A 53894-nucleotide genomic window follows, 5' to 3' on the forward strand; every position below is an offset into this window, starting at 1 on the left:
CCGGTGATCTTCGGTGTCCTCGTTACCTTGAACCCCTCTCTCGTGCTCAGCCGCTGCCCCAGCTTGATCTCCATGATCTGCAATTCCATGGAGCGCTGAGTCGGTGTGTTATACTCGCTGCCGCTCTTAATCAGGTAGCCGTTCTCTCTCAGCCACTTGAACAGCCTGACCTCGCCCATGTCGATCCCATTTTGCTTGAGCAGCTTAGCCAGATCAGAAACGAGAATCGAATCATCTGATATTTCAAGAGCTTCAGCGAACAGCACCTTCGGTCTGTCCAGCGCGATCCTCTGCTGCAAGGCTTCCTTCTCTTCTGCTAGGTTCGCAGCAAGTCGGAGCGCTTCGGGTAAGGATTGCGGGATAGCCGGTTGTTGAAGCTGCTGGCGCATCCGGTTGAATTCCCCGATGTACATTTCTTTGAAGCGAGCTGCCTCCTTGCCGGTATAGCCCATGACCAGGAACGAGAAGCCGTCTTGAGTGATGAGGTATTTCGGATAAGTACGATTTGCATCATCGGTATAATTGATCGGTGCAAAATTGCGTTGATTGAAATCCTCGCTGCAATCGAGGTTACGAATGTCTCTCATCACATCCGCATGTCTTTTCCCGAAAGTATTTGCCACCGTCAAGCTATCTGTTACCGCCTTGTCGTTTTCAATGAATACCAGTTGGTTCATGCTTAATCTCCTTTCTGAAATCTCATTCAGGAACTCTGTCGCATCTATTTGTTGATTCCCCATCTGCAGACAGTCCTTTCGAAGAATATATTTCCAAATTAGTGCATAGGTGTATTGCTTTTTATAAGACAAGGTCTTATAATAAATCTTGTCAGATTCTTAGTATCTAAGAATTTTTTCTTAAAAAAACAGTAGGATCAATCTCAAGGCCATCTTTACATATTGCTTCAAACTCATCTGCATACATATTTACATCCCCGGACATTAGCAGATAAAACCGTTTTTCTTTAATCCCGGAATTTCGAGCAACTGCTTTAAGGATAAGTCCTTTCTCGTTGATATAGGTACGGATACGCATGTAAATCAATTGCTCCAATAATGATCACCGCCTTCCTTGTTAAGTCCTGTGAAATCATGTTCCGATTTCGTAAATCAAATATAATTCTTAAAAACCCGGAAGTCAACAATTTTTTCTTAGTAAATCAGAATTAATTCTCAGATACATGGATTGTATGTTAATATGAATCTTTGAGGAGCGTGAATTTTAAATGGTTCCAATATACTCAAAAAGGCTTGCGGAAGCACGTAAAAGGGCAGGTTACTCACAAGTGCAAGTCAAAGCCCATACGGACATAAACAACAAAACTTTGAGCGGTTATGAAAAAGGAAATAGCGAGCCAGACTTTGATACACTCAAGAAGCTTTGTGATCTTTATGGTGTAACTACCGATTGGGTGTTAGGTCATACGAATAACCCTGATGTTGTTTTGGACGAGGGAAAAAGAAAAGCCGCTAACGCGGTTCAATTGAACGACGAAGCAGCTTTCATGGCTATGGAGTGGGTTATTGGTGACCGGGAATTGTCGGAAGCTGAGAAGAAGAAACTTTTTGACATGGCACGTCTGATTTTACGTGAGGATCGGTAATTAGATTTTTCAATAAATAATGCATATCTTCTGTTCTAGCAGATATCGCCTGTAAAAATGTTTCAGCGTCTATCTTATTTGTCATCACCGTCAGCCCCCGTTGTTTTGTATTAAAATTATATACGAACATGCGTTCCGAAAACAATCAAATTAATTTTAGGAGGGAACTCATTGGCACTGCGCTACGGCGAGTGCCTGTTGCGTTTACGCCGTAAAGAAGCGGATTTATCTCAGTTAGAAATATCGAATAAATTAAAGGGTCTGGGGTTGTCCGTTTCTCCTACGCTAATATCCCAGTATGAACAAGGTTTAAAGAAGATGAACCCTTTGGTAATGATGGGTTGTGCAATTCTACTGAACTGCCGAATGGAGGATCTTTACGAATTCCCCTCTGAATAAATCAAACGCAGCAGGCTGGAGCAAGTTGCTCCCCCGCTAGCCAATTACAACACCCCGGTATGTTATCTATCATTTGTCAACAAAAATTCAAATGTTTAAAACCCCCCTTGACAACTCCATTTTAATTAGAGTGAAAATGTTTGTAAATGATAACTCACAGGATGAATTTTCCTAAAACCATCTACAAATTTCGACATACTTTTCACATTTTATGTGATATAGAGACCATAAGTAACAAAAAAAGCTGCACCTGGAGGCGCAGCTCATGACTTTCGTTATGCAAAAACAACGGACGATCTGTTTGATAAATATTGAACTGTCTCCTTATAAATCGCACCTGAGAATGTACAACTTTTTGAATTTTTTGAAATAGGGAATTCAAAGTATGCTTTTTTAGTTGCTTGATTCAGGCAGACAATGTTATCAATATTAACTAAATTGTTTCTGTCAGTTATCTTGAAATCAAAGTTGCCGCTATTATTTAATATTATTTCATAATATTTTAATGTACCCATGGTATAAAACATTTCCTTGAGTGTATGGACAATGAGTCTGTTGATTATTCCGTCATGCTCGATGTAGATAATATCCCTGATATATATTAGCTGCAGCCCTTTTTTTCCGTCAATATCGAGCGAGACAGAGAGTTGATCGCATTGCTGCATAATAACCATCCCCTGATTTCTGATTACTTAAGGAGCTCTACAGGCGTCTGTTTTTGATGAATAAACGCCCAACTTGCTGTGGTTACGACAACAACAGCCATAGAGACGAGAGCCGTCGCCAGAAAAGAATACGCGCTTTTTTTCAATCATTTCACCTCCTTGTCCGAATTAACGTTAATGCTTGTGCAAGGAATGCAGATGCAAGCACAGAGTATCCAATAAATCCGCTGGTAAGGATTAGCAACACAGAACCTATTCTGAGGTAACCATAATATTTCTTTGGGATCCTCGTCTGTTGATCGATCCTTGACGGGGCATAGATGAGTGCTAGTACAAGAGCTGCCGCGTTCATGGTGAGGGTGATCGTTTGCCCGAAATCTGCGAAAGAAAGAACTACAACACCGGAGGTTGAAACCAAGATGCAGATGGCCTCTGACTTCAAATGATATCCTCCTGAAATTTGACGCAGAACAGCGAATCCAAAGAGAGCTACTGCTGTCTCTACGAACCTGCCGGTAAACAGAGAGATCAGGAAAGAAAGAGCAGCGATGAACGTGGTATTTAAAATCATGGAGAGTGAATATTGAAGAACAGCAATACTTGCTGGATGATCAGGAACCTCAGCCTTAATGCGGACGGCAATTTTGTTCGAGAGAGCGTCTATCAATTATTTGCAGCCTCCTTGCGGAAGGAATAATATAAGAACACTATTAGAGCCAACAAAAAGCCAATTAGACTAGCAAATACATTCATGAAATACATCATTAGGCCAAGTAACACAATAAATATGATGATTAATGCAATGACCAGCATGTGTTCCCATTGAAAACGAAGACGCTCAAAATCCTTTGTAAATCCATATCCTGCCCTATATATTGCCCATCCAATAAACATAACTATAGCCCCGGTCAAAAATTGTATTATACGACCTTTTACGGGATCAGCATCAATCTGATTCATCGAATATAGAACTTCAATCAAACTGGCCTGTACAACTATAAATCCGGCAAAACCAGTTGCCGTCATAATAAAAGCACCAATTAAAGGAATCCTGACAATCGTCTTAAGGAATAAGATTGTAATCAAAAGATTCATAACAGGTGCCAGAAATGACATTGAGGCAATCTCTTCCCGGGTCAGATAATTCTGGAGATTAATTAGTTCAATAATTATAAGGGAATGGCCTATATACCTGGTAAAATTGAATCTGAATACGTATAATGCCAATGCATATATTGAAATACCTTCGATAGTGGAAAATACCATAAAAAACAAGAAATCGCTCATGACCTCAACCGTCCCTCGAATTTGATTGCCGTCGCCAATCCTCAACTTTACTTTTGTATTCTTCGATCTCAGAAACTAACCAAAATGGTCGATTGCCTATATACGTTGCTGGTTCTGGGAAGAACTTGGTTTTACGAGTATGAGTCATATTTTTAGGGCTGATTCCTAACTCTTCAGCAACCTCTTTATTACCAAGTAATGGGGGAACAGGTCTATCATGCAGGAACATTTCAAAATCGGCAATCATTTTATGTATCTTTTCCCCTACCTCTCCCCCTACCTCATCCGCCATCAGTCTATATTTTTCAAGATTCACAAGCACGATCACCTCCTGTTAACTTCTTAAATATAAGACATTGTCTTATATTTTTCAAGAGGGTGACTTATATTTATTTTATGAAAACAAAAAACTCCTGCCTGCTATATGCAAGAAGGAGCTTGTCAAACGACAAAGTCAACAAATTCTGGTGATCTCAATAAACCCGCCTTGAACCAGTTTCTTGTCCGGATCCGAACCTTTATTGCAGGCTGAACATAGACGTAGTGTTGTTCGATGAAAACCAAACGTCATGGAATCGGAGACAATCGCTTCGTTTTCCACTTACTGAATAGAAATTTTGATAAGGGTTTTCACACTACAGCACAGGTGCATCCAAGGCTGTCTGAATATTCTGCAGGTCAAACCGCATTTGCTCCTGCACGTTCCACGGATGGTACCACTCACGCTCCAGCATGTAGGTCAAGATTCGCTCATGGATATCAATGGCTTCCTCCAATTGCTTCGTGAGTATCGCCTTGATTTCCGGTGTTCCGGCTTCCGTTACCGCCATTGCGTAGTTCCTCACTCCGCTTTTCGCATTGATCAAAAAGTCCATCGCAATGACCTGGTCGGTCAGGGTGTTCATACCGGTTAAATGCTCCAGAAGTGTGTTCATACCTTCACCTCCTGATCGGCAGCTTGCGTGAGAATCGCCCCTAGCTCCTGCAGCTGGCGGGTCGAGATCTCAACATCCTGCTGTAAAATATCCTTCAAAGCCGCATCCGAAATTAATCCTTGCATCGTCTTGGCCTTGGTCAAGCATATGGTTTTGAACGCGGCCATTTCGTGAACCTCGAGCGTTTCATGCAGGGCATACATCGTTAGAATTCCTCCTAATTCGTAAAATTACGGCTTGAGCAATACTTTGATGCAATTGTCTTGTCTCGTGTCAAAAATGTCATAGCCTCGTTTGGCATCGCTTAACGGGATGACATGCGTCACAACGTCGCCTGGATCTATCTTGCCTTTATCGATCAGTTCATACATATAAGACATATAGTGAATGACAGGCGCTTGTCCTGTACGAATATTGACGTTCCGCTGGAAAATGTCACCCAACGGGAAAGCATTGTATCGCCCCCCATACACGCCTGTTACCTGAATCGTGCCGCCTTTGCGTACGGCCTGCGAGGCAATAACAAAACCGCCCATCGCCCCGCCTTGCAATTTAAGGCCGGCTGCCAGGGATTCAAGCGGAGACATCTTGCCGCTCATTCCCGAGCAGTCGATCACGATATCCGCACCTCCCTTGGTCATTTCCTTTAGGTGGTTGCCGATATTCTCCTCCGACTCTGCGTTGACGATCTCTACCTTGTTCGTCCGTTTGGCGTGCTGCAGACGATAATCGAGGTAATCCACCGCTATTACACGCTTTGCCCCTTTGAACCAGGCAAACTTCTGCGTCAATAGACCAACCGGCCCACAGCCGATGACAATGACCGTGTCCCCTTCCTTAACACCGGCGTTATCGACGCTCCAGAACGCCGTTGTCATTGCATCCGCGATGAGACACAGCTTCTCGTCGGGATGCTCGCAGTTTTCCGGAATTTTGAAATGCGTAAAGTTCGCAAAGGGCACACGCAGATACTCGGCTTGTCCGCCCGGATAGCCGCCGGTTGTGCCGGAATATCCGAAATACCCTCCCATATCCCCATGCTCATTCGACTGGTCACACTGGCTTTCCAAATGATTTTTGCAATAAAAGCATTCCCCGCAGGCGATGTTGAACGGGACGATCACTCGGTCGCCTTTTTTCAAATTGGTCACACCGGGACCGACCTCTTCAACGATACCCATCGGCTCGTGTCCAATGACATAATCCTCTTCCAGATTCGGAATCATTCCATGAATCAGGTGCAAATCGGAACCGCATATGGCTGTGGTCGTCAGTCTGATAATCGCGTCATCCGCCTTCTGAATCTTCGGATCTGGGACTTCCTTCACGACAACATTCTTGATGCCTTGGTACGTAACTGCCTTCATGCCTTATTTCCTCCTATGTGCTCGTCCGGCGTGCGATCGAACATGCCTTTGCGTGTTGTATCATCAGGGAACAGCTTCAGCTTGCTGATTTCCACCGTATTATTAGCTGACAGCTGATCCAATTGGTATTGCTTCTGGAGCTCATAGGGGTGAAACCATTTCTTGCGAACCATCAGGTCCGTAATTTCCTGATGAAGCGCAATGCCTTGATGAAGCTGAGTGCGCAAAAGTGCCCTGACATCGGGTGAAACAGCCTCGGTCAATGCTGTGGCGGTGTTTCGAACCCCCTCTTTGGCGCGGATAAGGAAGTCCATGGCAAATGTCATATCAGCCATTTCGGGCATATTCAGCGAGTTAGCGGGATCAACATAATCCATCTTAATCGGGTCTGCCTGATTCAATGTCATATTGTCACCTCAATTCAAAATGGGGGTTGGTCGGAATTCCGGGACAGGGGCATGGAAGGGGGCTTTGGTATACACAGCTTGCAGATCAGCAATGGCTTGCATGCTCTGCTGTACATCCTTCTGCATCAAATCTTTCAACTCCTGGTCGAACACCAGACCCTGCATTAATTTGGACTTTGCCAGACAGAGAGTTTTGAAATTGAGTGCCTCATGAATCTCAAGTGATTCATGGGCGGCTAACGTTTCCTGCTGGTTGATCATTTACCCACCTTCTTCTAAAATATTTGAACAGAGATATCATTTCCACCGGAATTTGAACCTATTCAACGCATAACACTTATTAACGATTCCTATTTATGATGATGCTTACTCTGACAAGATAAATTACAATCGATTATTTCGAAAACAGACGAGCGGAGGATAAACAAACCAGGCTTGTAGCATATTAAAAATGACAATTAATATGGCTAAGGTGGTGAATTTCCTTGTTTGATGCCAGCTCCATGTTAACCATGGACAATCTCAAGGCGCTTCTTGAAGGCATGAGCGATGCCCAATTTGACGAGCATGAGTTCAACAAAAACCGGAAGACGACCCTGGTTTATATTAAGACGTTAATCGATACTGAGCGATTAAACGAAGCCATCGTTGAACCCTTAAATATCAATCCACATGAGACGCTAGAAGAAGGACCTGCTGTATCAAAAATGATTATTACCTCCTTGCAGGAGGCAGAGGACAAGCTTGTTACCGGATATGTTCTTATCGTCAATATGCCTGAGAATCAGTGGCTGGCAGTGCAGTTGGAGAACCCGCTTAGCCGCGCCATAGAACAATCCGTCACGGAAACGATTATTTATGGAGCTAAGGATAGTTTTGACGAGCAATTGGAACACAATATCACACTGATCCGAAGGCGTCTGCCTCTTGCCGCACTCAAAACGGAGAAATTTATCGTCGGTTCGTTAACTAAAACAGAAGTTGTCCTTATGTATATCAAAGGGCTGACTAATCCCGAGTTTATCTCCATAGCCAGAGAAAAAATTAAAGCGATCGATTATGACATGTTTCTTGATTCATCACAGATCGCCGCTTTTATAGAAGACCATAAATATACTGTATTTCCTCAATTTCTGGAAACAGACCGCCCGGATCAGTGTGTTTATTCCCTGGGGCTCGGCAAGCTCGTTATTCTGGTAGGCAATACACCTTACGCATTAATTGCTCCGATCACCTTCTTCCACCTCTTTCAATCGCCGGAGGATTATTTTCTTCGCTGGAACGTTGCCAGTTTTTTTCGTGTTATCCGATATCTCAGTTTCTTCCTGTCGATATTCTTAATTCCTTTTTATGTGGCGGTATCCACCTATCACTACGAAATGATTCCGCTGCAAATTCTTTATGTATTGATGGAATCCCGCAGTAAATTGCCATTTACTCCTTTCTGGGAAGCGTTTATGATGCTAATCACGCTGGAAATCATTAAGGAAGCCAGTTTGAGAATGCCGACCAAATCGGGGCAAATCCTGGGAGTAATTGGCGGTATCGTTATTGGTCAAGCTGCAGTGGTAGCGGGTTTTGTCAGTAAAGTCCTCATCGTTCTGGTCGGTATTTCAGCTATCGCTTCTTACTTGGTGCCCAACTACCTGATGACCAAGTCCAGCACTTTGATTCAATTTCTATTTCTTGTGTTGGCTTCTTCCATGGGAATATACGGCTTGATACTTGGCTTTGCCTGTCTGCTGGCTCATTTGAATGGACTTTCCTCCTTGAAAGAGCCTTTTTTTGCTCCTGTTTCCCCTTTTTACGGAAAAGAGTGGGCGGATCTGTTTGTTCGGGCGCCACTGAGCTGGATGAAGGACCGGCCAGCATCGCTGCACCCTTTACAGAAATGGCGAACAAGCCGAAAGAGGTGACTTTCATGAATCCTGTCGCATTATTCGAGAAAAAGCATACCTACGGCGGCGTCTATGCCTTTTTGCTGATCAACCGCATTCAAATTCTATATTATCCTTTAATCATGCCTACCTATTTGGTCCACCCTTATATGATATGGGGGATAATTGGAGTTGGCCTTATTTCGCAGTTTAATTTAGTCCTGTTATCAAAATGGTTTTCTTCAGGGCATTCCGGTTCCGGTTATGAAGGGCTGGTCAATTTTTTTGGAATGGGCAGGCTTCGGCTGTTTACTGTAATTGGCCTGTTCCTGCTTGTTATTAAGCTGTCGGTCATCACCCTCGGTTATGTTGAAATTTTGGATAAATTTATTTTTCCCTCCATGAATGCTGTTTGGTTGACTTTATCCCTGCTTTTGGTTGGCTTCTACATTGCCTCATATGGTCTGGGTAAAACAATCCGGTTTATTGTTGTCGTTTTCTTATGCTCAGTCTGGGTCATTATGGTTTACATCCCTTTCCTTTTGCCACCTTTTGCACATCTTTATGATATATATCCTTTGTTTCCCGTTGACGGTATAGATTCTCCATGGAAAACCCTGTTGTTTATATGGGCTGCCTTTTCCGGTCCGGAGTATCTGGTTTGCCTTTCCCCATGGCTGAAGCCGAAATCCAGGATGATCAAATCGTTCAGCTTGGCGAATACCCTCACCATTATTGAATATTTAATCCTGTTTATCAGTTCATTATTTTATTTCGGCTCGGCCCATCTTGATAAAGTCAGTTATCCCATCCTGAACATGATTCGTTATCTTCAATATCCCGTGCTTGAACGAATAGATATGCTATTTATTACCCTTCACATGTTCAACTTTTTGTTTTTTATCTCTCTGTTCTTGCTATTGATTTATGGAGCAGGAAGGATTTCTTTGGGAATCCATCTCAAGCCAACCAGCCGTATTGGGTTCATCTTGTGCTCCTTGGCTTTATATGCATGGATGATTGTGGCATACAAATGGATTTGGCGTACGGAATCTTCATTGAATATCATGGTAGTCGTCGAAATTTGTTCCAGCGCCTTCAGCTATTTGATTGTTCCCTCCTTACTCTTCATTGCCATAAAACTAAAAAAAGGACGCTTACCTTCATGAGAATCACCAAACGGACATACCTATGGATCTTGCTTGGCGGCTGCATATGGATTAGCGGCTGCTCCCCCTTTGTCGATAAGAATACGGTTGAAGAAATCTCTCCGACTATTTTATGGTCCATTGACGAGGGAAACGGGAAAAAGCTCAAAATCAGCACAGTGGTGCCGCCTTTACTTAATGAGAAGAAAAAACTGTTATCCATCCAGGTGGATCTGTTGAAGCAAGGCGAAAAGAATTTCAATTTAAACTTTTACCGGGAATTAAAGCTTGGACAGCTCCGGATGCTGTTTCTGAACGAGAATTATATAAGGCATAACGGAACCAAGGCGCTCCAAACCTTTCTCATCGATCCCGATATTTCCCCGCGAATCTTCCCTGTCATAGTACGGGGAAGATTTGATGAATATTTGAATGATCAATTGGCCGAACAGGATAATTTGGAATATTTTCTTTATCGCATGTTCAAGCACTATGAGACACATCATCAGGGAGAGATGACCATTGTCAATCTGCATAATTATCTGAAACGTCGCTATTCCCCCTCGCCGTATCCGGTTCTCCCGGTCTTCAAGGCGAATTCTTCAAATTTCACCTACGATGGGACGGCATTGTTACATGGCGATACGCTCATGGGAACAATCCAAAATGAAGAGGATGAAATCTTCCAGCTTATCGATAACGATCATTACCTCAAGCAGTTTCCTATGCCGAAGCTCTTCTTGAGTCTTGGAAATATCCGGGCTGAAACCAGTATGAAAATTAGCCGCGATTACTCGGCTCTCTCCCTGCAAGTCAAGCTTGAGGCCAAGCTTGAAGAGTATCAAAAGGAGAACAATCTGTTCGAACACGATGGATTAAGTGATCTGGAGGTTGAGATTGAATCCTATTTAAATAAAAATACCTTGAACCTTCTAAACAAAATGCAGCGGTGGAAAGTAGATCCCTTACAGGTAGGTACACATACGATTACCCCATTCAAAAAAGCGATGACCAGTGGACGATGGGAAGACTACTGGGAGCATATGAAGATTAATGTGGATTATCAAGTTGTCATCCGCCCTTTGACCAGTGTAAGCAAATAAGACTTTTCCAGAGTCTGTCGGTCGACGATTTCGCCGCAGGTCCGTTGGCGACGGTGCCAGTTATGGCGCTGGCTCGATCCGACTCAATAAGGACCGCCACATTCGCTAATTCTGCGAGCAGCGGCAGTCGCTTTAGCAGCGTTTTCTCAAACGCAAGGATAAAACAACGCTCTAACGGGAATGAACAATCCAACAATTTCAAAATTTGTATCAGGCCAAGCAAAAATTCAGCTCAGCAGCTTTGAGCTGTTGAATGGGCAGGTGCTCATTGCGTCTGTCACAAACTCGTTATCCGCCAAATATGATAGCGATCTATCGGAGCTTGCCGCGCAATTTGCGGTTGAAATTTTTCACATAGCATATATTAAATGGATTAAAAGCGCAGAGAAAGGCCTGCGGAGCAGCTGCTCACTGTTTATGAGTTGTATGAGAACTCGTTTTGTTGCGTGGATTGAAACACCAAAAATTTAGCCGTCACTTATGGTAGGGTTCACCGTATCATCTATAAGTCGAAGTTTAAGGGCCACCTGCTTGGGTGCCCCTTCTTAGACTTCTTCTCGGTTATACCTCTCAAGCAATGTCTGTGCCCTAGTTTGACTAAGCTGATAAGGCGGGAGTTCCAATATTTTAAAAGTTCCGGAAACCCTTGTCACCGTGTAGGTAAATTTATCGATGATCAAGTCGAACTCCCTTATCTGGAACAAGGTTTCATCTCCCTGCTTGAAATTAATCAAGAACTTATATTCGTCCTTGCTTCCTTCGCTTCGCTCTGATCTAGAATTTGGTTAAGCGAGATTTTAGGAATCAGTTTTAGGGTGCCGGCACTCAGCAAAGCAATGGGCAGATTATAATCGCTCTAGCGGCTGGCGATTTTCTTACACTGCGAAATCATAGTTCAGCTGCCGCGGTAGGCTTACAGACTTTGGCCGGTGGCACACAAACAAACGTAAACGCTTCTGTTGTTATCAAAAAATCAAGTTAGGTTTAATGAAATGTGAGCCATCTTGTTTGCATTTTAGATCGAACGATTAAACATATATACAGTAGTCCGGCCCATCCGAAACATGGATTGTGGTGCACTTCGGTAAGCAACTCGGCGAAAAGAAAAAAACTGCATTGTCGCATTCAATGCGAACGTCATACTACGGGTAGCACATAAGAAAAGCCACTCTCATATAAGCGACCAGTTTTTATAATCCGTAATTAATTCATCTTCGCAGTACGGGCAAAAGTTTAATTGAAATGATTCTTTTAAGAAAGGAAACTTTATCCTCCAATGCAATTCCTCCGTAATAGTCATTGCTTGGTAAATCTTAATATTATTCCCTTGCAGTGAATTGCATTCATGGACTTTCATGACTTCTATCCCATTCTTCTAATTCCTACCCCTATTATACATATTAAGTTACACAGGTGTGTTAGACCCACCACATTTAGCATCGGATAAACCGCGCACGTAACGCTACGCTCGTGTAATAAAAGCATAGGCAAGGAGGGGATATCAAACAACAAAATCAACAAATTCTGGTGATCTCAATAGTCCGGCTTTAGTCCAATTTCTTGTACGAACTCTGGCCTTGATAACAGGTTGGACATAGACATAATTTTTATCCTCACCAGTAGCTATCGTTCTTGCGACATTATAAAATACCTTACGATAATCAGCCGGCACCGCAAGCTCGATTACTCCCGCATACCTGCCCTCATATTGCACCATCCAACCGAAATCGTCTTTGCGGTACCCGGCGATTTGGACTTCGGCATATGTGTAATTGATGATCTTTAGCCACTCGGGAGAGCGCCTGCTGACGTATCTGCTATCTTTACGCTTGGCAACGATGCCCTCCATGGATCGTGACTTAATCACGTCATACAAAGCCGTTCCAACGCCGTCAACACTAAGTACATGACTGAAATACGGGCTGTCGACCATTATGTCATTAAGCATTGCCTTGCGCTCAATCAGCGGGCGACTACGTACATCCTCCCCATTGATCTGCAGCACATCAAATACATAGAAATGTACCGGAGACCTGGCAGCAGCCTGCAGAGGACTTTTGGCTTTAAAACGCCCCATGACAGCCTCGAAATCAACAGCTCCTGTTCTTGCATCCACACATGCAACTTCGCCGTCGAGTATAACATCCGCAATGCCGACAGGAACATTATGTAGCTCCGGGTATTGGTTTGTTACTTCGGTATTGTGACGTGTGTATAATCTAACCTCACCATTCACCTTAGAAAGAATCAGCCTATGGCCATCTATTTTGGGCTCGTAAATAAATCGGGGATCATCAAAAGGCTGTTCACGTTTTTGGAGAAGCATTGGGGGAATAAACATTCGCACCACCTCATAGGACTATTTTATCATTTGGTCCTCAAGGTATGATCAGAGAAATAGTGGAAGATCCCGCTAGAGCTAAATCAGCGGATTGATTTGAATTATGTATTTTCTTTCTTTATGCACTTTTGTTTTGGGCAATATTGTCGATATCCGTCCCAACTTCCCCAAATACAACCTTTACAATGATTGGGTTGTCTTTTTATAATTTCCTCAAAGTTTGACCAGACCATCGGCTTCCTTCCCCCTTTATTATCTACCGTGATTTTTCTAAAACGAAATCCCCTGGCTGAAATCAGCTGGGGATCCGCTTTATAAGATGGTTTACGAATCGGAGCATATTCTGGGTTATGTTTCGATTCATCATTTTCACGAACATATTGTCTGTGGTCAGCTAAATGGTACTCTGCTTTACATATAGGATCTAAGTACGCTCCCGGCTTCTACCCCTGAGACCCGCCAAACCGATAAGACCGAGAAGGCCAAGCCAGCCCCAATCGGTACCATTATCATTGTTGTCGCCCGCTGCAGTCGCTCTGTAATTATTGTCTGTCATGTTCATATTATTGTTATCCGCATAAGCGGGAACCAACAACATAGCAAACACCACGACACATAAGAAAAAACTTGTGATTAATTTTTTCAAGTGTAACACCTCCATTTCAGTAAGGTAATTGTTTTCACATTTGTTTTTTCCTCTAAGTAAAAAAATTATGCAATAATGGTTACTGCTAGTTCAAAGGTAAGATTAATTGATTTCCACATATCGCCAGACCGGGACTTTTGTAGTAGAATAATGCGGACAGAATATACTAGATATTTATGAGGAGTGTTCATCTTGAGAGGAATTAAATGGTTAGCTGCTTTATCTTTGATTGTAGTCATGACGGCCTGTTCATCCAAACCAACGAATGATAAGAATGCAGGGAATAGTGATAACAGCGGAAATACTGGTACTGTTGAAACAGGTACTGCTGTAGGCACCACAGAGTACGTTCCTATAGAATCGGTAAAAGAAGAAGAACCTAAGAAATTATCGAAGGATGAAACCCTAGCGTTGGCTTACATAACAAATTTCATTAACGGAACTGATACTGATGTAAAGAAGAAATTTGTTGACGAGAAGGTTCACCCTGAAGTTCAAACCATTTTTCGTCTTGGTGAATCCTCTGAATCGGCAGAAGATGCTAAAATTAAGAACCCCAAAGTCATCGAGTCTGCTGATTTTACTGATGAGGAAGGGGCTAAAGATACACTTGTTTTGATTCAAGGGGAAGATAAGAGTGAGATAATTATGATGATAAAGGATGACAAGGTAGCTTGGGGTTTCAGCGATGATGATAAAGAAACATTTGACCCGATGAGGAAAAATTTCAAAGCGCCGGTACCTGTTACTTCGGGTTCAGCAAATGACTCCTCAGATAAAGCAGATGAATCATCCGCCGCAAGTATGTTGAGCGAGATAAGAAATTATATTACTTCTGATATCTGGAATGATGGTTTTATTGATGTGAGTTGGTACATGGGAAGTGGTACAAGCAGTACAGGGGAAACACTGGATATCGATTTCACTATGGAGAGACTGGGTAAAGCGATAAGCAAGAAGGCTGATTATGATGCCTATATGAATGGGTTAGGTGCGGAATATGATGCCGTGAAACAAGTATGGACCAAGATTTCTGGTGAAGTCGATCGACTGTATAAAATAATCCAGGAGTCACCTCCTAAAGCAAATGAAAAGAACGCTGATTTTGACACTGGAGTCCTTTCACAATATATGGAAGCCTTTGGTGATGAAGTCGACGAACTGATCAAAAAATAAAGAAAAGGTGAAACTTTTCGATGAAATTCGGAATCCGTAAGCCCAGCATCAAAAAGCGGATCGCAGCTCTGACCAGAATTAAACGTCAGGTCGTCCACCGTGCCGGACTAAAGATGCCGCGGGGATGGGGGTGGATGCGGAATCCAAAGAAAGCTGCCTATAACAAGGTCTACAACCGGACATCATTCGATATTTTCAAATTGATCGGAAAGCTTTTCAAATAATCATTAAAAGGCTATTTCTTTCATAAAGTAAATTTGGGTAAATAAATACCTCCTCCCCCGTGGGAGGATTTTTTTATCCTGGGAATAAAAATAATCCCGCCAGCCACGATGCAAGCGGGCTTTTTATATTACCACATATCGCCATAATGGGACTTTTGTAGTAGAATAATGTCGGAAACTTTATGATAATTCATAAAAATAACTGTAATCAATTCTATTCCAGTCCGTAAATAATTAAAAAATGAAGCTACACGGTCTAACCCGTATAGCTTCTTTGAAGAATTAGACCGTTGATGAGGCAAGTCCCCAGAACACTTCGGGGCCGACCCGAGACGAACCTGCGACTGCTGCGCTTATAAAGGCAGAGTAAGTCGTTTGTGCGGCGGCAGGAGCCAATAGATCTTGTGCGGTAAAGCTGCGTGTATTAACGCCTAAAATGCCAGCCTGGAAGATAGCGGAATAAATAATGGTGTCTGTAATCAAGGTTCCGCGGACAACCTGGACAGCAACAGTGGTACCTGCAGCAATAGCGCTGAATCCGATTGTTCCTGTAAGATCCACAATCGGGTTCGCGACGCTGCGGGTTTGCAGACCGATAACTCCGAACAATGCCGGAGCTGCGGTAAGCGCAACGTTAATGGAGCCGTTAGCATTTGCATTCATCGAGCTGCGTTGATCAAGAAAAGTTCCCATACCGATTTCCCCCTTTCATAGTAAGATCCTACATTCTATTCCAAGTTCTACGTAATGGGCAAGGCAAAGAGTAGCCTCGATTTGCGGATTTTATAAGTTTCATAGGCAACCAAATCATAAAAAATGTTATAAAGGAATCTCTGAAAATACGGATGAATGTCCAAACATATTAGTGATTATCGAATATATTATAAATTAAGGAAACCCCCTTTCCTCAGCACCCTAGAACCTCTAGGGTGCTTTCAACTTTGTGGAAATTACCCACTCCCTACTATTTTGCAGCCTAGGTTGTATATCCGATATGTCAGACAAGTATTTGGACGACTGAATTGAATATAAGTTAGCAATTCAATGTAAAGACAAAAAAACCTCGCCAGCCATAATCTGCTGGTTTCGAGGTGAATTTATGTTGCTTGAAACACGAACACATATTCGTATATAGTTAGGGTATATGTTTTAGGGGGGAGCGACATAAAACCCAATGTCTTAACAATGGAGGAGCGGCACCTGGTCCGCGATATGATCTTAGCCGAGCACATGGAGACAATGATGCAGTGCAGCGCAGACGAGGCACTAACGTCCGGTAACCTCCTTCGGCGGTTATACGCACAAATCAGCCATGCCGTCATGGACCGCATCACCGATGACAAACGCCGTATAAAAGCAGAGCTTAAGAGGCGGCAAATCCGCATACTGGATCCCGAGCACTCTGACTTTATCATTTATCATAAGGTCATTTGCCGCGGATACGAAGAAAATATCGGGATGACGCGTGAGGTTATGCTGACGGAAATCAGGGTGCGACTGACGCGGTATGCCGGCGAAGTGCATGCGCGGCTAATGTCGGCTAGAAAATAAAAAAGCCCCGCCAGCCACGAGGCCAGCGGGTTTATTTTTATGGGGGATCATTAAAAGAGAGTTATTCATAATATGACGCATCTACATAACTTTTTGTTCATTGATAAGCAAATATGATTTAATGATGCTAAGGAATATTTTCCTTACCCTTCACACGGCTAGAGTGACGACAATGATTGAATCAACTGACAAAGTTTTGCCGTTTAATAAGAAAAAGCTACACGGTCTAATACTTATATTTTTGAATTAGACCGTTGATGAGGCAAGTCCCCAGAACACTTCCGGACCGACCCTTGATACACCAGCGGAGATACTGTTTATAAAAGCAGAGTAAGTCGTTTGTGCGGCTGCGGGTGCCAATAGGTCTTGTGCGGTAAAGCTGTGTGTAATAATGCCTGCAATGTTGGCTCTGAAAATGGCAGAATAAATGATTGGGTCTGTAACCAAGGCTCCGCGATGAACCTGAACAGCAATGGTCGTACCTGGTTCAGCAGAGTTAATTCCGATTGTTCCTGTAAGATCCACAATCGGGTTCGCGACATTGCGGGTTTGCAATCCGACAATACCAAATAATACTGGAGTTGCTGTAAGGGCAACGTTAATGGAGCCGGTAGCATTTGCATTCATCGAACTGCGTTGATCAAGAAAAGTTCCCATTTTTATTTCCCCCCTTCCCAGTAGATCATACATACTATGCCAATCCTCCATAATAGACAAGGCATAGAATGGCCTCTATTTGCGGATTTTTTAAAATTCATAGGTAACCGACTGTGAAATCGGCGTTTCCTTTAATTTCCACAAAGTCAAGAACAACCTAGAGGTCTATGGAGCCGAGGAATGGGGGGGAAATATCGGGATGACGCACGAAGTTATGCTAACCGAGATCAGGGTGCGACTGACGCGGTATGCCGGCGAAGTGCATGCGCGGATAATGTCGGCCAGAAAATAAAAAAGCCCCGCCGGCCACGAGGCCAGCGGGATTCGGTTTATTTATTGACTGCCACGACAAACGTCAACCAGCTCAGCTCCGATACTGTGAGCTTGCTTGCCTTCGCCTTATCGAGCCAGGTCTTGTCCGTGATCAACTTGCGCTCAAGCAGCGATTCAACGCCCGCGGTCAACACTTGCCATTGATAGTTGCTCAGTTCCAATTTTTCCTCATCCTCTCCGATTACGTCATAATTCTTCAAACCTTCAGCGTTGATGATTGAAACCAGCTTACCGGCATACTGCGGATCGGTTGCATAGCCGCACTCCTTGAGCATGGCCGCTTGTTCCTCCGGCGTTCTCGACGCTCTCACGCGGGCATAGCGGGCGTTGTTGAACAAAAGGTCCTGATCCTTGTAAAAGTCGTACAACGAGTCATAGGCGCGAAATGCGGCGACGATATCAACCTTTTTGCCGTCGTATACCTCCCAAGTTCCCTTGTTGACGACCTTCCCCGTCCAATAAGCGTTAGGCTTCCCGCTGCCTACCTTGATCCCGCCCAGGTTGTTCCAAGCTGGGATTTTGCAGCCGGTCTCAAGTATGTTCTGAGCCAGGCGAACAGATGGAAACATTATGGACCCTTCTCGCCTCACCTGCTGCACGATCAGCGCGAGCTGCGCGATAAAATCGGGTCTATTCATAACTGATGACCTTTCCCTTGATTGAAGTCCTGAACAGCCTTTTCAATCGCCGCCTGAATGGTCTCTCCGCTTACATCGAAACCAATCTGCCCAATCCGCTTGGACACATAATCATACGCCTCCGATAGCTTCGCCGGTCCTCCAGCGTCTTTATATGTTGCCTCTACCAGTGCGGCGGCTTCTGCTGCCAGCTTGTGAAGGAGCTCGCGCTGCTGGACCGACGTACGGGATTGCAGCCAAGCCTCGATCTTTTTACGCATGATGGCGAGTCCACCGAGCAAAGCAGCAACAAGCAAGCCCAGCAGAGCCTGCACTATGGATAAAATATACGGTTGTAGTTGATCAATCATTTTTTATCATCCTTTCGTCTTAAAAAAATCCAGATGTCATAACGCTTTGTGTAAGTCAGCCTTGCCAAGATAATAAGCCCGATTGTCGTTCCAACATGAGCAATCAGCCATGCCACCCGCTGAAGTTCTTCGACCAGTGGCGTTCGATATCCGAATATTACACTGGACCGCATCCATATGGCCGTGATCATCTTGATATCATAAGCGGCCAAAAAAAAGAGCATCGCCAGCATAAATGCGCTGATGATACCCTTCCGGAACCGTTCATGAAAGTACTTTCGATGGGCAAATAATACATAAGTGGCACAGCCGACTGCGGTAGTGTAAAGGATTAGCAGCATCCAATCGATCCAGTCGATCATGACGTTCATTCCCCTTTTTTCTCGTAAATTAGATAACGTGCAAAATGATTATTATTAATCTCGTCCTGCAGCTCGCGGGACAAATCCTGATAGCGGTTAATGGTGATCGATACGGTGCTGGATGCATGGTTGAGCTCGTTACGTTTATGCTTGAGCTGCGGGATGAGCCGTTCAAGAATTTTTAACATGGCCCTTATCCTCCCCGATCCTCTGGATCCCTTTTAAGGTTCTTAACCAAATCCAACAGCGGACCCATCACACCCTCGCGCTCTTTGTCCAATATGGCTTGCAGCCGGTCGCGGTCTTCTTCCGCTCTGTCCAGCAAACTGCGTGGCACCAAGTCGCCGCGGATAAGCATGCGGACGATATACAGCACGACAATAAGCAGGACAATAGCCAAGATCAGAGCAAGTCCATATTTTTCGGCGAGTCTTGCCAGCGTCTCGATCTGAGTCAGTTGATCCGGATCCATCGGCGATTCCCCCTTGCTTCGTGTTATTCGCCGGTCAATTTAATATCAGGACGCTTCATAATAATCTCAGCAAGAACAAGCTCACTATCTGCTTGTGCCAAATTGTAGCTGCCAGCTATGGTCTCGATATCACCTTCTCCGGTATTGAATCGCGTGATACAGGCATTTGCGATGATCCTGATTTGATACATGGGCTTTGCCACAGTTATCCACCTCCCCCCGTGAAGATATCTGCAAGGGCCAACTCGATGTCTGCAAGCCGCTGATCCTGCTCGGCCACCTGCTCTGATAATGCTTTTTGATAAACTGGCGGCTGCTCGGGCGGTGCTTCCGGATTCGGGTATGAAAAAAGGATTTCCTCCGTGTCCAGGTCAACTCGGTACCCGTTACACATTAGGAAATCCTCTGCAAATTGACCATAATCCAATTCAAGCACGCCAACCATTTCAGGTACACGTTCCGCGAGCATTCGATATCTTGCAAAATCTTGCTCCACTGTGGTTTCTATTACGTTTCCTGAGCGTTCTCCGGTATCAACGATTACATCGCCGGTGACTTTATCCCAGTAAATTCGTCTTCCGATATTCATGAATCAATACCTCCCTTATTGATTTTGAAAAGCGGTCCAATAAACAGTGGAGTTGTTCAAAGGACCTCCATATACAACCATGTCAAATCCATCACCGTACAATTGAAATTGATTATATGCTCCACCTTGAGAAGTTGTTTGTTGACTCGTCTGACCGCTGGATATATAGAAATTACAAGGCAATCCGACTCCGGTTCGTATTCCAGAGTATCTTGTTCCGGAAGATGACAAATCGGTAGGAAAACAATTTACGCTGACGATTGAAGGCGTAAAAGATAATCCCCTTACAGATATCTTTGAATAGCCATTGACGTTCGTTGCGTTAGTTGATCCAGATGCCCAAAGAGTTTCGCCATTCCAAGGACGACGAGCACCAGCTACTCCGAATATAGTCGCACCACTTACTATATTCGCCGCAGTAAAATTTCCGTCAGCGGATTGCAATAACCACGTAGGGACATGTAATTCAGAATTCTGCTCGCTTGATGGATAAAAGCCTTGCGGCAGATAAACAGCCAATGCCCCGTCTGGCCACCGCGCCGTTCCAATTGCTTCAACCGGACCTATGCGAACGGGCATTGCTCCTTGAAGTCCAAAAATATTACGGTCAGCGCGCCAATTGCCCGCATTAAAGTCTGGATCTTCTACGTATATCCAACAATCTCCGGCGTACACAACGCCCCCTCCAACAGGATTAGCGCGAATATGAACACCTCCTCCATCTAAAGGCGATACTTCATATGGAGTATGCCAACGCGCTTGCCCGCTTGCTCCTCCGTTCGCGTCATCCTTCCAAGGAATCGTCGTTACTGAACGAGCGCCATTATTGTAATATCCCGCAGAAGGAACGACATACATGTTATCTCCTGTACCCTTTCCCCATTGAAAGGCTGGTGTATCAGATACGCCATCATGCGTAATAATTGTTCCTACAAGATCGCCTGCGTCGCTGGAAGCCGTTTTTCCCATCAGCAGATCGCCTGCTATTGCGTTACCACCACCTCCTTCACCCTGTAAGATAAAAGCCGTTCCATTGTAGCGTAAGGTATACACACCCTCAGCAACCAACTTCCCGGCCGTCAACGACGCCCCCTTGGAATTGACAACGGGTTTTGCTGCCAAACCGTTGACCTTGATTGTTGTCGCCCCAGTATTGGCAAGATTAATCTGCACAGCCAGGGCCATCCCGGGCGTTAATGCTGACGGTGACGGTGACAGGGTAACGTTATACGTATTGGCTGCCCCGAATGCAACACCAAACGGCACATGGGAATTATTACTTGCATGCGTGTCCACGGTTCCCTTTGTCGCCACATCATCATTCGCTACTGGGGGTGCTACTTTAGCGCGTCCGACATTATCCCGAAGCACCACACGGTTCGCTGTTGCATTGGGCGAAGGATAAAGACCTACCCAATTTGGGGTAAACTCCGCGCCAGCTACTGTAGCTATGCTTCCTGTATCAAAGTACTCGATGCCGCTGCTTTGTCGCAATCGTATACCCCGCGCCCCCATGGAGGCATGTGTATTGGCATAAAAATACTTGTCCGGGTCTCCGGTATACGCGTTATTGGCCAGTAATAAAACACCGGATGAATTGGCAGACACGTCTCCATAATCCCCAGCGCTAATTTCCCGGCCAGTTGTAGCGACTTTTAGAGGCCCAGTCACCGTCCCACCAATCAGTTTGAGTACATCCTCCAACGTGGTTCGGGGAGCAGTACGCCAGGATGACTTACCTGTTATTTCCTTGATCATGTGGGCAAACCCATTGAACAATGTCGTTAGATCTCCGCTATCACCCGTAGGCGCAGTCGTGTCAAGAACAGTCCGTTCTCCGATCTTAGCATCCGTTACCGATCCGTCCGGATGATCAAGAATGTCGGCGTCTTTATGGGAATCAAAATCCAGAAGAGAGACAAAGACAAGGGATGAATCAATAGTCGCGGTCACGTTCGCCGCATTTCCTACGATGGTTTCCACATTGATATATTTTTCAAGCACATCAGGACCGCCGCCGGGTGAGATGTATTCTGCATTCGATCCTGCATTTGCGTAACAATATAAGATTTCGCCCTCGTCCGGATCCTGAGCAAATACCCCAATTTCTCTCAAGTAAAACCCGGCGGTAATATCCGCGTTATTATAGCTGGTTCCGACGATTGCCCGACCGCCGGCAGTGGCGTCGAGTTTTGTGATCGGCAGCGTCTTTTTCTGGCTGATCATCCCCGTCAAATCCGCAATCTGCTGCCCACTGATTAGTGATCCATCCCCGATTGCAATCCGGTTGTAGTGCAGCTCAACGCCAGCCTGCGCCTTGGCTTGTAGCGCCCGGCCTTTATTAGTGATAAAAAATCCCCCGAATGCACCCATCATGTCACCTGCCTTAATGTCATAAATTCACCCATATGCAGCACATTACCGAAATAGATCTGCATTTCATCTGTCCGTGTAAGCTGGATGCTGTCCAAATGAGACCGGACGTTTTTAACGCTATCAAGCGCCTCAATAAACTGCTGGGCCTGCTCGACGGTTGTTGCGGTGTTGGAGGTAATGACCCGAAACGTGCCAGGCTCCCCGCCATATTCAAACCATTCTTGCACCGCGCCGTCACCGAATATGGTCGTAATCAGTTCCTCAACGGCTGACTTGGTTCCTTTGCGCTTATGCCACGCAAAGCTATTTTTGACCAGCTCCCGACGTTGATAGAGCGGCAAGGTAGGATCATAGAAATCAACATGAAATTGCCAGGCGAGCTCGTCCGTTTCTTCAGTGCTCAGTGTGTCCAGCCGGTTGAAATACGGAATTGCTTTGATCGCCGCCGTGATTCCCTGCAGCTCTGCATCAATAGCCCGGGCAGCTGCCGCAACGGTCGAATCACGTTTAAGATTTTGCGGAAGGACATCCATCAACGACACTTGCGATAAATCAATCATCCGCCAGCCCTCCATAGATCAAGTCGATATCCCCAGCAATGGCAACCTCATTGTCCGCAACCGCCAAAAAGCTTGGGGATACGACATTAACCCGATAAGCCCCGGACACCATAACCCGCCGGATCATTTCCGATGGATTAATATCCCGCCCGAGCCGAGATTTTTGCCAAAGCGCATAATCAGCAATGGCTTGGGAAACAGCGGCTTGTATGCCCGTCACCTCCGCGCTGCGTGCACGATCAATATAATAGATTAGTGTAATGTCATAGCTGACGGCTGTCGGGGCTGAGACGGTCACCAAATCCGTTAGCGGGCGTATCCGCTTATCGTTCAGTATCGCCTCGACAGCTTCGAGGGTTTCGGGCCCCGGTATCTCCCCACCGGCGAGCAGCGGCACAACAGATACCTCGCAGGGCGCTGGAGAATTAACCGCGACGTCAATAATCGACGCGCTGGCCGTCTTTGCCCAATATTCATAAGCGCCAGACGGTCCTGCGACCGAAAAGGATTCAGGCGCCTTATGGATTCGTTCGCGGTAGGCTTCGTCAGCCTCAACGTCGGCACCGCCGGCAGACTCCGTCAGATTGGCGGCGGAGAGCACGAATGGAATTGGGTCCACGATCTCACTAATCTGCCCTGGGAGGTACCCGTTTCCGATCTCCCCCACCTCCGTACAGGTTACAGGGACATCAACCGTAAGCATTCCTATTGGTACCTCTACGGCTGCCATTGTCTGATAGTATCGCTTGGGATCGGTAGCCGTTGCAACTCGGGTGCCGATTGGAATGTTAATAGCCGAAGGCTGCGCCGCAGACAAGGTAAAGCGTACAGTGGTTACGGCTTCGGCAGCTCCGAGCCTTGGTGTTTCCGTCACGGCACCGATATGATCCAGCACCGCGCCGCGAGCATACCGCAGGAGGTTAATCCGGCCTGTGTCGTTGATCAGCATGCGCTGCTGCACAATGAGCAGAGCAATGCTATTCAAAAAGAGCCGGACCGGGTCACCCGGGTAAAGTCGGGTTCCGGTCACCCCCTCATATACGGTCACCATGTTATTGAGTGTGGCCGAGACGTCCGTATCGACCAATGTCACCTCTGGTAAATCGATCAACGCCATCAGGTGATCACCTCACTTTCATCGACAAACTCAAGTTGAACAATCGGAACAAGGCGGCCCGTTTCCGGATCCTCCGTAAAATCGACCTGCGTCACAGATACCCGAGGCTCAAAAGCTAATAAAGCCGCGACGATTTCGGTCGACATCAACGCTTGGGCAAGGTTAACGGGCTGATCCAATGCCGTGTTATCGATCCCAAATCCTCGTTCGAGCGGCACAGTGCCTTGGATGGTTGTCAGTATCGTCCGGACGTTCTGCACGACCTGTTTCACGCCGGTCAACCCAAACTCTATCGGTATCTGTTTTTTCATATCGATGATCATTTCTTCTTCACCACGTATTCCTGCAGGGATATGCCAGACGTACCGACCAGCACATTGCCTTTATTGTCAATATCCACATAAGCCTGATCAAGTCCGGTGATGACCCACAAACCAGTGCCCAATGCCTTACCCCCGAGCGTGAGGACATATGCCTTGCCGGATCGCTCCATCATGACCAGATTGTCCAGCTCCTTTCGAGGTTTGACGCCAAAGGAAGCATCAAAGCGCATGGAAAAGGATATCGTATCCAGTCCTGGGCCGATGAATTGCGTTAGCGGTTTGCGTCCCAATATCTCATGACTCGCCCACCGCCCGGCATTGTTCCGAATAAGATCGGTAATTGTGCGAATTACCTTGGCATCCACTTGGAACACCACATTGCCAAATGCCCCGAATATCATGACTCTTCACCGCTTATATGTCCGTTTACCATGAGATTCCCATCAACCTTGAGATTGCCGTCCACGACCGGGCCACCGGAGGCGTCAGGAACACTCTCCCCGTCGTAAAAAGTACCCAGATAGAAGCCCGTCCCCATGTCATCGGCAAGGAACAGGCATACCGCGGCGTCACCGACAACCGGCATCGTGAAGATGCCGCCCATGCTCAGCACCGGCAGCTCGCCGGAAACCATGTCATCCCGATCCGGGAAAGCAACTCTGACTGTCCCGGCAGATGGAGTTACGGTTGATATCGTGCCGATGCGTATTAATTGCTGCATGCTTACCACCCCAATACCTTTCTGATATTAATGCTCGTGGCGTATCCGGATCCGCCAACAGCATGCGTTGCACTCTCAACGATGTATTTACCGTCAAATTTATGCCAGCCTTTAATCGTGATCGTCACGCCGGTAGCTAACCGGGGATCACCGGGCAATGACAATCTGCCTTTGCCGTAATTCTTGTTTTGCTCCCGCAGCCGTTGTTTGGCAATGCGAAGCGCTGCAGCTTCCGAATCGGCGCTCTCATTGATCTTGAGCACCGGGCCCGTCTTTGGAGCTCCTGGAGGGACATAGGTCACCTTGATTGTCTTGGTGCTGCTTGCGGCTGTCTTATTCGGCGGCTTCCCTGGGGTCCCAGCCTTTGCTTTTGCCTTGGGAACGGTTGTCGTATACGTCATTTCACACGCCCGATATGCCGCGTCTGTCGTGCTCCAACCGAATGAGTAAGAGATAATACCATCGAGCCGGTCAATTGTCAGGACAGGCGCTTTGTGCTCGTATTCAGCCTCATCGAAGAGGACCAACTTGCCACCCGTGACCTTGATCGCGATCCCCTCTTTGATACAAGTATCAAGAAGGAAGGCCATATCCGATTGCTCGGTTTGCTCCATCCGGTCATATACGGGATTGTCGCTGTAATCAAAAACCAGTGAGAGGCCCGCCCCCTTTGCGATATCGGCGGCAATCGTCTTTAATGACGCCTTTTCCCAAGCGCGGGAACGCTTCTCGCGGCGGGCACCGCTGCCCGCTGGTAAAGACAAGGATTTGATGATCACAACGTCAGGAGGCCCGTCAAAGTCGACAGCATCGACCTCGAACGTCCCGCATGGAAGCGTCTGGAAGGTATTCGGACCGTCCCAATTGATGGTTTTGATTCGAGCGGTGATCGTATCGCCATCCGCAGGCATCCAATCGCCCTGCCAGAGCTGTGCGCTGTCCTCCACGGATATCTGCAGATCGTCAAGGGAGCCGGTCTGATTATCGTTGTACGAGAAATCAAGCAAGGACTCCGTGAGCGGCAATGAGATGTCCTTGCCGTTGTAGATCACGGTCAGTTCGGCGCGGCGCGAATATTGAGAAATCACAGGGTATCACCTTGCTTCCACGGCGGCAACGTGACAGATACGTCTGCCGGCGCGTCTGGCATCTGCAGAACAATGCCTGCTGAAAAGATAACTGTCTCGATATGCGCGACGTTGGCCGCCGCAAGTGTCGTCATGTATGCCTCTTTGCCGTACACCTTATAGGCGATAGCGTCCCAGGTATCCCCGAGCTGCGTCGTGTATGTGGTCATCCAAGCGCCACCCGCCTTTGCTGCGATTTCAATGCTATCAACCGTCGTTCGAGATCGTCATTGCCTGCTTTCATGGCCGCTTCTACCTGCTTCTGAACTGCGCTTCCCTGAATCGTTATTTGAGGGGCATAGTTGATATTAATGTCTCCTGCGCCGCCTCCGCTTGGTAACCAGCCTTGTTGCTGACCAGCTGTCTCCCAAAGGTTACGAGAACGCGGCTTATTATTCATTGGGATCGCGACTTCTGGTCCAGCCTCCCCGAAAATCGAGGGTTGATTTGCAAAGCCGCCCTTTGCGAATTTGGGTATTTCAGGGATGTTAACGCCAAATGATTCCCCACCGATTTTAGGCACCCAGTCTGGAACGTCGATGCTTATACCGTTGATACCTCTAATCGCAGCATTGATTCCATCGATGGCCACATTGATCGGAAAGGTAAGGATAGCGCCAAGACCTTCGAATATGCCGCTGAAAATATCTTTCACGCCCTGCCACGCTTTTCCCCAATTACCTGTAAATACACCGGTAATAAAGTCGAGCACGCCGCCGAGTATATCCATAACCCCGCTGATGACGCCGCCTACCGCCGTAATGGCATTCATTACAATGGATTTGATTATTGGGAATGCGAAGTTAAACGCCGCAACAAGCCCGTCTATAATCGGCTTAATCACCGCGAATATTGCCCCAAAAGCCTCTCCAATTTTGGTTGTAACGCTAATGACTTTAGGCAAGATAGCCGCGATAACCGCCGAGATCTGTGGCATGACCTCATCCGCCAGAAACGCGATGACCTTGGACAGGATCGGCCAGAGCTTGGATTGAATATATACGACAACCGGAGTGATTGCTTTTACTAATATCCCAGCCATCTTGAAGCCCGCCGACGCGATTTTCAACAAGATCGGTACGACCTGCATAATGATCTTGCTAACCGATCCAAATATCTTGGCAAGATATGGTTTAATGACTTCGAAATACTGCATGAACAAATCACGATAGGTCTTGACCGTATCCATTGTCGATTTTACGGTTTCGCCAATCCCTCCGAATGAATCTGTCGCAGACTTCTTGGCCCCGAAGAACGATTTGGCCACCTCTGTGATTTTGTCGGCGGTAGGAGCAACGAATTTCATGACCTTGCTCACCGCTGGGCCAATTGCGGCGGATGCTGATTCTATCGCCTTTTTTACCTTTGGCATCATCACATTAAGTGAGTCACTAATCTTATTGAACAGCGGCAGCAGAGCGATGGAAAGCGGAAGTAGCAGCCCGGTCTTGATCTGCCGACCAACACCCGTTAACGCTTTGCCGATCGTGTCATATTTGACTTTCGTGATCTCGTCCATGGTGTTCTTGGTCATATCAAAGGAGCCATTAACCCCAGCCATCGCGGAAATAACGCCAGTCTCCATGTCCTCGAACTGGGTACCGAAGAGAGCGACGCCGGCGGCATTCTGCTTGACCGGGTCTTTCATCTCAGACAAAGCCTTCATAACCTGCTTGGAAGCTTTTTGGGCAGTTGGCCCGCCTTTTGCAAACTCAGCAGTCATATGCGCCGCGTTGAAGCCGAGCGCCTGGAAGCCGGCCGCTGAAGTCTTGCTGCCATCCTTCGTTCGGATCCCAAACTCTTTCATGGCATCGCCGACTTTGTCCAAATTGAATGCCCCTGCATCCAAGCCAGCTCCGAACATATCAAACATCTGATCAGCCGAGAACCCGAGTTTGTTGAAATAGACGCTGTACTCATTCGCCGTATCCAGCAACTCATCCGATTTATTCAGACCGTTCTGAGCACCTTGGGCAAGCAGGTTGTATGCCTGTTCGGATGAGATCCCGAAGTTTTTCATCATCGTGTCGGCAGCCTTGACCGACTGTGTTGTTTCCTCGCCGAACACATCCCGAAAAGCTATGGCGTTCTCAGTAGCCGACTGTAATTCCGCGCCGCCCAATTTGGTCACTTGGCGGATCGTGCTGAGCTGCTGAGCCACATCCCCGAAGCTTTCACCCATGGATTGGCCGTATACATTCTCCGCGATTTTCGAGAAGTCTTTCATCTGGTCCTCAGTTGAACCGGTTGATGACTGGATCTGAGCCATTGCCTCTTGATACTCATCCGCAAACGAGAGAGCCATAGCACCACCGCCGATAACTGCAGCTCCTCCGGCAGCAAGTGCAAGACCGCCGACCATGGCAGCTCCGCCGATCAACCCGGCTTTTCCCCCGCCCCCTTCTCCACCGCCGTGCCCGCCACCACCGCCGCCACCCGGACCGGGAGTGGGGCCGTGGATGTCTTGAATTTCCTCCATCTGCTTTTTCAATTCTTCGATTTGACGAAGATATTGTTCCAGGCCATTGTCAAACTGATTGCTTGGCATGCGAATTTCTCGTAAGCGCCGAAGCGCCAATTCTAATTCCTTGGCTTCCTTCTTTGCTTCCTTCAGCTCTGCAATCATATTTGCAAAAATGCCATTCGGGATCGCTGTTGTTCGCAGGGTCCGGAATTCAGCCTCAAGCTGCGTCAGTGCTACCCGCAATGGATTCACGATATCGGCCGTTAAGCGTACCGTGTTGATTCGCCGAAGATCTTGTTCGAGCTCTTTGGCTTCCTTCCTCGATTTCTTCAGATCATCAAGAAAACGGTCGAACAAACCGGAGGGACCGGGCAAGTGGCCGATTGCTCGTATTTCATGTTCGAGTTGTGATACGGCTGTGCGCAGCGGCGTGACCATGTCGCCAGACAACCGAACGTTATTCATCGTCCTGGCCTGATGCTCGATCTTCTCCAAGTCTTCTAGCGCTTTCTTCACGCCGGTTGTATAACTGCTGTCGATTTCGGCTTTAAGATTAAACGCAATTTTGTATTCCTTGGCCGCCACTATGACCCTCCTTCCGGATGGATATCTTTAGCCACCATAGCCCAATCAAATAACTCATCGATTGGCAGGCTCAGCCAAAAGGGAATAGGAGTATAACAAGCGCCAGACAAACGAGCCGCGATGGTCCGCAGCCGCTTGACCGGCTCCTCGTCAATTCCTAACCGAGCAAAAAACTTCGCACGCGCTGTAAAACAATTGAAAAGTCTTTAGCCGGGAGTGCTTTAATAAAATCAGGTGATACTTTCGCCGCAATTGATGCCAATGCCGCTTGATAGGGCATATGCAAAGCCATAATCGGAATGTATTCTTGTGCTTCGGTTGCCTTCATCAGGCGTTCCGCTCGTAGGACATCCTCCCCAGTGAGCGACTCTAAATCAAGTGTCACTTGGGTGTATGTCTTTTCCTCAAAAACAAACGACCGACTGAGCTTGATCACACGCTCGTCGGTCGTTTTGGTTGTTTCAACTGGTTCGGTATTCTTTACAGTTTCCATATTTGGTTACGCTCCTTTATAGTCCGAGATTTTCGCGTTTCTTCTTCATGTAATCAATGCTATCAACGATATAGATAAAGTTATACTTATCGAGCTCGATCATGATTTTGCCGTTGATGACGACCTTGATATAAGTGATTTCAAACTCGTTTGAGCTGTCAGTCACGGCATTTTGCTCAAAGTTTCCAAGGTTAAAGGTTTTGGGCACAGCCCGGACGCTAACCTTGACACCAACATCAAGATATTGTCCAGCAACGGTATCATAGGTTTGCTGATTACCTCGGAAATCAATTGCATGTGAGACCGGGGCTTGCAGGCGAGCTGCAGTTTGTTCTATTGTCCGCCAGTTAAGTGCGCAGCTCATGGGACCAAAGAGACCGACAGAAGGGCTGTCAATCTCACCAGCAATGCCTGCCCCGGTGACGCTCGCGGTCATAGCCTCAAAACTTGGCAGTGTTACGTTAGCGACACCAAGAAAATCAGTGCCGTTAAGAAAGACCGAATAGCCCGTTAATTTTTCAGGTACCTGTTTCAAATTATCGCCTCCTTAAGATGTGAGTGATCCCAGATAAGTGGGGTCATACTCAATCAAGAAATCAAATTCCTGTGCTGGTCCTGGTGGCGTGACAAACAGGTGGAATGTAAGTTTGCCGTTCATCAGGTCTTCTTGTGGATTCTCAGCAGCAAGGAACTCCACGCGCCCGCCAACAAGGGCACCGCTCGCCTGCAAGCCGTTGATCCAAATATTAGTGTCGTCCGTAACTGTCTCAATCAGCTTTCTATTAAGAGGATCGTCGACATTTTTCCAGTACCGCAGCACGATCTGATTCATCATCCAGTTAAACATGCGCCGAATCGGAATAAACGCATTGACCGGGTCGGTGTCCGCAGGAAACGCCCCTGTCCGGTTCCCAAATGACCGCCAGTCACCAATGAAGTTCAGCGCCGTCAGGATGCCTTGTGCATTCAGATAGGACGCTTGATCGGGTCCGAGGAACAGATCAGCTCCGCTCCTTTGCATGGCGCTGTCGGCTTGCATGAGCTTGTTGGATGGGGAAACATACGGTATTCCGCCGTTTTCTGCATCCGTCCGGCAGATGATGGCTGCCAAATGCGTTGAATAGTGGTACGTCTTGCCGGCGTATTTAATAAAGGGATAGCCCGGAATCTGATTGGCTGCCGTATAATGATTGGCTGCCTTCCAAGCAACGGCATCCGCGTATTGGTCAATGGCTTCAACGTCCAGATCCACCAGAACGTCAGCTTCAAAATGCCCGTTGATCTTATTGCCCTTGGCTGACATCACCGCAGCAACAACCGGGTCCTGTGAGTAGCCAGGCACCAGTATAAGGTTCGGAACAAGGCCAAGCCGAGGAAATATTTGATTGATGAGCTCAAGGCCAGTTGCAGCGCCTGTTTGCGAGTCAGCACCGCCGATGATTTCGGCTGCTGTGACGGCTGCAGGATCAAGCTTGTCATACCCAACCTTAAGCGTTATGGCATTTGTAGGGATCGCGCCGCCTGATTTAGCGGTGATGACCATCTTCCCGGCCGCATTATAGCCGGTTGTATAATCCGTATCGAGGTCATAGGTCGTCGCGCCGTCGGAAGATTTAACAATAATCCCCGTTGACAGCACGCCTTCCACATTTACCACTGCCACGCCAGATGATACAGGCAAATCGGTAGGGGAGACCGTCGTTTTGTGGGCTGCAGGGTCCAGGACGTTAATAAATACCGCAGGGGCCTGGCCGTAGAGCTTGAAAAATGCATCCATCGACTCGCAAAGCGTAAAGCTGGCCCAGTTATCGCTATAGCCGAATGCTGCGACTACCTCTTCAAAGGTATTGCAAAGGACCGGCACATTCACCGGGGCAACGGCTCGCGTGGATAAGTTAACCGGTGCTGTCCCGAAAATGACGGGAATGGTCGGCTGTTCAGGCGCCGAAGATCGTACCGATGTGGGCACCTGTGTTACAAATACGCCATGTTGTTCCACTTGATCAGACTCCTTTCGTTTTCAGCCGCTCGTAAACGGCGTTTTCTGGCGTTCCTCTGGTTTTGATCGCCTTTTGTGTTTCGACAAGCTTCGCAACCGGGACAATCAAACTGTGCAAGTCAGGCGAGGCTTCAAACAGATCGGCAAGATGAGCAGGCAACCGGTCTTTGAAAATCTTGTTCTGAGCCAGCCTGCCTTGCTGGAGCGATGGGCCCAAATAAATGAGCTGCACCGCTGGTTCTTCGCTGACTTTCGCCTTTTTGGCGCTCAATACGTGACCTCCTCTTGGATCGCCGGCACGGTCCAGATTGTTTTTGCCATTCCCTCCCAATACGGGAGAGGCTGATCCGTGAAAAACTCCCATTCATAAGGAGTCTCAATCCGGTACTTACGGTCGACAATGCGCTGCCGGAGGAGTGCGATACGGACCCTTTCCATCAGGTTGAGGACGGTCAGCCCGCCCTCGTCCGACTTATCAAGAACGCCGAACACCATGGTTACGGTTATTTGTGCCTCGTCATCCTGCTTGCCCTGGGAAGGATGAAGGATGATGTAAGGTATTTGAGTTTCACCGACATTCTCTTTGCGCTTGTCCGGCACCTTCAGCAGATGTACAGCCGGAACAGTTGTGACATCGCCGGCAAGCAGCTGCTCCAGATACGACTTGATGGCTTGAAGTAAAAGTGTTGTTGTCATGGAGCCCCCAGCATTCGGTTTATTTCATGATCCAAGCGAGTAATCATACGCTCCTTCGCTTGTTCCTCGATGTGAGCCACAACCTGCGGTTCATTGAGCATGACGGGTACCGCCGGGCCGCGAAGAAGTTCGATCGGCATTTCTGGACGATCGCCTACCGTATTCGGCACGCGGCGGCGACCGCTCTGACCGGTCGGGTACGTCCGTTTCCAAACACCGACCTCCCCGCTGCTGCGGCGAGTGAGGAAGGCTGTTTTAATCCTGCCTCCTCCCGCCTTCAGCACGGCCACTGTCACCGGCTTCTGGCGCTTCTTCGCCGCTGGCGGGTTTTTCGGCGTGATCTTAAACTTAGTAAGCTGCAGGTTACGCCCCTTGGCTTTGATTAGCACCTCACCATTCCCGGCATTGGAATAAAGAATGCTCATGGCATCCTTCACCTCTGACAATTTGATGTTGTACTTCTGCCGGACGATCCGGGTCGCCTCGGTAATCACGCCATCCCCTACCCGGTTCAGGGCTTTTGAAGCAGTCGGTTTCATGTCGTCCGCCAATTTACGGACGGCTTTCAAGGCCCCGGGCAAGCCTTCAACCCTCATTCGGCATTCGCCTCCAGGTGAATCGCGTACATGCCGAATTCATCTGACATCGACGTAACCCGGTAATCCCGGCCATCGAGCGACATGGTCTGCCCCTCTTCTGGCCGGCATCCCAAGATTTGAGGATCGGCATACACCGTTTTCCGCAACACAAAAATACCCTCCGCGTACTGCAGGGGGCTGTCATTGCTCGTATTTTCTGTGATGACGATCCACATGTCCGTGCCATCAAAGTTATGCCAGGTGGCAAACTCGTCAGGGTTTAAAAAGGTATTGGAAACTTCGGCGGCTACGAAGTCTTTAAAGTTCGGCAGGGGCAAGCTCATTCCGCACCGCCGTTCTCCTGCAGCCAAGTTTCATACTGTTTCAAACGTTCTGGAGCATTCGGTGCCGGGTCAATGCCTACCGCCTGAAGGATCTCCTTTTGTCTGTCCGCTTTGATTAACGTAAATTCCCCGGCTGTGAGTGAAGTTAGAGAGGCGGGCTGCCCCTCATGCACTTCTACCCACGTTGCCAAACCAGAACGCACCAGCTTTTCTTCTTCTTCAGCGTCCAGGGAAACAATAACCCCCGGAGCTTGTATGCCCTCGGGGGTCTGGATCGGCCACGTTGAAATGATGGACATGTTTGCTCCCTCCTCTACAGGACTTTCGCCACAAACCAGCCGTCGACATTGCGCGGCACAGGCAACGGACGGGAATGCATTTCAAGCCACCGCTGCGCCGGACTCTTTTGTGCCCACGAATAGGGTACGCGCTCCTCTTCGATCGTTACGAATTGATCATCGTCACCCATTACCGTGATGGCGCCGTAGTAAAAACGGAACGGTGGATCAGTGGGGAAATAACCAACGTGGCCACTTGGGACCATCGGTTTGAGAATGGAATGACCATCTGCATCCAGATCGTTTTCATCCTCGTACCATTCGTTGTAGGCCCAGATCTCCACACCAGGATAGTTGAGGTAACCGATGTAGGAGGCACCACCTGCGGCTGGACGCGGATTGACACTACCAAGTGTGAATCCTTTATTGTCGAGCAACTTCTGGATGGACGCGTTATTAATAAAAGCCGGAACCACATCAGGCGACATCACCATGATCCCTACACTTTCCCCCGACTCTCTCCCGACATCCGAATTCCAAGTGACCATGTTTTCGATCGGTTTGCCCACTGTCCACAAATCGCTGCCGGTCAAAATGACTTTATTTGTGAGCCCATAATCAAGGACCTGATTGACCCCTTCACCGATCTGCGTCACCCTCCCCGTAAACATCAATTCAGCCAGCGCAATTTCTTCCTTGCGGATGATCAGATTTTCGAGCTCAACCATATCCTCTGCAAGGATCTCTTCGGCTCGTTCTTGGGGCGTTCGTTGGGAGTATGGATTTTCGCCAAATGACCGAGCATTAATGTCAATAGCTGTGATCGGACGCGCTGGCTTAATAAGCGCTGGCTTAAATTCCTTCGTTTCCCTTGCATCACGGGAAACGACTTTACCCGGAAGCAAATCAGATACATACGGAGCTGCACGGCGTTTACCCTTCATGTATTCAATTTCTACCGATTCCGTTGGGAACGTTTTTCCCTTTACCGAGAATCTGTCCCGCAGGAAAGTGCGCGGGGGGAACATCTGACGTTGCGTTTCAAGTAAGGTCTTCAAAGCATAATTATTATCAGGCATGGTTATCCTCCTCTAGTTAACTACCGTTTTTACAATGAGTCCGACTTTTCGCAGCTTTTCGACATGATCATGGACGGTTAACGTGCCATTAATAATCAGTGCGGCCAGATTAAACTCGCCGCCCAAATAGACGGAAGCTCTTTGGGTGGTCGTGACTGTTACAACTTGATCGGCCAAAACCCCATAAGGGATATCACCTTCACCACCAGCATAGGGCTTAACCGTATCGGTTCCCGCATCATCTGTGCTTACATACTGCACGATCTGTCCACGAAGAAAGGTACCAGATCCTTGCAAAATAACACCTTTGGCAGGAAAGGATGTACTCATACCCGCAATCAAGTTGTCATAAGGGATGCTCATTGCTTGTCAACTCCTCGCATTTTATTGGCAATGGCTGCAATTCTGCCTGCCTTTTCCTTTGTTTTTTGATCTTCACTGGCTTTGGCATTGTTGTTCTTTTCGTCAAGAGGAGCTTCGGCTGCTGGCACTTCATGCGCACCGCTTGCCTTCGAATCTGTCATACGGTTCTGACCCTCGACCGATACCCGATCGGCGGATGCTTTCACAATCTCCATGGCAGCCTCTTCTGCTGTCTTCCCTTCCTGGATGGCCTTTGCAACAATTTCTCCGGCACCAGGCGCACCAGCCAGAGCGTTCAACGCATTGATTCGAGAACGCTCCCTTTGCGCTCCCTCGTTAACGATCTGCTCATATAGATCCGGATGTTGATTCTTCAATTCTTCCAAATTCATTGTGGTCGGTTCCTCCTTTGTTCCGGCGGTCGCCGGTTCGTTTATATTGGTTGGTGGTGCTTCAGGCATAGGGTCATTCCCGGGCTTTAAGAAATTCTTCATTTCGCTGCGCATTTTGTTGGTAATAGCCTGCGGAATCAGTTGTGTGCTTCCGAAATTAGCTGCAAACTTGAGGCTGTTCGTGGTATCGAACATGATTTCATCGGCAAGCTTCATTTCCACGGCTTCTTGTGCAGTGAAGAACGTTTCCTTGCCCATTAAATCAAGCAGTTTTTCTTCACCCATTCCGGTTTTAAGTCGGTACGCATTTGAGATGGACTGGTCCGTTTTCTTCAGCATTTCGGCACTTTTCGCATGATCCCGATGGTCTCCGGATGATAGGCTGGAGGAATTATGAATCATCATCTGAGCTGTAGGCGAAATACGAATAACATTCCCGGCCATCGCGATTACGGACGCCGCGCTCGCTGCCATCCCAACAATATTAACGATGACCTGCCCACGGTATGCCATGAGCTTGCTGTAAATTTCGGAGCCCTGATCCACATAACCGCCTGGAGAATTGATTTCGACCTCCACGCTTTGACCCGCAGCTGTATCCAATTGTTTGGACACCATCGAAGGTGTCGTGTAATCCATACCAAACCAGTCATAAATCCAAGCATCGTCATTCGAGATAATGACGCCTTTGATATCAATCTTCATCCTCTTACTCACCTCCTTCCTCGTCATCGTCATCGTCATCGTCGTCACTGTCATCGTCATCTTCGAGAACCTTTGAGGGTTTCTTCGTGGCCGTTATGGGTATTGCAGCAAGCCCGTATTCTTCAAGAATGCTTTGTTCATACGCAATCTGCCGGACATTACTTTCGTACTCCGTTCCCGTCAGTTCAGCAGCTTCTCTTTGCGTTGTACTGAACTTGTTCGCCACCCGAATCACTGCCGCGTTCGCTTCTTTAACCGGATCGAGTTGTCCCTGTGACGGGCCGTGCCATTCGGCTGAAGTGTAGGCTTTAAAGATAGCCGGATCATCGAACAGTCCCGGGGCATCGATACGCCCTTTAATTACGGCATGAGCAAACCATTCTTCATAGATGGGCTGACAAAAGTCGGACGCCATCCATGCCCGCCGCATCCGGAACATCTTCCAGGCTTCCAGCAAGGCCGCTCTACTGGCCGAATAGGAAGAGGTAAAGTGTTTCAGCAGTAATTCATAGGGCACCTCCAATGACGCCCCCACCTGCCGGAGAATGGCTGTGACGAATGGGTCGAAGCCGCTGTTAGGTCGCCCGGGATTCGCAATATTCGCTTTCTCCCCAGGTTCGAGAAACTGAACCGCTCCGTTACCTAATTTCAATTCATCACTCGCAGGTGGCGATGGATACTGTGGGTCTTCCTGAGACGTTTCAATGCTAAACCCATCCGGGTTATCGGCATTGGGTGTCTCGATGAAGACCGTAAACATCCCGCTGATCACGGCAGCCATCAATTCTGCATCGGTGTATCGTTCGAGTTGCTTCAAGCATTCAATGACCGGCGCTAAACTAGGAACGCCTCGTCGCTGCTCGGGTCGTTCTGCCTCCATAAGATGAAGAACATTCCGCCGTCCGCTGAGAGCACCGAATTTTTCGACGCGTGTCCACTTCATCGGGGCTAAGCCAACCGTATTAGGATGCCGATTCGAAAACCAATAGGCACTCACCATCCCATCATCATCCACTTCCACACCGCTGATGATTTTTTTGGGGATGGGTTCAGGAACAGCCTTCGGATCGCTACACCTATCCGCTTCAACGAGCCGAATACGCAGATCGTAGATCGCATGTTTTCGCGGGAGCAGCGGCAAAAGGGAGAACACATCGCCAGACATCATCCATGACAAGAATGCCAACTGCTGCAGTTCATAAAAGTTGTTCATGCCGGAGGCGTCACAGTCCTCAGAACCTGCCCAAAGAGCAAATTCGCGCTCAATTTGCCGCCTCAAATTCTTGGCTTGAGTGTCCGACAGGTGTAAAAAATCGGCATCGAATGACGGTTTTAGCCGCAATCCTGTGCCGATTATGTTCGTTCGTTTGGTTTTTAAAGCTCCATTCGCCAGCGCCCCACCCATAAATAGATCACGAGCACGCGGCCGGAGAAGGTCAAGATTAGCATGGATGTCCTTATCAGCATCTTTGGGTAGTGGATTCCAAGATTTCAGGGACTTTTTCTGCCTGCTGGCCCCGTGGTCGCCATAGCCTTGATTCATTATTTTTTGAACAGTCTGTTGCCTGACAATTTCAGTCCGGGCTTGCTCTCTTTTCATGGCATATCTCGGAGCCAATGCTGAAACAAATCGTTCGAGGCGGCTCATAAATCAGTCGGAACATACCTGCGGACCCGGCTTCTCGCCTTCTGGCCGGCTGCTGTCCTGTTACAGTCTGCCACCTGCCTCTGCCAGTAAGCAATCTGCTTCATGACATCAGTCAAATCGACCCGCGTAAGAGACCGTGTACCAATCGAATAAGACTGTCCAGTTGTAAGAGCAAGCTCTGCAGCGAGCCAAGAGTTAAGGTGTCGTTGTGCAACCTCAAGTGTGTACAATGGCATTTCCTTTCTCACCTCCTCTCAGGTTAAACACTGCTGTCCGTTCCACGGCGCCGAGTAGCCTTAGGGGCAGCTGCCTTCTGCGCCCCTTCCCCGACAGCCTTCGGTAGCATCTCATCTAAATTGGGATTCAATAGTTCCAATAAGGCGAGTTGATAGACATGCAAATCGAACGGTTCATTGCGCTTGCGTATAGGTTGCCAAATCTGATACGTGACTCCCATTCGTTTCTTCTTTACCAGCGTTTCCGCAGTTAGACCAAGGAAAAAATCTTCAGTGTACCCTCGGTTGTCGTGCCCCGGTTGATTCGCAGGGAAGTGACAATAACCCGGACCGTACCTCTTACGATTGAGGTCAAGGGTCGCTCGATATTTCCCTTCATCAACGCCGATCCGAATAATCGTCGCCTTGTAACGGTTATTCGTGGTGTAACCGTTGTACAGCGGAACGTAGCCGCCGAATTCTTTTCCTTCCCCTTTTATTGCATAAATCCGGCGACCAAGGCGCGGCGCACAGAACTTATACACGCTTCCGGTGTAATGACCACCCGAATCAATAAAGGCAGCCGTAATGCTGAAGGAACGCCCATAAGAGTCAGTCCACTTCCGCTTTAGGAATTCGTCCAGGTCAGCCCATATTTTAGATTGGGATAAATCGCCATGGATAACATGGAAGCGAATGCCCCAGCTTTCCCGACCCGCTCCCCAACCTTTCACCTCGATCTCAAAACGATTGTCCTGAGTATCGACGGTTGCCAGCAGGATCTTAACTCCATCCGGCACGTCCGCCTCGTAGACTTCACCGCGCTGCATCAGCTCGTTTTCGTCCAGCTTTTCTCCGGTCGTGCGCCAAGTTTCGCCCATGACTGTATTGGTCCACACTTGAAGCATTTCCGGATCGTCCTTCGCCTTTAAAAAACCCGTGACGATTTTCTTCCAAGTTACCCACGGGCTCACGAGCTGACTGAGGTGAAACCCCCTTCTGCTCGGATGCTTCTGCTGAGCAACCCATTGCCCGTTTCCACTCTTCCAGTCTTTTTCGGAATGGATCGATCCACATGCTTTACACACCGCTTCTACGTTCTCCACCTCGTTGGTGATCTCGTCCCGCGTGAATTTCAGGCAACTGAAATCAAGTGCCCGCAGTTCCTCACACGAAGGACACGGCAAACACCATCGTTCCTGTGTGCTGTCCTGATATAGCTTGTTGATACGGGACGTTTCTTCAAGCAGCGGCGTCGAGACAAAGATGTGTTTGCGGTTGTGGAAGGTTGTGGTCCGCTTTGTAACCAGGTCTACCGGATCGCCCTCCTTACCGGCTGATACGGGGAAACGGTCCACTTCATCTGCAAGAACCACCCTGGCTGGACGAGAAGACAATGCAGCTGGCGAGTTAGCGCCGACCAGCGCCACATAGCCGCCAAGGAAGCTTTTCTTCGCGATGGTGTTAGCCGCGCTTCTGCCCTTGGCTGCCGCGAACACCTTTTTAAGCCGGGGGCTCGCGGTAATCATAGGCGTGATCCGCTCTTGGCTTGCCGCCTTAATCAAGCCCTTGTCCGGAAGCATATAAATGATTGGGCCGGGCTCCTGATCTGCAAAGTAACCTACTGTATTCAGCAGCATTTCCGTCTTTGCTACCTGAGCTGACGCCATAATTGCGATTTCCTCCGTGAGAGGTTCGTTTACCGCGTCCATTATCTCTTTCATGTAGGGCACGCGCTCGGTGCGCCATGGCCCCGGCTCCGCCGATGCTTCAGGTGAAAGGATGCGATGTTGATCTGCCCACTCAGACACACTTAACGGGGGACGCGGCTCCCATAGTCGTGCAATCTCCTTGAATAGGTCAGCCGTCTTCTTCGGTATCATCCTCTTCACCTGCCTCCCGTCCAAACTGAGACGGGTTATAACCGGTCAAGCTCGACAGGGCTGCGCTGATTTCCTTGTTCAGCACCTTCTCGACCACCGTAGACGGTTCTCCATCCAACTGCAGGCTGACTCTTGATGGTATGGCGAGCAGTTTGGTCTTCGCGGTGACGATCATATCGCTCATCAGGACCTGAACATCCTCTGAAGAATGGAGATTCCCCTGCATTTCTGCCAATTCCAGAGCCGCTTTTTCCGTTTTTATGCGCTCATGCTCGGTCTTATGATCCGTAAAAGTCGGCTTGCCGTCGTCTTTTGCCCCTCCGGATACGTGCAAAATGTATGCCTGAACAGCATCTGCAAGGATATATTTGCCCTTTCCGACCTGAAATAGGACACGGTCCCGGGTCAATTGGCGAATCCATTGCGGTGTTTTGCCCACGATTGCGGCTAATTCGGACGTTGACACTTCTGATTTTTTCTTCGGCCCAGGCTTCACTCTCGGTTTCGCCAATATAACCCACCTCACTTTCGCTTTAATGACCGAATAGGTGATAACCAAAACTTATCGCTTTATTCGAAGCGGAAAATAAAAAAGCCTTCTATATGGGTCTCCCCAAACAGAAAGCGAAAGTAATTTTTTAAAATAAAAACTAAACGGATTTCGGGCTCACGCGCACCCGCATTTCTTCCAAGTCCCAGAAGGACCCTTTTAGTTTAATTACAACGTTCGACAGTCATTTTAACCACCCTACCCTATAATATCAATGAGGTGATGGATATGAAGAAGAGATGGTTAGAAGAAGAGGACTATTACGATTACACAAATGATCCAAGTTACGATATTGAATCGCTATGCTTAATTAAAACAAAGGATATTATCGGCCTCTCTAGACCTTATGAAACGATATGTGATGATGATAGTATGAAGAACTTGAAAAGAAGAGTTGCTCATCATGGATGGAATGATCCTTTCCCTAGTGGTTTACATTTAGTCAGACTACCTGAAGGAAAATATGTCGTATGCTACGGTGGCAATCATAGAGCTATCTTAGCTGATCAACTTGCAATAACTGAAATAAAGGCTTCTGTTACAATAATTGTTCCTCACCAGTCTATGTCTGAGGATTGTAGATCTATTTATTCATTAGCAACTGATGAGGTTAAAAAGAAAATACTCAATGATGAAATAAATCGTCTCAAATGGTGGCCAGATGTAATGCTTGTTGAGTAATCAGCCCTCTAACAAAAAAAGCCACCAGCTATGGAGTGGCCACCTTACTTATCAGTCTTACTCAGTTGTTCCTGAATTTTTTTATACGTGCGTATTGTGATTCGTACACTTAATGTAAATAAAGCAGCGTCGACAATATTTGTTATCAAAGTCTTGGTCATTAACTCAGCCTCGCTGTATAGTTTTTATCCTATGCATATTCTTCATCATCTCCGTTTCAAATATTCGTTGGACAATAAAATAGATACCCGCTATGGAGTGGCCAGATAATTAATCCGTCAAAACGATTTAAATAGAAGGTGGTGGTGGCTCAGGACGGTCACATGATCTGATATTCACGGTCGTCTTTTCACTCTGCGTCTGCCTCTGCATTTGGGTTTGCCATTGTAATTGTTCTTGATGCAGAGCCGAAATCTGAGCTTGTAATTGAACTGTCGTCTGCAGTTGAGCCTGCGACTGATCCAGGATCTGTGATTGCACTTGTGATTGAAATTGTAGTTGAGCTTGTGCTTGAGCTTGCAATTGGGATTGTACTTGCGCTTGGAATTGCAATTGAGCTTGTAATTGGGCCTGCAATTGGTCTTGCAATTGCTTGATCGATGTACAATTCCTTACGATTTTGTGTGGTGACCTTTTTTTGCAATTTTTTATAGTTGGCATTTAGTAAAGATCACTCCATTTCATAAGTGAATGAGTTACTACCCATCAGCATATGAAAGAAGTCAAATATCGGACGAGACGAATGGCGTGGTATATTCGCACATTTTGAATTAATAGGCTTCATACAAAAGACCACCCGTTGTGGAGTGGCCTCTATTATACGGTATTAAGTTACACAGCCGGTGTGTTAAAACCCACCCCATACAGCAGCGGATAAACCGCGCACGTAACGCTACGCTCGTGCATTAAGATCCTTGTACTTAGTTACTAGAGAGGAAGAAGAGATAAAAGCATTATACAAATCCGAGCAAGTGACGTAAAGCGCCGTGATCGGCTGATTTGCTTAAGGTAACAGGCGCATACTCACGAACACGCATTCCCACTTGCCCAAACGCTTTTTTTTGCATTAAAAATGACACATATATTCCCAACTGCTATGATGATTCTAAAATTACTGATTTTGGAGGAGTATTATGATACTTGAAGAATCCTATATTTTGTTGCATGACACTCGTAATTTGCTAGAAGAGACAACTGAAATTTATCAAGAATCACTTAATAACCAAGATGCAACAGATCCTTATTTACTAGTGAATATATACAAAATCTTGAATGGTTCTAGATCTGCTCTTGAATATACTGCTTTTCATATCTTCTCTAGTTTTTGTGTCAAAAATATAAAACCCCGAGATTTAGCTAATATCGAAAGGAAAGTTTCATTCCCTTGTAGCAATAATAAAGAAACTTTTGATAAATTTATAAATAACGTCTTTATAGGTCTCAGAGCTGAGCACATAGATATTGTCTCATTGATAGAGAAACAGCAGCCCTATATCGATAAAACTCAATGGCTAAGACATTTAACTGTCTTATCCAATATTAATAAGCATAGGAAATTCACACCACAAACATATATTGAGAACACATTAGTTCAAATGGAAAGTGTGAATGGAACAAATATAGTGATATTTAATTCACCTAGATTTGACGCAATAAATGTAGACGGTGAAACTATAGTTTTTGATCCTGTCAACAAAAACCCTATGAATCCTGAGAAACTAAAGAATTCTAATGTTGTTCGATGGAACGATTTCAAATTCGATAGTATTGATAAGTCAGTAATGCAGACATTGGTTGATATCTATGATAAATCGCTTCAGACTATTAACGAAATTGAAGACCATTTATCTTCAATATTGGAGTAATTATGCAGCAAGTATTCTCCTGACATCTCTCAGGGCTGTGCCGCCCAAGAAATTGAAGATCGCTCTACCCCTTAACATGCTGCCCAAATCATTCGGGTGAATCGTATCCATCATTAAGGACGCTGCGACAGCTTGGGCATAACTGCCTAAAGCTAAACGTTCATCGAAAACCATGGCCCTGAATTCAGGAGCGATAACATCCCGAAGTCTCAGACGATAGGATTGCAGGGCTGCGTTCTTCGCGCTGTCGCTTGTATCATTCGGCAGCAGCAGCAAAATGGCCGCGCTTGGATTGGCATCTCGCGCCCACCCTAATACCGTCCTGGCGTCCGCTTCGTACTGCTCTGCCGATCCGCCCGGCGCGTCATTCATGCCCGCATTGAAAATCAGCAAATGACATCCGGACTGCCGCAGGAATGCCGTATAGGCAGCGCCATCCAATTGTGCGACTTGTCGCAGCTTCGTGCTCGGCTGCGCGGTGCGGTGAATAACGCATCCCGTCGTGCCCAGCCTCAGATCAGCTCCAATGAGATGAACATTCCCATTTATACCACTGGCCCGGACCAAGTTGTTTTTCTGTGCAGGCCAGCCGGTCCGGGTCACGAATCCGAGTTCTTTTGTGGCATTGGCCGTGTTAATCGCGATATTATTTGCGGCTGAGTTGCCATCACGCCAGTTAAACGTTCCACCGTCTGGCTTTTTCAAATAATAGGCCGTTGCGGAGTCAAATAACGCCTGCGGTGCCGCCAAGTCCATAGAGCCATTTACAGCAGCGGTGTACCTTAAGAAATACAACGACGGATTAAAAATACAATCGGGCGTAGCTATCGGATCAAACCCCGCGTTTGTCTGCTGGCTGCCGCCGCCGACGATGCCAAAAGATAGCCCATCCTCGACCGTCATGGAATTGTTAAAGGCCACATACCCAATGCCTCCATTACCCAGCGTGTCCTGCATCAGGGGGCGGAATGTCTTTATGTAGGTCCTGGAAGCCGTGAGAGAGTCCAAGATACATTGAACAATTAATTGCGTGTTATTACGTTGGGATTCCGCGACATTGTCAAGAAACAATCTCCCTGCCGGATCCCGGTACATTTCCCTGACGCGAGCAGCTGCAAGGTTATCAGCCACCATGCCAAGAGCCACCTCACCATAATCCAATGTCATGATGTGACCACCTTCCCCTTAACCGTCACATTTCCGCCAGTGACAGCCGTAATGGAAGCCCGGAACGTCCAGCCTACGGGCACACTCACTCGCCAGCCTTCCGGAACGGTATCAGTCCCTCCGGTTGTCCCTGTATCTTTTTTGCCCAAATCAGATACGCTCAACGCCGCATGAGAAATGAACGCTGCAGAACCAGGCGGCGCAATCTCAAACTTGATTGACCGGCTTGTACTGGTACCGGTCACCACAAGGGTAATAACGGAATCTTTGGTTGCGGTATACGACTTTCCGGCGCCCGCGGCGGTTGTCCCATCCTGCAGCGTGACATCGATTGGGACCGTGGTCGGTGTGTTCGGATCCGGCTGGTCAGCTCCCGGCGTAGGAGGGGCGCCTTTCAATCTCGTGAAGGCGGCATATTCCGGTGTTCCTGCTTTCTTAATCGCCGCCAGTGCCGCGGCTGCTTTTTCCAGTGGGACAAGGAGCAGTTTAATATCTGCCGATGCATCCACAATCGGCTGCAGGCTTGCGGGCAATCCTGTCGCATAAACCGCATTTTGATTCAATCCTTGCACCGTTGGCCCTACATAAATCTGAGCTGCCATCATCATTCCTCCTTCGTTTGGTTGCAATAAAAAAAGCACCGGTTAGGGTGCTAAAATCGTTTATATTCAAAAAATTTAATGACTCGATTTTATTCTTGTCGATGAGTTTTTTATATCATACAAGTGGTTCTTGAATTAAGGTAGCGAAATTAAACTGATGCACATGGCCATCATTCAGTGTAGTCATTCCTTTTACAAAATGTACATGCTTACCGTTGCCAACAGAAATTGCACGTCCGGTCCTAATTTTTTTGAGATTATGAAAGTGGTTAAAGAAATCAGTATGCGTTAGATCTATTTCATGAATATGACTGTTACCTACTGGGATTACTTGACCGGTAACACCTGCAAATCGATGATTATGTCTATCTGATCCTTGTTCTGCTAATTTGGTACTGCCTTCAAATTCATGCACATGTGTCTGTTTTCTTTTTGCTGTTATTGGTTTTTTCATAAGAAACACTCCTCTCCCGAAAATTAACTCATGTTATACTATTTGATCGGGAAAAAAATGTGTTAGACCTATGTCTTTATGTGTTAACGTCCCATGCTCCAAAGACACAAAAAAAGACCAGTTCTCAACCAGTCTTTTCTGTGAAATTGACTATGTACCTGTTTAGAGACGATTTTCTTCTTGATAAGATACACTGGCTTCCAATTCAAACCACGAATCTTTAATATATTTTTTGGCTTCTTCTTCGCTGCCTGATATATATGTGAAATTTTGTGATTCCCCGTGGGGATCGAGAATCGTGATTTTAGCGACAAATCGAGAGTTGTTGTGTACGTCAATTTTACCATTGAATTCATACGGGGTTTTTCCGTATACAAAGCCCCGAATCATGTAATCCGACATCAATCCACCTCCATCATAATCGCATTCGACGAAGAGCGGCAAAAAACCTCTCCTTGAAATGAATGAGATTTGACAGAAGATTGACCATTTATTATTCCGCAGACAACCTGCCCTCGACCTCATGAATCTTAAACCATTCACCATCAACCATAAAGCGGCCGCCGCGCTGATCCACACGCTCAACAACCCCGATCACTTGCCGCTGTTCCCAAGGATCGAAAAGCTTCAGCCCGATAAGGGTCTTTTGTTCGAGCGATTCACGAATCTCTTGCGAGATCAGTTGCAACTCTTGCTCATCCAGCTCATTTCCTTCTGGCCGACGCTTTAGATCACGCTGATGCTCATTAAGCTGAAGCTTATGTTCAGGCAGCATCATCCGGCTTCCCTCCCACATCCAATTCCCGCCCGGGGTTAATTTCTTGGTATTGTCCATCGGACACCACTCCTATATAAGTATAGTGTGGCTATTATATACCGAACACGTGTTCTTATTCCACTGAAATTAAATGGCAGTTACTGACGCCTGCCACAAGCGCCCACGAGCCGCATCTTAACCGGTATGGTCCCGGCCCTAGGAGGGGGTTGGTTAAAGGGCAAGATATGCCCCACAGAAGCGGCGTAACGAAAATGAGCGCCCACAAGGGACGCTCAGAAGTATGAGGTATTAGTTGGAAAAAGGGCCCCAATCGGCCAAGACGGGTCCTTTTCCCCGAAAGAGAGAATCTACAATGACAAAAAAGCAGCGGGAAAGCGGATTTGAACCGCCACCGACCCCCATCAAGAGGAATGTGCTACCGTTACACCAATCCCACATGTATGTGCTACTTCTGCTCCAGATCGCCTCAAGCTTCCGCTTCGCGTTGCAAACTGCTCACTACATTTTTCTCACTCCCTATATACCATTCCCAGACGCTCATATTTCGATTCTGAGGCGTTGCAATAGAGGATGTCCATTTAGCGGTCAATCCCCTTCTCGTTTGTCTCACGTCAATTATGTGCGGCTGGTGATGGTTTTTAAGGAAACCAAGTCTTGAATGTTGAACCCCGCATTTGCTACCCTTGCGACTCTTCGTAGGATTCTTTACGCTCAAGGCCACCTACCGCCGGCAAACAGGCACATGATTGTGTCGGGTGCTGTTCTCTTCTCGATTTCCCATGTTATAAATATAACCTATATAAAATCTAATGGTTTATAGCTTCTTCCTATTTTATTGAGAAAATTTTCATAATATCTTTATCACCTAAAGTAAAAATTACCTATAGCCTACTTAACTCATTCCATCTAATATGGGGTAAAGAAATCCTGGAGGTGGAGTATATGTGCGGACGTTATACGATTTATTCGACTCTTGAGGAAATGATCACAGCTTTTATGATCGCTGATGGTGATGTTCGTTATGAGAAATACAAGCCGAATTATAATGTGGCCCCGACTCATATTGTCCCTGTCGTTATCAATCAGGATGGTAAACGTGTCCTTGAGGGCTTTCGCTGGGGCTTGGTGCCTTTCTGGGCAAAGGACATCAAGGTTGGTTTTAAGATGATCAACGCACGCGCCGAGACCGTTCAGGAAAAGCCTGCCTTCGGCCGTCTTCTTAAGAGCCAACGTGTCGTAATACCGGCAGACGGATTCTACGAATGGAAAAAGGAAGGCTCGGACAAGCAGCCGTACCGGTTTGAACTTAAGGATAAATCAGTCTACGGATATGCTGGCTTATGGGATGAATGGACGCAGCCGGACGGCGAGAAGATGCGAAGCTGTACGATCATTACCACAACCCCGAATGATCTCGTTAAAGACGTACATGACCGCATGCCAGTTATTCTGGAGTCTTCAGCAGTTGATACTTGGCTCGATCCCGAGAATACAGATAAAGAGCATTTGCAATCTTTACTTGTTCCATATCCTGCAGATGAAATGGTCCAATATCCTGTTTCGAAGGATGTAGGGAATGTCAAGAATTCCGGAGCGCAGTTGATCGAGAAAATAGAAGTAAACAGCAAATAGAGCAGGTAAGGGGCGATCCCCTCCTGCTCTATTTTTTAATTTCCCGACCGGTATCCCTCCGGCAGCTCATCAGGCGGTTGTAGTTCCTTCTTTTTGCCCCTTCTCTTTCGCAGCGATTACGAGTTGCATCAAGGTGAGGTCAGCCCTATTTCTGGCTCCCAGCCATTGATCCATTCGACCGACCGGCGTTCTGCGTCCGTAAGCTCTCTGCCGATAATCCGCTCAAGTGCTACCTTGTTCATCATTCGCTTTTCCTCCGTTAAGGCCCCGAAGGGCTTTAATAAAACAAGCATATGCTCCAATGCCCCCGACAGTTATCAAGGGGATTACTTTTTTTTACGCGGCCGGCAAACGATCCGGCATTTCCCTGAGTCGCTGTCGTCGTAGAGACGGAACATAACCTCCACGTCAAACATCAGCATCGGGACGATGATATTGCCATATACGGCATAATCCAGATGCTTCAGTCCCTTAAGACCGCTCATAACTGTCACCTCCTGGAAGTCCCCGAAGGGCTTTGACTAATCCAAATAACGCTCCATACTGATTGAATATTGCTCCTTGAGCTTTTCAAAAGCTCGAATCGTCACCTTATACTTGAGATTCCCCGCGTCGTCATAATCGACCAAGGAAGTGCCCTGCCCTTTTAACTCAAGCTTCGTTCGCAAGTAGTAATGATTCCCGTAGTGACACAAACGAGCATCCATTTGCCCGTTTACCTTGCGCTCCTTCAATTCAGGCCAATGAACATGAACGCCTTTAGCGACCCGCTCAGACGGAAAATCAATAACCTTTGCCATCCCCATTATACCTCCCCGCGTAAGCCCGCCGGCATCCTGTAACTCATTTATTTATTGCTGCTGCTATGTTAAAATCAGGTGGAGGGAGCGGCTAACTCCCTCCGATACTCTAGCGGCGCTTGCGCTGCTGCTGTACCTTGCTGAACTGCTCGTAAGCGAGCTGTTCGTCATCGGTGAGCTTGTACCTCTCGATGACCTTGTAACTTTCTTCCCGGAACACCTCTCGCGTTATGCGCCCCAGGCCCATCTGGTCACGCAACCCGCGCAAGAGGTGTTCTCTTTTTTGCATTTTTTCAAATGCGCTAATTGTCAGCTTGTTCATTTCTTTCACCCTCTCGGGAAGCTTGTTCTATCAACTTCCTGATACAAATATACCACTTCCTGATAATAAAGTCAATATAAAATATTAACTAGTTGATATTTTTATTCAGCTAATGTATATTAATTTGCAGGAGGGATTAATAATGATTGAAAATAAACTCAGCGAAATAATGGGGCGTAAAAGACTTAAAGTTACAGATGTTGTTGCCGGTACAGGGTTAGCAATAAATACAGTATCAGGACTTTATCACGACAAGGCCAAGCGTGTAGACCTGGAGACAATCGACAAGCTCTGTACCTTTTTAGAGGTGAATGTTGGCGATATATTTGAGCATAAGGCGGGTGAGCGGTAAATGAAAGTCGCCATTTATACCCGCGTAAGCACCGATGAACAAGCCGACAAGGGTAATTCGCTATTTGAACAAGAGGAAAGACTGAGAGCGTACTGTAAGGCAATGGGTTGGGATGATGTAGATCATTTTTGTGATGATGGCTATTCCGCTAAAGATATGGACCGTCCAAAACTGAATGAATTGATGGCGAATGCAGAAAAGTACGATATCGTTGTTACCACCAAATTAGATAGGCTCTGTCGTAACCTTCTCGACTTGCTTACTGCTGTAGATTTTTTGGAATCCAAACATTGCGGTTATGCATCGTCAAGTGAATCTTTTGACACTTCAACGCCAGCCGGTAGAATGGTGCTACAAATTCTAGGCGCCTTTGCTGAATTCGAGCGCGAGCGCAACAGAGAACGAGTTCGCGACAACATGAAATCGATTGTTCGCAACACCAATAGAACAGTTGCCCGTCCTTGTTTCGGATATGACATCGTAGACGGACACTATAAGATAAATAAGGCTGAAGCAGATTATGTATTGAAAATGGTCGAAAGTGTCTTCCGCGGCGACGGATGCTTAAAGATTGCCAAACAGTTAAACGAGCTTAAAGTACTCACCAAAGAGGGGAATACTTTTTCTGAAGGAGCCGTTAGAAAGTTGCTTCATCGAGAAACGCTATGCGGAACATTTGTTTATAACCGCACATATGTTCATAAGAAAATAAAGAAGATCCGTCCTAGAGAAGAATGGATAATTATCAAAGATCATCATGAACCAATTATAGATAATGATACTTTTGAAAATTTACAAACTGCCCTCTCTTCGAGAAGCATAGGACGTAAACAAGCCGACAATGATCGTTGGTTACTGTCTGGACTAATTGTATGTGCTCATTGTGGAGCAAGAATGGTGGGCAGTTACAGAAAAAAAGGTGAACGTGAATACTTCATTTACCTGTGCTCCAGTTATCAAAAAAAGGGTGAATGCTTCAGACACTACATTTACCGTGACGGAATTGAAGAGTTAGTGATGCAACAAATCCAAAGCATATCTGAGAAGAACCAGGCATCAGTGGTGATGGTTGAAAAAACGAGCACTTTCGAAATTGATAAACAATCCGTAAAGGACCGTTTGAAAAAATTAGATATAAAAATGCAAAAGCAAATTGAACTTTATGAAGATGACGAAATTTCAAAAGATGACTACAGGATGGCGAGGGATCGTATAACCCAAGAACGTGATCAATTGTTACTTGAATTAAAAAAATCTGATGAAGGATTAGATTCCCAGTTGTTAGTTAAATTGAAGGATAGAGCAGGCTCTTTCTTGGAGGACATGTTATCCGGTCACAGAGGAATAGTTAAGAATGCAATAAGGCAGATTGTCTCTGCAGTAAGGATTACCAACGGGGAGCACGTAAACATCACGTATAAAGTTTAGGTATCACTAACCGACTACTACGCTGACCCAGAAATTCACTCCCTTTCAGCTGATTCCAGTCGAAGTTCTCCACAGGCCCGCGCGATACGAGAAATGTGCCGTCCGTCTGGGTCACCTGCGCAAAATTGATCACGGGATCCTTGCTGTCCTGCTGGTAGACGTAAATCGAGGTTTCCGAGCCCACCAGCGCCACGTCAATCGCATCTGTGAGCAGAGCCGTCATCGTCTTGTCGCCCCCCGGCGTTGTCTGCAAATCAATCTCCAGGCCCTCATCCTTGAAAAAGCCTTCCTCCACCGCCACATACTGCGGCGCATAGAATAAAGACCTGGTAACCTCGCCGATCCGCACCTTGACTGGCCCGTCAGCCTTCTGGCCGCATCCTGCCATAACCGCCGTCACCAGGAGCAGAGCCAGCAGTAATGGCAGCCTTTTTGAAATCCGCATATGAAATTCCCTCCCCTGAAAAGCAAACTATTCTGTAGAACAGCCTATGCAGAGGGAACCCTTGTGGTGAAACAAACATCAAGACTTGAGAAAAAAAATGGAGATTACCTGACATCATAGACCATAGGGAAGCCTTCGAAAAAACAATTGTCCTGGCAGCAAAGCAGCCCGGCAAGATAAGAAGAACCGGCTGCGCCGTCCTTTGCGGCAAAGTTAGTTAGTTTCTTCCTTCAAGACTTATAGACCTTTATAGCCGTGAAACTTATACATGCTATAAGATCAAAAAAAGGCCAACCAGATTGATTCTGGTTGACCTCTTTGCTCAATATCGGCAGATCCCAACGACGTTTCAATTATAATTTGTAAATATCGCTGTATTTCTTCTCCAGGTAAGCGACCAAATAATCGGGATCAAGCGGCTTGCCGGTAATGGCATTAATGAGCTCCGAAGGCGTCCGGAGCTTGCCGTATTGATAGACCTTGTCCGTCAGCCATGCTTTAATGGGAAGAAGCTCGCCGCGCTCGACCAGGCCCCAGAAGCCCGGAATCTCCTGCTCCATGGTGACGGTTATTTGAGCGGCATACATGTTGCCCAGCGAATAGGAAGGGAAGTAGCCGAATGCCCCGCCGGACCAGTGGACATCCTGCAGCACGCCTTCCCCGTCGTTTTGCGGCACAACTCCCAGATATTCGCGGTACTTCTCGTTCCACAGCGCAGGGAGCTCGGAGGCTTTGACCCCTTCGTTGAAAATAAGCTTCTCCATCTCGTAGCGGATAATAATATGGAGATTATAGGTCAGTTCATCCGCTTCGATACGGATAAGCGAAGGCTTCACCACATTGGTGGCGCGGTAGAAATCCTCGACACCCACATCCAGCTGACCGGGAAAATGCCGCTGCAAATCTCCGAAATAACGGCCCCAGAACGGCTTGCTGCGTCCGATCACATTTTCCCAGAAACGAGACTGCGATTCGTGAATCCCCATAGAAGTACCGGTGCAGAGCGTCGTTCCAATAAGTTCTTTCATGATGTTCTGCTCATAAAGCGCGTGACCGCCCTCATGGATCGTTCCGAACAGCGCGCTTGTCACATCATCCGTCAAATAACGGGTCGTAATCCGCACATCCCCCGGGTTCAGACCGGTTGCGAACGGATGCACGCTCTCATCAAGCCGTCCACCCGTGAAATCAAAGCCCATCTGCTCCAGAATGAACAAACTGAATTTCTTCTGGGCTTCCTTGGCGAAGGTTTGTTTCAGGAATCCGCGCTCGGGCTGATGAGGCGATGCGGCAATAGCCGCAGCAAGCGGAACGAGCTTCTCACGGAGCCCTCCGAATACCTGATCCAGCTCAGAGGTAGTCATACCCGGCTCATAAGCATCAAGCAGCGTATCATAGCGGGTAGCTCCAGGGCCCCACAGATCGATGAACTGATTATTATATGTAATGATTTTATCCAAATAGGGCTCAAACGACGCATAGTCGCTTTTTGCCTTGGCCTCTTCCCACATGGATTCGGCTTGCGAGGTCAGCACCACATATTCCTGATAAAGCTTGGGCGGGATTTTCACGCTGCGGTCGTAATCCTTGCGCGTTTCCTTGACCAGCCTGCGGTCTATCTCGCTTAAGCCCGATTGGTTTCCTTCCTGCTCCAGCTCCGTCAGCCACTCGCCAAGCTCCGGCGCGGTGGAGAGCTTGAACATTTGACCGGACAGCATTCCGATCGCTTCGCTCCTGGCCTCCATTCCCTTGCGGGGAGCGCCGGTGCGCAAATCCCAATACAGCACGCCCAATGCTTCCTCATAGCTCTTGATTTGGGCAATCCGCTCGCGAAACGAGCTCAATGCCTGCTCAACGCTTGTCGTCATACAGATTCCACCTTTCCGGAAATGATAATCGTATTTCTGCAAAAAAACCGCCGTCTTCACGGCCATGGCCTTATCCAAATAAAGCCCCTACTTGATCATACTTTTCTCAAAACGTATAATCAACTTTAATCCATGTTTAGTTTAAGAGATCCCATCATTCGAGAGGAGCTTCATTCCATGCATTTTACCTTTACCCCCTCAGCCGTGGAGCAATTGTCCGAACAGATAAAAGATGATGATCGAAGCCTGCGGCTAATGTATGATACCGAGGGCTGCGGCTGCGCCGTAAACGGCGTCCCCACCCTGCAGCTTATCAAGGCTCCTGCGGCTGACAACAAGCTGGGCGAAGGAGATCCCTTCTCCGTCTGGTACGATCCGAATTACGAGGTTTTCTTTGAGCCAAGCCTGCGCATCGACTTTGACAAGTCGCGGCATGCCTTCAGCCTGAAGAGTGACAACCAGATCTACACCACGAACCTGAGATTGCTGAAAGAAGATATTCAAAACGTTCAATTTTGATCACGAGGTAAACAGTTTGAATTTGAATAGAACCACAACCGGATTACATAACTAGAGAGATTAGGATTGGTGAGTAAACGTGAGGAACATCGAGAATATTTTATCCTTTAATGATCATTTTGTTGAAAATCGCGAGTACGAGCAGTATCTGACCGACCGTTTTCCCGACAAGAAGATGGTTATTGTCACTTGTATGGACACCCGCTTGACCGAGCTGCTGCCAAAAGCGCTGAACCTGCGCAACGGTGATGCCAAAATCATCAAAAACGCCGGCGGCATCATCACCCAGCCCTTCGGCAATATTATGCGCAGCGTACTGATCGCGGTTTATGAGCTGGGCGCTGACGAGGTGCTC

At 47.2% G+C, this 53894-nt stretch carries 71 protein-coding genes and 2 pseudogenes (2 of these 73 cut by a window edge); 16 read left to right on the top strand and 57 right to left on the bottom strand.

Annotated features, from left to right (window positions below; translation table 11 throughout):
- On the bottom strand, window positions 1-677 hold the 5' portion of the coding sequence (locus AC0YOA_RS14775; protein ID WP_475787226.1) for a Rha family transcriptional regulator. Its footprint begins 175 nt before the window's first position; 677 of the gene's 852 nt are visible here — the first part of the coding sequence; the start codon lies at window positions 675-677; its stop codon lies beyond the left edge, outside the window.
- A gap of 166 nt (window positions 678-843) precedes the next feature.
- Window positions 844-1053, bottom strand: coding sequence for a hypothetical protein (locus tag AC0YOA_RS14780; RefSeq protein WP_475787227.1), 210 nt, complete (start codon window positions 1051-1053; stop codon window positions 844-846).
- Between the two features lie 172 nt (window positions 1054-1225).
- Between AC0YOA_RS14780 and AC0YOA_RS14785 the strand changes: the two genes are divergently transcribed.
- Both AC0YOA_RS14785 and AC0YOA_RS14790 read left to right on the top strand, forming a co-directional pair.
- Window positions 1226-1603 carry a helix-turn-helix domain-containing protein gene (locus tag AC0YOA_RS14785; RefSeq protein ID WP_475787228.1) on the top strand — a complete coding sequence of 126 codons (378 nt, stop codon included), beginning with the start codon at window positions 1226-1228 and terminating at the stop codon, window positions 1601-1603.
- 171 nt (window positions 1604-1774) lie between these two features.
- Window positions 1775-2002: a helix-turn-helix domain-containing protein gene (locus tag AC0YOA_RS14790; RefSeq protein ID WP_475787229.1), complete on the top strand. Its 228-nt coding sequence runs from the start codon at window positions 1775-1777 to the stop codon at window positions 2000-2002.
- Window positions 2003-2277: 275 nt separating this feature from the next.
- Here the strand turns inward: AC0YOA_RS14790 and AC0YOA_RS14795 are convergent, their stop codons facing one another.
- From AC0YOA_RS14795 to AC0YOA_RS14840, 10 genes are all read right to left on the bottom strand, one after another.
- Window positions 2278-2667, bottom strand: a complete 390-nt coding sequence (locus AC0YOA_RS14795) for a LytTR family transcriptional regulator DNA-binding domain-containing protein (RefSeq protein WP_475787230.1) — start codon at window positions 2665-2667, stop codon at window positions 2278-2280.
- Between the two features lie 23 nt (window positions 2668-2690).
- Entirely contained in the window at window positions 2691-2813 is a 123-nt protein-coding gene (locus AC0YOA_RS14800) for an AgrD family cyclic lactone autoinducer peptide (protein ID WP_475787231.1), read from the bottom strand.
- Between the two features lie 5 nt (window positions 2814-2818).
- A complete protein-coding gene (locus tag AC0YOA_RS14805; protein WP_475787232.1) occupies window positions 2819-3334 on the bottom strand; it encodes an accessory gene regulator ArgB-like protein in 516 nt (171 codons plus the stop codon).
- A complete protein-coding gene (locus tag AC0YOA_RS14810; RefSeq protein ID WP_475787233.1) occupies window positions 3331-3954 on the bottom strand; it encodes a hypothetical protein in 624 nt (207 codons plus the stop codon). Before AC0YOA_RS14810 ends, AC0YOA_RS14805 begins: the two co-directional genes overlap by 4 nt.
- 4 nt (window positions 3955-3958) lie before the next feature.
- Window positions 3959-4270: a helix-turn-helix transcriptional regulator gene (locus AC0YOA_RS14815; RefSeq protein WP_475787234.1), complete on the bottom strand. Its 312-nt coding sequence runs from the start codon at window positions 4268-4270 to the stop codon at window positions 3959-3961.
- Between the two features lie 319 nt (window positions 4271-4589).
- A complete protein-coding gene (locus AC0YOA_RS14820; RefSeq protein ID WP_475772868.1) occupies window positions 4590-4889 on the bottom strand; it encodes a spore coat protein in 300 nt (99 codons plus the stop codon).
- Window positions 4886-5092, bottom strand: coding sequence for a hypothetical protein (locus AC0YOA_RS14825; RefSeq protein WP_475772867.1), 207 nt, complete (start codon window positions 5090-5092; stop codon window positions 4886-4888). Before AC0YOA_RS14825 ends, AC0YOA_RS14820 begins: the two co-directional genes overlap by 4 nt.
- Window positions 5093-5119: 27 nt before the next feature.
- A complete protein-coding gene (locus AC0YOA_RS14830; RefSeq protein ID WP_475787235.1) occupies window positions 5120-6256 on the bottom strand; it encodes a zinc-dependent alcohol dehydrogenase in 1137 nt (378 codons plus the stop codon).
- Complete coding sequence (locus AC0YOA_RS14835) at window positions 6253-6633, bottom strand: spore coat protein (RefSeq protein ID WP_475772884.1); 381 nt, start codon at window positions 6631-6633, stop codon at window positions 6253-6255. The genes AC0YOA_RS14830 and AC0YOA_RS14835 overlap by 4 nt, the downstream gene beginning before the upstream one ends.
- Before the next feature lie 39 nt (window positions 6634-6672).
- Entirely contained in the window at window positions 6673-6924 is a 252-nt protein-coding gene (locus AC0YOA_RS14840) for a spore gernimation protein GerQ (RefSeq protein WP_475787236.1), read from the bottom strand.
- 242 nt (window positions 6925-7166) lie between these two features.
- Between AC0YOA_RS14840 and AC0YOA_RS14845 the strand changes: the two genes are divergently transcribed.
- The 4 genes and pseudogenes from AC0YOA_RS14845 to AC0YOA_RS14860 all read left to right on the top strand — a co-directional run.
- A complete protein-coding gene (locus AC0YOA_RS14845) occupies window positions 7167-8579 on the top strand; it encodes a spore germination protein (protein WP_475787393.1) in 1413 nt (470 codons plus the stop codon).
- Between the two features lie 5 nt (window positions 8580-8584).
- On the top strand, window positions 8585-9709 hold the full coding sequence (locus AC0YOA_RS14850; protein WP_475787237.1) for a GerAB/ArcD/ProY family transporter: 1125 nt from the start codon (window positions 8585-8587) through the stop codon (window positions 9707-9709).
- On the top strand, window positions 9706-10791 hold the full coding sequence (locus tag AC0YOA_RS14855) for a Ger(x)C family spore germination protein (protein ID WP_475787238.1): 1086 nt from the start codon (window positions 9706-9708) through the stop codon (window positions 10789-10791). Before AC0YOA_RS14850 ends, AC0YOA_RS14855 begins: the two co-directional genes overlap by 4 nt.
- An 814-nt stretch (window positions 10792-11605) precedes the next feature.
- Window positions 11606-11773, top strand: a pseudogene (locus AC0YOA_RS14860) (collagen-like protein); the annotation flags it as partial.
- A 519-nt stretch (window positions 11774-12292) separates the two neighbouring features.
- Here AC0YOA_RS14860 and AC0YOA_RS14865 read toward each other — a convergent pair.
- On the bottom strand, window positions 12293-13132 hold the full coding sequence (locus AC0YOA_RS14865; protein ID WP_475787239.1) for an ATP-dependent DNA ligase: 840 nt from the start codon (window positions 13130-13132) through the stop codon (window positions 12293-12295).
- Between the two features lie 424 nt (window positions 13133-13556).
- Window positions 13557-13778: a WGxxGxxG family protein gene (locus tag AC0YOA_RS14870; RefSeq protein ID WP_475787240.1), complete on the bottom strand. Its 222-nt coding sequence runs from the start codon at window positions 13776-13778 to the stop codon at window positions 13557-13559.
- Window positions 13779-13970: 192 nt separating this feature from the next.
- Here AC0YOA_RS14870 and AC0YOA_RS14875 point away from each other — a divergent pair, with 192 nt between their 5' ends.
- Together AC0YOA_RS14875 and AC0YOA_RS14880 are read left to right on the top strand one after the other, a co-directional pair.
- On the top strand, window positions 13971-14954 hold the full coding sequence (locus AC0YOA_RS14875) for a hypothetical protein (protein ID WP_475787241.1): 984 nt from the start codon (window positions 13971-13973) through the stop codon (window positions 14952-14954).
- 20 nt (window positions 14955-14974) lie between these two features.
- The gene (locus AC0YOA_RS14880; protein WP_475787242.1) at window positions 14975-15178 is read left to right on the top strand and encodes a hypothetical protein; all 204 of its coding nucleotides are present in this window, start codon (window positions 14975-14977) and stop codon (window positions 15176-15178) included.
- 282 nt (window positions 15179-15460) lie between these two features.
- On the opposite strand, the gene AC0YOA_RS14885 is transcribed toward AC0YOA_RS14880, so the two are convergent.
- Window positions 15461-15871 (bottom strand): hypothetical protein, encoded by a 411-nt coding sequence (locus tag AC0YOA_RS14885; protein WP_475787243.1) that lies wholly within the window; start codon window positions 15869-15871, stop codon window positions 15461-15463.
- Window positions 15872-16363: 492 nt separating this feature from the next.
- Between AC0YOA_RS14885 and AC0YOA_RS14890 the strand changes: the two genes are divergently transcribed.
- On the top strand, window positions 16364-16729 hold the full coding sequence (locus AC0YOA_RS14890; protein ID WP_475787244.1) for a YhjD family protein: 366 nt from the start codon (window positions 16364-16366) through the stop codon (window positions 16727-16729).
- 246 nt (window positions 16730-16975) lie between these two features.
- On the opposite strand, the gene AC0YOA_RS14895 is transcribed toward AC0YOA_RS14890, so the two are convergent.
- From AC0YOA_RS14895 to AC0YOA_RS15050, 32 genes are all read right to left on the bottom strand, one after another.
- The gene (locus tag AC0YOA_RS14895) at window positions 16976-17386 is read right to left on the bottom strand and encodes a hypothetical protein (protein ID WP_475787245.1); all 411 of its coding nucleotides are present in this window, start codon (window positions 17384-17386) and stop codon (window positions 16976-16978) included.
- A 329-nt stretch (window positions 17387-17715) separates the two neighbouring features.
- A complete protein-coding gene (locus tag AC0YOA_RS14900; protein WP_475787246.1) occupies window positions 17716-18357 on the bottom strand; it encodes a glycoside hydrolase family 73 protein in 642 nt (213 codons plus the stop codon).
- Window positions 18354-18707, bottom strand: coding sequence for a phage holin (locus tag AC0YOA_RS14905; RefSeq protein ID WP_475787247.1), 354 nt, complete (start codon window positions 18705-18707; stop codon window positions 18354-18356). Before AC0YOA_RS14905 ends, AC0YOA_RS14900 begins: the two co-directional genes overlap by 4 nt.
- Complete coding sequence (locus tag AC0YOA_RS14910; RefSeq protein WP_475787248.1) at window positions 18704-19069, bottom strand: hypothetical protein; 366 nt, start codon at window positions 19067-19069, stop codon at window positions 18704-18706. The genes AC0YOA_RS14905 and AC0YOA_RS14910 overlap by 4 nt, the downstream gene beginning before the upstream one ends.
- 5 nt (window positions 19070-19074) lie before the next feature.
- Window positions 19075-19257 carry a hypothetical protein gene (locus AC0YOA_RS14915; protein WP_475787249.1) on the bottom strand — a complete coding sequence of 61 codons (183 nt, stop codon included), beginning with the start codon at window positions 19255-19257 and terminating at the stop codon, window positions 19075-19077.
- A gap of 5 nt (window positions 19258-19262) precedes the next feature.
- On the bottom strand, window positions 19263-19541 hold the full coding sequence (locus AC0YOA_RS14920; protein WP_475787250.1) for a hypothetical protein: 279 nt from the start codon (window positions 19539-19541) through the stop codon (window positions 19263-19265).
- Window positions 19542-19564: 23 nt separating this feature from the next.
- Complete coding sequence (locus AC0YOA_RS14925) at window positions 19565-19744, bottom strand: hypothetical protein (protein WP_475787251.1); 180 nt, start codon at window positions 19742-19744, stop codon at window positions 19565-19567.
- 2 nt (window positions 19745-19746) lie between these two features.
- Entirely contained in the window at window positions 19747-20130 is a 384-nt protein-coding gene (locus AC0YOA_RS14930) for a hypothetical protein (RefSeq protein WP_475787252.1), read from the bottom strand.
- 15 nt (window positions 20131-20145) lie between these two features.
- Window positions 20146-22506, bottom strand: coding sequence for a phage tail-collar fiber domain-containing protein (locus AC0YOA_RS14935; protein ID WP_475787253.1), 2361 nt, complete (start codon window positions 22504-22506; stop codon window positions 20146-20148).
- Entirely contained in the window at window positions 22503-23066 is a 564-nt protein-coding gene (locus tag AC0YOA_RS14940) for a phage tail protein I (protein ID WP_475787254.1), read from the bottom strand. The genes AC0YOA_RS14935 and AC0YOA_RS14940 overlap by 4 nt, the downstream gene beginning before the upstream one ends.
- Entirely contained in the window at window positions 23059-24183 is a 1125-nt protein-coding gene (locus tag AC0YOA_RS14945) for a baseplate assembly protein (RefSeq protein ID WP_475787255.1), read from the bottom strand. The genes AC0YOA_RS14940 and AC0YOA_RS14945 overlap by 8 nt, the downstream gene beginning before the upstream one ends.
- Window positions 24183-24506 (bottom strand): GPW/gp25 family protein, encoded by a 324-nt coding sequence (locus tag AC0YOA_RS14950; RefSeq protein ID WP_475787256.1) that lies wholly within the window; start codon window positions 24504-24506, stop codon window positions 24183-24185. Before AC0YOA_RS14950 ends, AC0YOA_RS14945 begins: the two co-directional genes overlap by 1 nt.
- The gene (locus AC0YOA_RS14955; RefSeq protein WP_475787257.1) at window positions 24503-24907 is read right to left on the bottom strand and encodes a phage tail protein; all 405 of its coding nucleotides are present in this window, start codon (window positions 24905-24907) and stop codon (window positions 24503-24505) included. The genes AC0YOA_RS14950 and AC0YOA_RS14955 overlap by 4 nt, the downstream gene beginning before the upstream one ends.
- Window positions 24904-25227, bottom strand: coding sequence for a hypothetical protein (locus AC0YOA_RS14960; protein WP_475787258.1), 324 nt, complete (start codon window positions 25225-25227; stop codon window positions 24904-24906). The genes AC0YOA_RS14955 and AC0YOA_RS14960 overlap by 4 nt, the downstream gene beginning before the upstream one ends.
- Window positions 25228-25229: 2 nt before the next feature.
- A complete protein-coding gene (locus tag AC0YOA_RS14965; RefSeq protein ID WP_475787259.1) occupies window positions 25230-26315 on the bottom strand; it encodes a phage late control D family protein in 1086 nt (361 codons plus the stop codon).
- Window positions 26312-26524, bottom strand: coding sequence for a tail protein X (locus tag AC0YOA_RS14970; protein ID WP_475787260.1), 213 nt, complete (start codon window positions 26522-26524; stop codon window positions 26312-26314). Before AC0YOA_RS14970 ends, AC0YOA_RS14965 begins: the two co-directional genes overlap by 4 nt.
- Complete coding sequence (locus tag AC0YOA_RS14975; RefSeq protein ID WP_475787261.1) at window positions 26521-29403, bottom strand: phage tail tape measure protein; 2883 nt, start codon at window positions 29401-29403, stop codon at window positions 26521-26523. The genes AC0YOA_RS14970 and AC0YOA_RS14975 overlap by 4 nt, the downstream gene beginning before the upstream one ends.
- Before the next feature lie 157 nt (window positions 29404-29560).
- Window positions 29561-29896: a phage tail assembly protein gene (locus AC0YOA_RS14980; protein ID WP_475787262.1), complete on the bottom strand. Its 336-nt coding sequence runs from the start codon at window positions 29894-29896 to the stop codon at window positions 29561-29563.
- A gap of 16 nt (window positions 29897-29912) precedes the next feature.
- Window positions 29913-30431, bottom strand: a complete 519-nt coding sequence (locus AC0YOA_RS14985) for a phage major tail tube protein (RefSeq protein ID WP_475787263.1) — start codon at window positions 30429-30431, stop codon at window positions 29913-29915.
- Between the two features lie 12 nt (window positions 30432-30443).
- The gene (locus AC0YOA_RS14990) at window positions 30444-31895 is read right to left on the bottom strand and encodes a phage tail sheath family protein (RefSeq protein ID WP_475787264.1); all 1452 of its coding nucleotides are present in this window, start codon (window positions 31893-31895) and stop codon (window positions 30444-30446) included.
- 4 nt (window positions 31896-31899) lie between these two features.
- On the bottom strand, window positions 31900-32166 hold the full coding sequence (locus AC0YOA_RS14995) for a hypothetical protein (RefSeq protein ID WP_475787265.1): 267 nt from the start codon (window positions 32164-32166) through the stop codon (window positions 31900-31902).
- A complete protein-coding gene (locus AC0YOA_RS15000) occupies window positions 32163-32591 on the bottom strand; it encodes a hypothetical protein (RefSeq protein WP_475787266.1) in 429 nt (142 codons plus the stop codon). Before AC0YOA_RS15000 ends, AC0YOA_RS14995 begins: the two co-directional genes overlap by 4 nt.
- Window positions 32588-33187 carry a phage tail protein gene (locus AC0YOA_RS15005; RefSeq protein WP_475787267.1) on the bottom strand — a complete coding sequence of 200 codons (600 nt, stop codon included), beginning with the start codon at window positions 33185-33187 and terminating at the stop codon, window positions 32588-32590. Before AC0YOA_RS15005 ends, AC0YOA_RS15000 begins: the two co-directional genes overlap by 4 nt.
- On the bottom strand, window positions 33184-33513 hold the full coding sequence (locus tag AC0YOA_RS15010; protein WP_475787268.1) for a hypothetical protein: 330 nt from the start codon (window positions 33511-33513) through the stop codon (window positions 33184-33186). Before AC0YOA_RS15010 ends, AC0YOA_RS15005 begins: the two co-directional genes overlap by 4 nt.
- Window positions 33510-33812 carry a hypothetical protein gene (locus AC0YOA_RS15015; protein WP_475787269.1) on the bottom strand — a complete coding sequence of 101 codons (303 nt, stop codon included), beginning with the start codon at window positions 33810-33812 and terminating at the stop codon, window positions 33510-33512. Before AC0YOA_RS15015 ends, AC0YOA_RS15010 begins: the two co-directional genes overlap by 4 nt.
- 14 nt (window positions 33813-33826) lie before the next feature.
- The gene (locus tag AC0YOA_RS15020) at window positions 33827-34870 is read right to left on the bottom strand and encodes a major capsid protein (protein ID WP_475787270.1); all 1044 of its coding nucleotides are present in this window, start codon (window positions 34868-34870) and stop codon (window positions 33827-33829) included.
- A 12-nt stretch (window positions 34871-34882) separates the two neighbouring features.
- A complete protein-coding gene (locus AC0YOA_RS15025) occupies window positions 34883-35233 on the bottom strand; it encodes a hypothetical protein (RefSeq protein ID WP_475787271.1) in 351 nt (116 codons plus the stop codon).
- Entirely contained in the window at window positions 35230-36330 is a 1101-nt protein-coding gene (locus tag AC0YOA_RS15030; protein WP_475787272.1) for a head maturation protease, ClpP-related, read from the bottom strand. The genes AC0YOA_RS15025 and AC0YOA_RS15030 overlap by 4 nt, the downstream gene beginning before the upstream one ends.
- 4 nt (window positions 36331-36334) lie before the next feature.
- The gene (locus tag AC0YOA_RS15035; RefSeq protein ID WP_475787273.1) at window positions 36335-37930 is read right to left on the bottom strand and encodes a phage portal protein; all 1596 of its coding nucleotides are present in this window, start codon (window positions 37928-37930) and stop codon (window positions 36335-36337) included.
- Between the two features lie 44 nt (window positions 37931-37974).
- Window positions 37975-38214: a DUF6148 family protein gene (locus tag AC0YOA_RS15040; RefSeq protein WP_475787274.1), complete on the bottom strand. Its 240-nt coding sequence runs from the start codon at window positions 38212-38214 to the stop codon at window positions 37975-37977.
- 23 nt (window positions 38215-38237) lie between these two features.
- Window positions 38238-40076 carry a phage terminase large subunit family protein gene (locus AC0YOA_RS15045; protein ID WP_475787275.1) on the bottom strand — a complete coding sequence of 613 codons (1839 nt, stop codon included), beginning with the start codon at window positions 40074-40076 and terminating at the stop codon, window positions 38238-38240.
- Window positions 40054-40587, bottom strand: coding sequence for a hypothetical protein (locus AC0YOA_RS15050; protein WP_475787276.1), 534 nt, complete (start codon window positions 40585-40587; stop codon window positions 40054-40056). The genes AC0YOA_RS15045 and AC0YOA_RS15050 overlap by 23 nt, the downstream gene beginning before the upstream one ends.
- 267 nt (window positions 40588-40854) lie before the next feature.
- Between AC0YOA_RS15050 and AC0YOA_RS15055 the strand changes: the two genes are divergently transcribed.
- The gene (locus AC0YOA_RS15055; protein WP_475787277.1) at window positions 40855-41307 is read left to right on the top strand and encodes a hypothetical protein; all 453 of its coding nucleotides are present in this window, start codon (window positions 40855-40857) and stop codon (window positions 41305-41307) included.
- A gap of 1133 nt (window positions 41308-42440) precedes the next feature.
- The gene (locus tag AC0YOA_RS15060) at window positions 42441-43172 is read left to right on the top strand and encodes a hypothetical protein (RefSeq protein WP_475787278.1); all 732 of its coding nucleotides are present in this window, start codon (window positions 42441-42443) and stop codon (window positions 43170-43172) included.
- On the opposite strand, the gene AC0YOA_RS15065 is transcribed toward AC0YOA_RS15060, so the two are convergent.
- The 5 genes from AC0YOA_RS15065 to AC0YOA_RS15085 all read right to left on the bottom strand — a co-directional run bounded on the left by AC0YOA_RS15065 (window position 43173) and on the right by AC0YOA_RS15085 (window position 46230).
- Window positions 43173-44339 carry an SGNH/GDSL hydrolase family protein gene (locus AC0YOA_RS15065; protein ID WP_475787279.1) on the bottom strand — a complete coding sequence of 389 codons (1167 nt, stop codon included), beginning with the start codon at window positions 44337-44339 and terminating at the stop codon, window positions 43173-43175. It lies immediately after the preceding gene.
- Window positions 44336-44947: a hypothetical protein gene (locus AC0YOA_RS15070; RefSeq protein ID WP_475787280.1), complete on the bottom strand. Its 612-nt coding sequence runs from the start codon at window positions 44945-44947 to the stop codon at window positions 44336-44338. Before AC0YOA_RS15070 ends, AC0YOA_RS15065 begins: the two co-directional genes overlap by 4 nt.
- A 109-nt stretch (window positions 44948-45056) precedes the next feature.
- Window positions 45057-45395, bottom strand: coding sequence for a YmaF family protein (locus AC0YOA_RS15075; protein ID WP_475787281.1), 339 nt, complete (start codon window positions 45393-45395; stop codon window positions 45057-45059).
- A gap of 162 nt (window positions 45396-45557) precedes the next feature.
- Window positions 45558-45797 (bottom strand): hypothetical protein, encoded by a 240-nt coding sequence (locus tag AC0YOA_RS15080; RefSeq protein WP_475787282.1) that lies wholly within the window; start codon window positions 45795-45797, stop codon window positions 45558-45560.
- A gap of 91 nt (window positions 45798-45888) precedes the next feature.
- On the bottom strand, window positions 45889-46230 hold the full coding sequence (locus AC0YOA_RS15085) for a YolD-like family protein (protein WP_475787283.1): 342 nt from the start codon (window positions 46228-46230) through the stop codon (window positions 45889-45891).
- An 885-nt stretch (window positions 46231-47115) separates the two neighbouring features.
- Here AC0YOA_RS15085 and AC0YOA_RS15090 point away from each other — a divergent pair.
- Window positions 47116-47805: an SOS response-associated peptidase gene (locus AC0YOA_RS15090; RefSeq protein WP_475787284.1), complete on the top strand. Its 690-nt coding sequence runs from the start codon at window positions 47116-47118 to the stop codon at window positions 47803-47805.
- Between the two features lie 326 nt (window positions 47806-48131).
- Here the strand turns inward: AC0YOA_RS15090 and AC0YOA_RS15095 are convergent, their stop codons facing one another.
- From AC0YOA_RS15095 to AC0YOA_RS15105, 3 genes are all read right to left on the bottom strand, one after another.
- Entirely contained in the window at window positions 48132-48290 is a 159-nt protein-coding gene (locus AC0YOA_RS15095) for a hypothetical protein (RefSeq protein ID WP_475787285.1), read from the bottom strand.
- Window positions 48291-48326: 36 nt separating this feature from the next.
- Window positions 48327-48605, bottom strand: a complete 279-nt coding sequence (locus AC0YOA_RS15100) for a hypothetical protein (RefSeq protein WP_475787286.1) — start codon at window positions 48603-48605, stop codon at window positions 48327-48329.
- 109 nt (window positions 48606-48714) lie between these two features.
- Window positions 48715-48927 (bottom strand): hypothetical protein, encoded by a 213-nt coding sequence (locus AC0YOA_RS15105; protein WP_475787287.1) that lies wholly within the window; start codon window positions 48925-48927, stop codon window positions 48715-48717.
- A 142-nt stretch (window positions 48928-49069) separates the two neighbouring features.
- On the opposite strand from AC0YOA_RS15105, the gene AC0YOA_RS15110 reads away from it, so the two are divergent.
- Window positions 49070-49279 (top strand): helix-turn-helix domain-containing protein, encoded by a 210-nt coding sequence (locus tag AC0YOA_RS15110; protein ID WP_475787288.1) that lies wholly within the window; start codon window positions 49070-49072, stop codon window positions 49277-49279.
- A complete protein-coding gene (locus tag AC0YOA_RS15115; protein WP_475787289.1) occupies window positions 49280-50707 on the top strand; it encodes a recombinase family protein in 1428 nt (475 codons plus the stop codon).
- A 19-nt stretch (window positions 50708-50726) separates the two neighbouring features.
- Here AC0YOA_RS15115 and AC0YOA_RS15120 read toward each other — a convergent pair.
- Both AC0YOA_RS15120 and AC0YOA_RS15125 read right to left on the bottom strand, forming a co-directional pair.
- Window positions 50727-51152 (bottom strand): annotated as a pseudogene (locus tag AC0YOA_RS15120) (ABC transporter substrate-binding protein); the annotation flags it as partial.
- Between the two features lie 353 nt (window positions 51153-51505).
- A complete protein-coding gene (locus tag AC0YOA_RS15125) occupies window positions 51506-53020 on the bottom strand; it encodes a carboxypeptidase M32 (RefSeq protein ID WP_475787290.1) in 1515 nt (504 codons plus the stop codon).
- A 177-nt stretch (window positions 53021-53197) separates the two neighbouring features.
- Here AC0YOA_RS15125 and AC0YOA_RS15130 point away from each other — a divergent pair, with 177 nt between their 5' ends.
- Both AC0YOA_RS15130 and AC0YOA_RS15135 read left to right on the top strand, forming a co-directional pair.
- Complete coding sequence (locus tag AC0YOA_RS15130; protein ID WP_475787291.1) at window positions 53198-53539, top strand: iron-sulfur cluster biosynthesis family protein; 342 nt, start codon at window positions 53198-53200, stop codon at window positions 53537-53539.
- 79 nt (window positions 53540-53618) lie between these two features.
- Window positions 53619-53894 carry the 5' portion of a beta-class carbonic anhydrase gene (locus AC0YOA_RS15135; RefSeq protein ID WP_475787292.1) on the top strand. It continues 306 nt past the right edge of the window, so 276 of the gene's 582 nt are visible here — the first part of the coding sequence; the start codon lies at window positions 53619-53621; its stop codon lies off the right edge, out of view.

It is taken from the genome of Paenibacillus sp. JT22N12 (genome assembly GCF_056269365.1).

What these genes read in the sequence shown, in the direction of transcription:
- AC0YOA_RS14940 (WP_475787254.1), bottom strand. Translation starts at nt 23,066, where the DNA reads ATGATTGATTTATCGCAAGTGTCGTTGATGGATGTCCTTCCGCAAAAT.
- AC0YOA_RS14845 (WP_475787393.1), top strand. Translation starts at nt 7,167, where the DNA reads ATGTTAACCATGGACAATCTCAAGGCGCTTCTTGAAGGCATGAGCGAT.
- AC0YOA_RS14970 (WP_475787260.1), bottom strand. Translation starts at nt 26,524, where the DNA reads ATGACCACATACACGACGCAGCTCGGGGATACCTGGGACGCTATCGCC.
- AC0YOA_RS15090 (WP_475787284.1), top strand. Translation starts at nt 47,116, where the DNA reads ATGTGCGGACGTTATACGATTTATTCGACTCTTGAGGAAATGATCACA.
- AC0YOA_RS15105 (WP_475787287.1), bottom strand. Translation starts at nt 48,927, where the DNA reads ATGAACAAGCTGACAATTAGCGCATTTGAAAAAATGCAAAAAAGAGAA.
- AC0YOA_RS15085 (WP_475787283.1), bottom strand. Translation starts at nt 46,230, where the DNA reads ATGGACAATACCAAGAAATTAACCCCGGGCGGGAATTGGATGTGGGAG.
- AC0YOA_RS14890 (WP_475787244.1), top strand. Translation starts at nt 16,364, where the DNA reads ATGGAGGAGCGGCACCTGGTCCGCGATATGATCTTAGCCGAGCACATG.
- AC0YOA_RS14795 (WP_475787230.1), bottom strand. Translation starts at nt 2,667, where the DNA reads ATGCAGCAATGCGATCAACTCTCTGTCTCGCTCGATATTGACGGAAAA.
- AC0YOA_RS14930 (WP_475787252.1), bottom strand. Translation starts at nt 20,130, where the DNA reads ATGAATATCGGAAGACGAATTTACTGGGATAAAGTCACCGGCGATGTA.
- AC0YOA_RS15055 (WP_475787277.1), top strand. Translation starts at nt 40,855, where the DNA reads ATGAAGAAGAGATGGTTAGAAGAAGAGGACTATTACGATTACACAAAT.
- AC0YOA_RS15060 (WP_475787278.1), top strand. Translation starts at nt 42,441, where the DNA reads ATGATACTTGAAGAATCCTATATTTTGTTGCATGACACTCGTAATTTG.
- AC0YOA_RS15115 (WP_475787289.1), top strand. Translation starts at nt 49,280, where the DNA reads ATGAAAGTCGCCATTTATACCCGCGTAAGCACCGATGAACAAGCCGAC.
- AC0YOA_RS14910 (WP_475787248.1), bottom strand. Translation starts at nt 19,069, where the DNA reads ATGATCGACTGGATCGATTGGATGCTGCTAATCCTTTACACTACCGCA.
- AC0YOA_RS14900 (WP_475787246.1), bottom strand. Translation starts at nt 18,357, where the DNA reads ATGAATAGACCCGATTTTATCGCGCAGCTCGCGCTGATCGTGCAGCAG.
- AC0YOA_RS14885 (WP_475787243.1), bottom strand. Translation starts at nt 15,871, where the DNA reads ATGGGAACTTTTCTTGATCAACGCAGCTCGATGAATGCAAATGCTAAC.
- AC0YOA_RS15110 (WP_475787288.1), top strand. Translation starts at nt 49,070, where the DNA reads ATGATTGAAAATAAACTCAGCGAAATAATGGGGCGTAAAAGACTTAAA.
- AC0YOA_RS14980 (WP_475787262.1), bottom strand. Translation starts at nt 29,896, where the DNA reads ATGGAAACTGTAAAGAATACCGAACCAGTTGAAACAACCAAAACGACC.
- AC0YOA_RS14880 (WP_475787242.1), top strand. Translation starts at nt 14,975, where the DNA reads ATGAAATTCGGAATCCGTAAGCCCAGCATCAAAAAGCGGATCGCAGCT.
- AC0YOA_RS14835 (WP_475772884.1), bottom strand. Translation starts at nt 6,633, where the DNA reads ATGGATTATGTTGATCCCGCTAACTCGCTGAATATGCCCGAAATGGCT.
- AC0YOA_RS14850 (WP_475787237.1), top strand. Translation starts at nt 8,585, where the DNA reads ATGAATCCTGTCGCATTATTCGAGAAAAAGCATACCTACGGCGGCGTC.
- AC0YOA_RS14915 (WP_475787249.1), bottom strand. Translation starts at nt 19,257, where the DNA reads ATGTTAAAAATTCTTGAACGGCTCATCCCGCAGCTCAAGCATAAACGT.
- AC0YOA_RS15035 (WP_475787273.1), bottom strand. Translation starts at nt 37,930, where the DNA reads ATGAAAAGAGAGCAAGCCCGGACTGAAATTGTCAGGCAACAGACTGTT.
- AC0YOA_RS14865 (WP_475787239.1), bottom strand. Translation starts at nt 13,132, where the DNA reads ATGTTTATTCCCCCAATGCTTCTCCAAAAACGTGAACAGCCTTTTGAT.
- AC0YOA_RS15130 (WP_475787291.1), top strand. Translation starts at nt 53,198, where the DNA reads ATGCATTTTACCTTTACCCCCTCAGCCGTGGAGCAATTGTCCGAACAG.
- AC0YOA_RS14960 (WP_475787258.1), bottom strand. Translation starts at nt 25,227, where the DNA reads ATGCAGCAATTAATACGCATCGGCACGATATCAACCGTAACTCCATCT.
- AC0YOA_RS14830 (WP_475787235.1), bottom strand. Translation starts at nt 6,256, where the DNA reads ATGAAGGCAGTTACGTACCAAGGCATCAAGAATGTTGTCGTGAAGGAA.
- AC0YOA_RS15045 (WP_475787275.1), bottom strand. Translation starts at nt 40,076, where the DNA reads ATGATACCGAAGAAGACGGCTGACCTATTCAAGGAGATTGCACGACTA.
- AC0YOA_RS14895 (WP_475787245.1), bottom strand. Translation starts at nt 17,386, where the DNA reads ATGGGAACTTTTCTTGATCAACGCAGTTCGATGAATGCAAATGCTACC.
- AC0YOA_RS14825 (WP_475772867.1), bottom strand. Translation starts at nt 5,092, where the DNA reads ATGTATGCCCTGCATGAAACGCTCGAGGTTCACGAAATGGCCGCGTTC.
- AC0YOA_RS15040 (WP_475787274.1), bottom strand. Translation starts at nt 38,214, where the DNA reads ATGCCATTGTACACACTTGAGGTTGCACAACGACACCTTAACTCTTGG.
- AC0YOA_RS15065 (WP_475787279.1), bottom strand. Translation starts at nt 44,339, where the DNA reads ATGACATTGGATTATGGTGAGGTGGCTCTTGGCATGGTGGCTGATAAC.
- AC0YOA_RS14810 (WP_475787233.1), bottom strand. Translation starts at nt 3,954, where the DNA reads ATGAGCGATTTCTTGTTTTTTATGGTATTTTCCACTATCGAAGGTATT.
- AC0YOA_RS15015 (WP_475787269.1), bottom strand. Translation starts at nt 33,812, where the DNA reads ATGTCCATCATTTCAACGTGGCCGATCCAGACCCCCGAGGGCATACAA.
- AC0YOA_RS15010 (WP_475787268.1), bottom strand. Translation starts at nt 33,513, where the DNA reads ATGAGCTTGCCCCTGCCGAACTTTAAAGACTTCGTAGCCGCCGAAGTT.
- AC0YOA_RS14920 (WP_475787250.1), bottom strand. Translation starts at nt 19,541, where the DNA reads ATGGATCCGGATCAACTGACTCAGATCGAGACGCTGGCAAGACTCGCC.
- AC0YOA_RS15070 (WP_475787280.1), bottom strand. Translation starts at nt 44,947, where the DNA reads ATGATGATGGCAGCTCAGATTTATGTAGGGCCAACGGTGCAAGGATTG.
- AC0YOA_RS14820 (WP_475772868.1), bottom strand. Translation starts at nt 4,889, where the DNA reads ATGAACACACTTCTGGAGCATTTAACCGGTATGAACACCCTGACCGAC.
- AC0YOA_RS14840 (WP_475787236.1), bottom strand. Translation starts at nt 6,924, where the DNA reads ATGATCAACCAGCAGGAAACGTTAGCCGCCCATGAATCACTTGAGATT.
- AC0YOA_RS15080 (WP_475787282.1), bottom strand. Translation starts at nt 45,797, where the DNA reads ATGTCGGATTACATGATTCGGGGCTTTGTATACGGAAAAACCCCGTAT.
- AC0YOA_RS15025 (WP_475787271.1), bottom strand. Translation starts at nt 35,233, where the DNA reads ATGAGCATCCCTTATGACAACTTGATTGCGGGTATGAGTACATCCTTT.
- AC0YOA_RS14785 (WP_475787228.1), top strand. Translation starts at nt 1,226, where the DNA reads ATGGTTCCAATATACTCAAAAAGGCTTGCGGAAGCACGTAAAAGGGCA.
- AC0YOA_RS15030 (WP_475787272.1), bottom strand. Translation starts at nt 36,330, where the DNA reads ATGAAGATTGATATCAAAGGCGTCATTATCTCGAATGACGATGCTTGG.
- AC0YOA_RS14935 (WP_475787253.1), bottom strand. Translation starts at nt 22,506, where the DNA reads ATGATGGGTGCATTCGGGGGATTTTTTATCACTAATAAAGGCCGGGCG.
- AC0YOA_RS14955 (WP_475787257.1), bottom strand. Translation starts at nt 24,907, where the DNA reads ATGATATTCGGGGCATTTGGCAATGTGGTGTTCCAAGTGGATGCCAAG.
- AC0YOA_RS15100 (WP_475787286.1), bottom strand. Translation starts at nt 48,605, where the DNA reads ATGGCAAAGGTTATTGATTTTCCGTCTGAGCGGGTCGCTAAAGGCGTT.
- AC0YOA_RS15000 (WP_475787266.1), bottom strand. Translation starts at nt 32,591, where the DNA reads ATGACAACAACACTTTTACTTCAAGCCATCAAGTCGTATCTGGAGCAG.
- AC0YOA_RS15005 (WP_475787267.1), bottom strand. Translation starts at nt 33,187, where the DNA reads ATGAGGGTTGAAGGCTTGCCCGGGGCCTTGAAAGCCGTCCGTAAATTG.
- AC0YOA_RS15020 (WP_475787270.1), bottom strand. Translation starts at nt 34,870, where the DNA reads ATGCCTGATAATAATTATGCTTTGAAGACCTTACTTGAAACGCAACGT.
- AC0YOA_RS15075 (WP_475787281.1), bottom strand. Translation starts at nt 45,395, where the DNA reads ATGAAAAAACCAATAACAGCAAAAAGAAAACAGACACATGTGCATGAA.
- AC0YOA_RS14945 (WP_475787255.1), bottom strand. Translation starts at nt 24,183, where the DNA reads ATGGCGTTGATCGATTTACCAGAGGTGACATTGGTCGATACGGACGTC.
- AC0YOA_RS14905 (WP_475787247.1), bottom strand. Translation starts at nt 18,707, where the DNA reads ATGATTGATCAACTACAACCGTATATTTTATCCATAGTGCAGGCTCTG.
- AC0YOA_RS15125 (WP_475787290.1), bottom strand. Translation starts at nt 53,020, where the DNA reads ATGACGACAAGCGTTGAGCAGGCATTGAGCTCGTTTCGCGAGCGGATT.
- AC0YOA_RS15095 (WP_475787285.1), bottom strand. Translation starts at nt 48,290, where the DNA reads ATGAGCGGTCTTAAGGGACTGAAGCATCTGGATTATGCCGTATATGGC.
- AC0YOA_RS14855 (WP_475787238.1), top strand. Translation starts at nt 9,706, where the DNA reads ATGAGAATCACCAAACGGACATACCTATGGATCTTGCTTGGCGGCTGC.
- AC0YOA_RS14950 (WP_475787256.1), bottom strand. Translation starts at nt 24,506, where the DNA reads ATGATCATCGATATGAAAAAACAGATACCGATAGAGTTTGGGTTGACC.